Source organism: Aminivibrio sp., from assembly GCF_016756745.1.
Lineage (GTDB): Bacteria > Synergistota > Synergistia > Synergistales > Aminobacteriaceae > Aminivibrio.
Genome location: NZ_JAESIH010000045.1, coordinates 1 through 54,171 on the forward strand (window position 1 = coordinate 1; position 54,171 = coordinate 54,171).

Annotated in this window: 48 protein-coding genes and 1 pseudogene; 12 read left to right on the forward strand and 37 right to left on the reverse strand. The window is 59.4% G+C overall.

All coding sequences use genetic code 11. The features are described 5' to 3' along the window. Nucleotides 1–127: 127 nt before the first annotated feature. A pseudogene (locus tag JMJ95_RS06525) lies at nucleotides 128–1,069 on the reverse strand (NRAMP family divalent metal transporter); the annotation flags it as partial. Nucleotides 1,070–1,458: 389 nt separating this feature from the next. On the opposite strand from JMJ95_RS06525, the gene JMJ95_RS06530 reads away from it, so the two are divergent. The 5 genes from JMJ95_RS06530 (at nucleotide 1,459) to JMJ95_RS06550 (ending at nucleotide 5,845) form a co-directional block, all read left to right on the forward strand. Next, nucleotides 1,459–2,265, forward strand: coding sequence for an ABC transporter permease (locus JMJ95_RS06530; RefSeq protein WP_290683803.1), 807 nt, complete (start codon nucleotides 1,459–1,461; stop codon nucleotides 2,263–2,265). Between the two features lie 32 nt (nucleotides 2,266–2,297). Beyond that, nucleotides 2,298–2,792, forward strand: coding sequence for a TIGR00725 family protein (locus tag JMJ95_RS06535; RefSeq protein ID WP_290683805.1), 495 nt, complete (start codon nucleotides 2,298–2,300; stop codon nucleotides 2,790–2,792). Then, a complete protein-coding gene (locus JMJ95_RS06540; RefSeq protein ID WP_290683807.1) occupies nucleotides 2,779–3,834 on the forward strand; it encodes an ABC transporter ATP-binding protein in 1,056 nt (351 codons plus the stop codon). Before JMJ95_RS06535 ends, JMJ95_RS06540 begins: the two co-directional genes overlap by 14 nt. Nucleotides 3,835–3,926: 92 nt before the next feature. Beyond that, complete coding sequence (locus tag JMJ95_RS06545; protein ID WP_290683809.1) at nucleotides 3,927–5,003, forward strand: extracellular solute-binding protein; 1,077 nt, start codon at nucleotides 3,927–3,929, stop codon at nucleotides 5,001–5,003. A gap of 5 nt (nucleotides 5,004–5,008) precedes the next feature. Continuing rightward, nucleotides 5,009–5,845 (forward strand): ABC transporter permease, encoded by an 837-nt coding sequence (locus JMJ95_RS06550; RefSeq protein WP_290683811.1) that lies wholly within the window; start codon nucleotides 5,009–5,011, stop codon nucleotides 5,843–5,845. A gap of 3 nt (nucleotides 5,846–5,848) precedes the next feature. Here the strand turns inward: JMJ95_RS06550 and JMJ95_RS06555 are convergent, their stop codons facing one another. Then, nucleotides 5,849–6,631 (reverse strand): sulfite exporter TauE/SafE family protein, encoded by a 783-nt coding sequence (locus JMJ95_RS06555; RefSeq protein WP_290683813.1) that lies wholly within the window; start codon nucleotides 6,629–6,631, stop codon nucleotides 5,849–5,851. A gap of 333 nt (nucleotides 6,632–6,964) precedes the next feature. Here JMJ95_RS06555 and modA point away from each other — a divergent pair, with 333 nt between their 5' ends. Genes modA through JMJ95_RS13930 form a run of 3 tightly spaced genes read left to right on the forward strand, consistent with a single transcriptional unit; the run spans nucleotide 6,965 to nucleotide 9,480 of the window. Beyond that, on the forward strand, nucleotides 6,965–7,708 hold the full coding sequence (gene modA / locus JMJ95_RS06560; protein WP_290683815.1) for a molybdate ABC transporter substrate-binding protein: 744 nt from the start codon (nucleotides 6,965–6,967) through the stop codon (nucleotides 7,706–7,708). A 7-nt stretch (nucleotides 7,709–7,715) separates the two neighbouring features. Further along, entirely contained in the window at nucleotides 7,716–8,366 is a 651-nt protein-coding gene (gene modB / locus JMJ95_RS06565; protein WP_290683817.1) for a molybdate ABC transporter permease subunit, read from the forward strand. Next, complete coding sequence (locus tag JMJ95_RS13930) at nucleotides 8,353–9,480, forward strand: ABC transporter ATP-binding protein (RefSeq protein WP_367153772.1); 1,128 nt, start codon at nucleotides 8,353–8,355, stop codon at nucleotides 9,478–9,480. The genes modB and JMJ95_RS13930 overlap by 14 nt, the downstream gene beginning before the upstream one ends. Here the strand turns inward: JMJ95_RS13930 and JMJ95_RS13935 are convergent. Beyond that, a complete protein-coding gene (locus tag JMJ95_RS13935; protein ID WP_367153774.1) occupies nucleotides 9,440–9,553 on the reverse strand; it encodes a hypothetical protein in 114 nt (37 codons plus the stop codon). The two genes, JMJ95_RS13930 and JMJ95_RS13935, sit on opposite strands and share 41 nt — an antisense overlap. A 278-nt stretch (nucleotides 9,554–9,831) precedes the next feature. Between JMJ95_RS13935 and JMJ95_RS06580 the strand changes: the two genes are divergently transcribed. Beyond that, the gene (locus tag JMJ95_RS06580; RefSeq protein WP_290683819.1) at nucleotides 9,832–10,836 is read left to right on the forward strand and encodes an acetamidase/formamidase family protein; all 1,005 of its coding nucleotides are present in this window, start codon (nucleotides 9,832–9,834) and stop codon (nucleotides 10,834–10,836) included. A 106-nt stretch (nucleotides 10,837–10,942) separates the two neighbouring features. Here JMJ95_RS06580 and JMJ95_RS06585 read toward each other — a convergent pair whose 3' ends face one another. From JMJ95_RS06585 to JMJ95_RS06640, 12 genes are all read right to left on the reverse strand, one after another. Next, on the reverse strand, nucleotides 10,943–14,023 hold the full coding sequence (locus tag JMJ95_RS06585; RefSeq protein WP_290683821.1) for an efflux RND transporter permease subunit: 3,081 nt from the start codon (nucleotides 14,021–14,023) through the stop codon (nucleotides 10,943–10,945). Between the two features lie 2 nt (nucleotides 14,024–14,025). Further along, nucleotides 14,026–15,048 carry an efflux RND transporter periplasmic adaptor subunit gene (locus tag JMJ95_RS06590; RefSeq protein WP_290683823.1) on the reverse strand — a complete coding sequence of 341 codons (1,023 nt, stop codon included), beginning with the start codon at nucleotides 15,046–15,048 and terminating at the stop codon, nucleotides 14,026–14,028. Nucleotides 15,049–15,092: 44 nt separating this feature from the next. After that, on the reverse strand, nucleotides 15,093–15,752 hold the full coding sequence (locus JMJ95_RS06595) for a TetR/AcrR family transcriptional regulator (protein WP_290683825.1): 660 nt from the start codon (nucleotides 15,750–15,752) through the stop codon (nucleotides 15,093–15,095). A 243-nt stretch (nucleotides 15,753–15,995) separates the two neighbouring features. Then, nucleotides 15,996–18,098, reverse strand: a complete 2,103-nt coding sequence (locus JMJ95_RS06600) for a heavy metal translocating P-type ATPase (RefSeq protein ID WP_290683827.1) — start codon at nucleotides 18,096–18,098, stop codon at nucleotides 15,996–15,998. Continuing rightward, nucleotides 18,091–18,465, reverse strand: a complete 375-nt coding sequence (locus JMJ95_RS06605; protein WP_290683829.1) for a helix-turn-helix transcriptional regulator — start codon at nucleotides 18,463–18,465, stop codon at nucleotides 18,091–18,093. Before JMJ95_RS06605 ends, JMJ95_RS06600 begins: the two co-directional genes overlap by 8 nt. A gap of 182 nt (nucleotides 18,466–18,647) precedes the next feature. Then, the gene (locus tag JMJ95_RS06610; RefSeq protein ID WP_290683831.1) at nucleotides 18,648–20,888 is read right to left on the reverse strand and encodes a hypothetical protein; all 2,241 of its coding nucleotides are present in this window, start codon (nucleotides 20,886–20,888) and stop codon (nucleotides 18,648–18,650) included. A gap of 49 nt (nucleotides 20,889–20,937) precedes the next feature. Next, the gene (locus JMJ95_RS06615; protein ID WP_290683833.1) at nucleotides 20,938–23,658 is read right to left on the reverse strand and encodes a hypothetical protein; all 2,721 of its coding nucleotides are present in this window, start codon (nucleotides 23,656–23,658) and stop codon (nucleotides 20,938–20,940) included. A gap of 24 nt (nucleotides 23,659–23,682) precedes the next feature. Then, the gene (locus JMJ95_RS06620; RefSeq protein ID WP_290683835.1) at nucleotides 23,683–24,477 is read right to left on the reverse strand and encodes a hypothetical protein; all 795 of its coding nucleotides are present in this window, start codon (nucleotides 24,475–24,477) and stop codon (nucleotides 23,683–23,685) included. A 25-nt stretch (nucleotides 24,478–24,502) separates the two neighbouring features. After that, nucleotides 24,503–25,717, reverse strand: a complete 1,215-nt coding sequence (locus JMJ95_RS06625) for a hypothetical protein (RefSeq protein WP_290683837.1) — start codon at nucleotides 25,715–25,717, stop codon at nucleotides 24,503–24,505. Nucleotides 25,718–25,748: 31 nt separating this feature from the next. Next, the gene (locus tag JMJ95_RS06630) at nucleotides 25,749–27,614 is read right to left on the reverse strand and encodes a hypothetical protein (protein WP_290683839.1); all 1,866 of its coding nucleotides are present in this window, start codon (nucleotides 27,612–27,614) and stop codon (nucleotides 25,749–25,751) included. Between the two features lie 7 nt (nucleotides 27,615–27,621). Beyond that, nucleotides 27,622–27,834, reverse strand: a complete 213-nt coding sequence (locus JMJ95_RS06635; RefSeq protein WP_290683841.1) for a DUF1294 domain-containing protein — start codon at nucleotides 27,832–27,834, stop codon at nucleotides 27,622–27,624. Nucleotides 27,835–27,874: 40 nt separating this feature from the next. Next, a complete protein-coding gene (locus tag JMJ95_RS06640) occupies nucleotides 27,875–28,390 on the reverse strand; it encodes a PH domain-containing protein (protein WP_290683843.1) in 516 nt (171 codons plus the stop codon). Between the two features lie 240 nt (nucleotides 28,391–28,630). On the opposite strand from JMJ95_RS06640, the gene JMJ95_RS06645 reads away from it, so the two are divergent. Next, nucleotides 28,631–29,644, forward strand: a complete 1,014-nt coding sequence (locus JMJ95_RS06645; RefSeq protein WP_290683845.1) for an ABC transporter substrate-binding protein — start codon at nucleotides 28,631–28,633, stop codon at nucleotides 29,642–29,644. Here JMJ95_RS06645 and JMJ95_RS06650 read toward each other — a convergent pair. Beyond that, nucleotides 29,588–30,454: a creatininase family protein gene (locus tag JMJ95_RS06650; RefSeq protein ID WP_290683847.1), complete on the reverse strand. Its 867-nt coding sequence runs from the start codon at nucleotides 30,452–30,454 to the stop codon at nucleotides 29,588–29,590. The genes JMJ95_RS06645 and JMJ95_RS06650 overlap by 57 nt on opposite strands. A gap of 232 nt (nucleotides 30,455–30,686) precedes the next feature. Between JMJ95_RS06650 and JMJ95_RS06655 the strand changes: the two genes are divergently transcribed. Further along, nucleotides 30,687–32,303 (forward strand): mannitol dehydrogenase family protein, encoded by a 1,617-nt coding sequence (locus JMJ95_RS06655; RefSeq protein ID WP_290683849.1) that lies wholly within the window; start codon nucleotides 30,687–30,689, stop codon nucleotides 32,301–32,303. A gap of 79 nt (nucleotides 32,304–32,382) precedes the next feature. After that, nucleotides 32,383–32,577 (forward strand): hypothetical protein, encoded by a 195-nt coding sequence (locus JMJ95_RS06660; RefSeq protein ID WP_290683851.1) that lies wholly within the window; start codon nucleotides 32,383–32,385, stop codon nucleotides 32,575–32,577. Nucleotides 32,578–32,623: 46 nt separating this feature from the next. On the opposite strand, the gene JMJ95_RS06665 is transcribed toward JMJ95_RS06660, so the two are convergent. The 21 genes from JMJ95_RS06665 to JMJ95_RS06765 all read right to left on the reverse strand — a co-directional run. Beyond that, nucleotides 32,624–33,901 (reverse strand): TRAP transporter large permease, encoded by a 1,278-nt coding sequence (locus tag JMJ95_RS06665; RefSeq protein WP_290683853.1) that lies wholly within the window; start codon nucleotides 33,899–33,901, stop codon nucleotides 32,624–32,626. A 1-nt stretch (nucleotide 33,902) separates the two neighbouring features. Then, nucleotides 33,903–34,382, reverse strand: coding sequence for a TRAP transporter small permease (locus tag JMJ95_RS06670; protein WP_290683855.1), 480 nt, complete (start codon nucleotides 34,380–34,382; stop codon nucleotides 33,903–33,905). 79 nt (nucleotides 34,383–34,461) lie between these two features. Then, nucleotides 34,462–35,445: a TRAP transporter substrate-binding protein gene (locus JMJ95_RS06675; RefSeq protein ID WP_290683857.1), complete on the reverse strand. Its 984-nt coding sequence runs from the start codon at nucleotides 35,443–35,445 to the stop codon at nucleotides 34,462–34,464. Between the two features lie 230 nt (nucleotides 35,446–35,675). After that, nucleotides 35,676–35,975, reverse strand: coding sequence for an FCD domain-containing protein (locus JMJ95_RS06680; protein ID WP_290683859.1), 300 nt, complete (start codon nucleotides 35,973–35,975; stop codon nucleotides 35,676–35,678). Continuing rightward, nucleotides 35,972–36,247 (reverse strand): GntR family transcriptional regulator, encoded by a 276-nt coding sequence (locus tag JMJ95_RS06685; protein WP_290683861.1) that lies wholly within the window; start codon nucleotides 36,245–36,247, stop codon nucleotides 35,972–35,974. The genes JMJ95_RS06680 and JMJ95_RS06685 overlap by 4 nt, the downstream gene beginning before the upstream one ends. Before the next feature lie 168 nt (nucleotides 36,248–36,415). Beyond that, entirely contained in the window at nucleotides 36,416–37,951 is a 1,536-nt protein-coding gene (locus JMJ95_RS06690) for a hypothetical protein (RefSeq protein WP_290683863.1), read from the reverse strand. Beyond that, nucleotides 37,948–38,223 carry a hypothetical protein gene (locus JMJ95_RS06695; RefSeq protein ID WP_290683865.1) on the reverse strand — a complete coding sequence of 92 codons (276 nt, stop codon included), beginning with the start codon at nucleotides 38,221–38,223 and terminating at the stop codon, nucleotides 37,948–37,950. Before JMJ95_RS06695 ends, JMJ95_RS06690 begins: the two co-directional genes overlap by 4 nt. Then, nucleotides 38,193–39,440, reverse strand: a complete 1,248-nt coding sequence (locus JMJ95_RS06700) for a lysozyme inhibitor LprI family protein (protein ID WP_290683867.1) — start codon at nucleotides 39,438–39,440, stop codon at nucleotides 38,193–38,195. Before JMJ95_RS06700 ends, JMJ95_RS06695 begins: the two co-directional genes overlap by 31 nt. A 17-nt stretch (nucleotides 39,441–39,457) precedes the next feature. After that, the gene (locus JMJ95_RS06705; protein ID WP_290683868.1) at nucleotides 39,458–40,192 is read right to left on the reverse strand and encodes an SH3 domain-containing protein; all 735 of its coding nucleotides are present in this window, start codon (nucleotides 40,190–40,192) and stop codon (nucleotides 39,458–39,460) included. Nucleotides 40,193–40,243: 51 nt separating this feature from the next. Further along, nucleotides 40,244–40,789, reverse strand: coding sequence for a hypothetical protein (locus JMJ95_RS06710; RefSeq protein ID WP_290683870.1), 546 nt, complete (start codon nucleotides 40,787–40,789; stop codon nucleotides 40,244–40,246). A 37-nt stretch (nucleotides 40,790–40,826) separates the two neighbouring features. Beyond that, nucleotides 40,827–42,794 (reverse strand): DUF2207 domain-containing protein, encoded by a 1,968-nt coding sequence (locus JMJ95_RS06715; RefSeq protein WP_290683872.1) that lies wholly within the window; start codon nucleotides 42,792–42,794, stop codon nucleotides 40,827–40,829. A 78-nt stretch (nucleotides 42,795–42,872) separates the two neighbouring features. Continuing rightward, a complete protein-coding gene (locus JMJ95_RS06720) occupies nucleotides 42,873–44,489 on the reverse strand; it encodes a hypothetical protein (RefSeq protein WP_290683874.1) in 1,617 nt (538 codons plus the stop codon). A 105-nt stretch (nucleotides 44,490–44,594) separates the two neighbouring features. Further along, a complete protein-coding gene (locus tag JMJ95_RS06725) occupies nucleotides 44,595–44,885 on the reverse strand; it encodes a helix-turn-helix transcriptional regulator (RefSeq protein WP_290683876.1) in 291 nt (96 codons plus the stop codon). A gap of 64 nt (nucleotides 44,886–44,949) precedes the next feature. After that, a complete protein-coding gene (locus JMJ95_RS06730) occupies nucleotides 44,950–46,158 on the reverse strand; it encodes a hypothetical protein (RefSeq protein WP_290683878.1) in 1,209 nt (402 codons plus the stop codon). Between the two features lie 22 nt (nucleotides 46,159–46,180). Further along, nucleotides 46,181–46,969, reverse strand: a complete 789-nt coding sequence (locus JMJ95_RS06735; protein WP_290683880.1) for an E3 ubiquitin ligase family protein — start codon at nucleotides 46,967–46,969, stop codon at nucleotides 46,181–46,183. 28 nt (nucleotides 46,970–46,997) lie between these two features. Beyond that, nucleotides 46,998–47,432 (reverse strand): YbjN domain-containing protein, encoded by a 435-nt coding sequence (locus JMJ95_RS06740; protein WP_290683882.1) that lies wholly within the window; start codon nucleotides 47,430–47,432, stop codon nucleotides 46,998–47,000. Next, nucleotides 47,425–48,105 carry a PspA/IM30 family protein gene (locus JMJ95_RS06745; protein WP_290683884.1) on the reverse strand — a complete coding sequence of 227 codons (681 nt, stop codon included), beginning with the start codon at nucleotides 48,103–48,105 and terminating at the stop codon, nucleotides 47,425–47,427. The genes JMJ95_RS06740 and JMJ95_RS06745 overlap by 8 nt, the downstream gene beginning before the upstream one ends. A gap of 73 nt (nucleotides 48,106–48,178) precedes the next feature. Beyond that, the gene (locus JMJ95_RS06750) at nucleotides 48,179–49,540 is read right to left on the reverse strand and encodes a hypothetical protein (protein ID WP_290683886.1); all 1,362 of its coding nucleotides are present in this window, start codon (nucleotides 49,538–49,540) and stop codon (nucleotides 48,179–48,181) included. Nucleotides 49,541–49,565: 25 nt separating this feature from the next. Continuing rightward, entirely contained in the window at nucleotides 49,566–51,146 is a 1,581-nt protein-coding gene (locus JMJ95_RS06755) for a hypothetical protein (protein WP_290683888.1), read from the reverse strand. 21 nt (nucleotides 51,147–51,167) lie between these two features. Further along, entirely contained in the window at nucleotides 51,168–52,520 is a 1,353-nt protein-coding gene (locus JMJ95_RS06760) for a hypothetical protein (protein WP_290683890.1), read from the reverse strand. 178 nt (nucleotides 52,521–52,698) lie between these two features. Next, nucleotides 52,699–54,171: helix-turn-helix transcriptional regulator (locus JMJ95_RS06765; protein WP_290683892.1), on the reverse strand; the 1,473-nt coding region annotated here is incomplete at its 5' end.

Here is a 54,171-nt window from a genome sequence, read left to right on the forward strand (position 1 = left end):
CTTCGCCTTTTCAGTCATAATGATTGCACCTCTCTGGTGAAGGGTTGTGCCTTCGTAAACACTACCTTACCACTGTTCTCCGAACAGTCCAGAGAGGTTTTTTATTTTTTAGGGTGCGGATTTAGGACAGCGTCCGGAGGAAGGAAACGGAGGTGTAGGATGCCCCAACCACGGAGGTGATGCCTGCCGCCCAGAGAATCACTCCGGCGATTCTGTACCCGAGGGGGCCGGCGCCGATCTGGAAGGCCGATGCCACGGGGTTTTTCATGTCGATCTCCTTTCCGAGAAGAACCACGCCGAGAAAGGCAAGGAACAGAAGGTAGCGCATAACGCCGGTGATGGCGATGCCGTTGACGGATCCCCTGCTGATCTGGGTGATGTTCTCCTTGCCGGTGATCCCCGCGTCGATGATCCTGTGGGCGCCGGAAAAGGTGATGTAGCCGCCCACGGTTCCGCCCACGAGGGTCAGCACCACGAGCCACTTGTATTCCTTCAGCAGGTTGATGTCCGTAAAGGGTTTCACCATTTCACGGACCGTCTCCATGACGGGAGGCTTCGTGACGAACACCACGTAAAACACCAGGGCGAGCATGAGGAAGCCGAGAATCTGGGTGAACTTGTCCATGGCCTTGCCGAGGTCCTTCCAGAGGAAGATGGTGATGGCGATGGCCGCACTGATGGACGCCCCGACGACCTGCTCGGAGCCGAAGACCACCTCGAAGCCCAGGGCCGCTCCGCCCACGTTGCCCACGTTGAAGGCCAGTCCGCCGAGGGCGACCGCGAAGGCAAGGAAATACCCCAGCCCCGGAAGGACCTTGTTGGCCACGTCCTGGGCGCGCATGCCCGAGACGGCGAGGATCCGCCAGATGTTCAGCTGCACCACGATATCGATGAGGATGGAGAGGAGAATCGCGAAAGCTAACGTTGCTTTCAGTTCATTGGTGAATGAAATCGTCTGGGTGAGGAACCCCGGCCCGATGGCCGACGTGGCCATGAGGAACGCCGCTCCCAGAAGAACGCTGAGAGTTTCGCTTCTGCTTCTTTCCTGCGTCTTACCCAAGTCTGTCATAGCGACACCTCCGTATAGGGGGAAAATATGATACAGCACGATCATTATACGTGATTTTCAAATGAAGAAAAGAAGAGAAAATTTTCACTATTCTTACTGACCAAAAAAGGTACTTCCTAAATCCGCAGGTTTTTCAGGCAGAGGGAGTGTCGCCGGGCACAGCGCCCGGGCCGAGAAACCGACACGGATGTCGGTTTCAGGTGCAGTTGTCAAGGACGACAATCTGCACCGGCGGCCCAAGCGAGCACCGGTGACACTCCCCGCTGAGGTGCGGATTTAGGTACTTTTCCAAAATGAGGAACGGGAGGAAATGACGAAACCGTTACGCCGCCGTTGCATTTCTTTGCTACAATATCCTTGGAAACAGGTTCGGGAAGGGAGTCCTGACAATGATGCGTCGTGCCCTGTGGCTTTCAGGAGGGGTTTGCTGGTTCGCCTACGTTCTGGCGCCTCTTGCCCTCATTCTTGTCGGATCTTTCGGCGAGAAGTGGTTCGGCACGTTGCTGCCCACCGGGTTCACCCTCAGGTGGTATGCGGATCTTTTCTCCAAAACCATGTACGTCCGGGCCATGGGGATGAGCCTCCTCGTTGCCTGCCTCACCGTCTTCATCAATGCGGCCGTGGGCATTTGCTCCGTCTATGCAGTGTCCGTCCTCGAAAAAAACCGGCTCCGGCGGGCCTTCGACTTCGTCATCCTGCTTCCCATCGCCATTCCTCCCGTAGTCATGGGACTCGGCCTCGTTCAGGGCTTCAACTGGCCCTCCTTTTCCCTTGTAGGCACATGGCAGCTTCTCCTGGGCGCCCACCTCGTGTATACCCTTCCCTTCATGCTCCGCCCCCTCATGGCCAACATGGACATGCTGAACTGGAACATTCTGGAGGAAGCGGGGACGTCCCTCGGGGCAACACCTTTCTTCCTTGCGACCCGTGTCCTGGTGCCCAACCTCGTCCCCGGGCTTCTCTCGGGGGCCATCATGACCTTCGCCATGTCCCTGGGAGAGTTCCAGCTCGCCGTCATGGTCACCGGCTCGGCAAGCCAGACTTACCCGGTGGTTCTCTACCAGGCTTTTTACGTGAGCACGGGTTTCGCCTGCGCGGCCACCACCCTGCTGGTCCTCTTCAGTATTCTGAGCCTCGGCGCCGTGATTTTCCTGGGGAGGCTGTTCGGCGCCAGGAGCGCCGGAATGGCCGTTTGACAATGCACTCCGCGGAAAGGAGCATGTCCGGAATGGAAAGACCCCCCATTATATCAGTCATCGGAACATCCACCGCGTCTCCCGAGATTTACGAACTGGCCCGGGAAGTGGGACGACTCCTCGCCGGGGCAGGATGCACCGTGGTGTGCGGCGGAAGGGGGGGCGTCATGGAAGCAGTCTGCCGCGGAGTCTCCGAAGAAGGGGGGACATCCGTCGGCCTTCTTCCGGGGGACATCCGGGAGGCAAACCCCTATGTCACAATTGCCCTCTCCACCGGTCTCGGGGAGGTGCGGAATTTCGCCGTGGCCTCCGCCGGTGACGCGGTCATCTCCATAGGAGGCGCTTTCGGCACACTGTCGGAGATAGGGTTCGCCCTGAGATCCGGAAGACCCGTGATAGGCCTGAAAACCTGGCAGATCTCCGAGGACGGAGAATCACCGTCGCCGATGATCAAGGCGTCCACCGCAGGGGAAGCTGTCCGGCTGGCACTCGAAAAAACGGGGAGGGATTTCCATGGCCGGGGTTGAACTGAGAGCTGTCAGCAAGCGTTTCGGAAAGACCTACGCCGTACGGGACGTCTCCCTCTCCGTGGACAAGGGTGAATTCCTCTCCCTTGTCGGCCCCTCGGGCTGCGGAAAAACCACCACCCTCAGGCTCGTGGCGGGATTTCTCGCCCCCGACGAGGGGGAAGTGCTGCTGAACGGAGAATCCATGAGCGGGGTGGGTGTCCGGCAGCGACAGGTCGGCATCGTCTTCCAGAACTACGCCCTTTTCCCCAATCTGACCGTTTTCGAAAACGTGGCCTTCGGGCTCAGGACCAGGAAAACGCCGGAGGACATTCTGCGGCCGAAGGTGGAACAGCTTCTTTCCATGGTTGGTCTCGACCGGCGGGCCTCGGCCCGGCCCCGGGAGCTTTCAGGCGGCCAGCAGCAGCGGGTGGCCCTTGCACGGGCCCTCGCCATCACCCCGAAGGTCCTCCTTCTGGATGAGCCCTTGTCGGCCCTGGACGCAAAAGTCCGGAACTCCCTGCGGTTCGAGATAAAAAGAATCCAGAGGGAGAGCGGCATCACCGCGATCTACGTGACCCACGACCAGGAAGAGGCCCTGTCCATATCGGACCGGGTGGCCCTGATGAACGACGGCCGAATCGAACAGACAGGCTCCCCCAGGGACATTTACCTGCGGCCCGCGAACTCCTTCGTCGCCGATTTCGTCGGGGTCAACAACCTGCTGGAGGGCGAGTATCTCGGCGACGGCAGGTTCAGGTGGAAGGAAAAAATCCTTTCGGTGGAGAATGTGCCCCTTCCCAAGGGCCCCTGTTCACTCATGATACGGCCTGAGCGAATTTCCCTCGCCTCCCGGGACGTTCCCCCGGGAGGGGGGAATATCCTTCCGGGGAGAATGGCCGGGAAGGTGTTCCTCGGTCCTCTCCTTCGTCTTGCCGTGAACGTGGAAGGAGAACAGATCCTTGTTGACATTCTCAACACGGAACTGGACCCCCCTGCCCTTGATGAAGGCGTCGTGCTCCGTTTTTCCCCCGATGACGGAAGACCTGTGGCAGGAAGGTAAGAAAATTCCGGGGCGGCACCGCTGAAAATCCGGGCTGCTCCGATAAAACGGCAAATAGATAAAGAATCTTATTTTCACTGGAGGGAAAAACAATGAGAAAACATGCAGGGAAAGCGTTACTGTCGCTGATTGCGGTCCTCCTTCTCGCGGGAGCCTGCTTCGCGGAAGAACTCTATCCGGGAGAAAACGCCCTCGCGGAGGCCGCACGGAAGGAAAAGGGGCTCAACAGCTACGACACCGGTCCCACGTGGGCAAACTGGCAGGCCCTCTTTGACGGCTTCGAAAAGCGATACGGCATCCAGATCACGTGGAACGACCTGGGCAGCGGGGCCACGGTCGTTCGGCTCGACAAGGAGCGGAACAATCCCCAGGGTGACACGGCGTACTACTTCATGCCGTCAGGAGACGCCGCTCGGGAAAAAGGGGTTACCGAGCCCTTCAAGCCGGTGAACTTCGACCTCATCCCCGACGAACTGAAGGATCCCGAAGGGAACTGGTTCTGCGTCCACAAGGCCACGGTGGTGTTCGTCATCAACAAGAACCTCGTGAAGGAGACCCCGAAGGGATGGCAGGACCTCCTCGACCCGAAATACAGCAAGTCGGTGGTCTACCTCGATCCCCGGACTGCGGGCATCGGATACGCCATCGTCATCGCCACCACGTACGCCCACGGGGGCGATCTCGACCGTCTCGACAAGGGGATCGACTACCTGGCCGCTCTCCAGAAAGCGGGGAACGTTCGCATGATCGAGAAAACCACCGAGTTCGACAAGTTCGTCAAGGGCGAGATTCCCATCTGGATCACCTATGACATGAACGCCTACCGGGCCCGGTACATCGCCGGCCTCGGCGACGCCATCGACATCGTCATCCCCGAAGAGGGCACCATCACCGCACCCTACGCCATGAGCCTCGTCAAGGGCGGCCCCAACCCCAACGCGGGCAAGCTCTGGCTGAACTATATCCTTTCATCGGAAGGGCAGGGACTCTTTGCGAAAGGGTTCGTCCGGCCCATTCTTCCGGGATTTGAGATGCCGGCGGATGTGGCGGACAAGTTCCTCCCGGCCTCCGACTACGCCCGGGCAAAGGACGTGGACTGGGTGAAGGCCCAGAAGGTGCAGAAAGAGGCTGCCTCTCTCTGGGGCAGCAAAGTGCTTGGGGAGAACTAGAGACCATGGAGCGCCGGAGCGGAACATGGCTTTTGCTGCTGCCTCTCGCGGCGGTGCTGGGGCTGTTCCTGCTCTGGCCTCTTGCCCTTGTACTGTGGGAGAGCCTCTTCATCGAGGGGAGGTTCTCCCTTGACAACTATCTCAGCCTTTTCGTGAGGAAGCTGTATCGGGAATCCCTGACCACGAGCCTCGTTCTCTCGGCGAGCACGGCCGTCCTCGGGACGGCCGTCGGTCTGCCGCTCTCCTACTTTGTCCACAAGACCGGAGGCCGGGCGAAGAACATCCTTCTCGCCCTCACGGCGGTTCCTCTGACCCTGAGCGGTCTCGTGGTGGGCTTCGCCTTCATCGTCCTCCTCGGGACCAGCGGTTTCATAACCATCATCCTCAGAGAGCTGTTCGGCATCAATCCCCTCGAGTTCTCCGCCTTCCTCTTCACATGGAGAGGACTCGTCATCGCCTACCTCTATTTCCTCATACCCAGGATGATCCTCACCATGACGGCGGCGTGGAGCAACGCCGACTGGAGCCTCGTGGAGGCCGCCGTGTCCCTCGGGGCCGGGCCCGTCACGGTTCTCCGGAGAGTCCTCTTTCCCATGCTTGCTCCGGCCATCCTCGCCGGCTCGTCCCTGCTCTTCGCCGTGAGCATGGGAGCCTTCGGCACGGCCTTCGCCCTCACGGGCACGGCCGTAAAAATCCTACCTCTCGTCATCTATACCCACGTTTCGGAACTGTCGTCGGACATAGCAAAAGCCGACGCCCTGGCCATCGTCCTGACGCTGGTGACCACCGGCGTTATTATCGCCTACGAAAAATTCTTCACGTCCCCGTCGTCGGCCCGGTAAGGGTCAGAACATCAGACGGAGGGCAGCGACAAAGGCCAGGGCGAGGACGATCTGGTTGAACCTCTCCTGGGAGATGCGCCGAACCACCCAGTAGCCCAGGATGGCCCCTGCGGCAATGGACGGAAGAGCAAGCAGGTTTACCTTCAGGCTCTGGACATTGATGAGGCCCAGGTTGATGAAAAGAGGGACCTTCAGCAGGTTCATGGTAAAGAAAAACCAAGCCGTGGTGGCGATGAACGGAAGCTTGGGAAGACCCACGATGAGCAGGTACAGGCTCATGACGGGGCCGGACGAGTTGGCCATGCCGGTTCCCATGCCTGCGAAGAAGCCGAACAGGACCGTCAGGAACGGGGATGTCCGGGATGGAAGGGATTTCCCCGAGGCGATTCTTTTGTTCTTCACAATCCGGGAGATCTGGTGAACCCCCAGCATGAGCAGTACCACGGCACCGATTATGGGCTTGAGTTGTTCGTTGGTTACATGCCGCAGAATGAGATACCCGGCTCCGAGGCCCAGGAATGCGAAGGGCAGCAGGGTGAAAAGCTGCCGCCTGTCCGTATGCTTCCAGTACTTTCCGACGGCGAAAATGTCGCCGAAAATGAGCATGGGAAGCAAAACGCCCACGGACATCCGGGAGGGCAGCGCCATGGCCATGAGCACCACCACGAGAATGCCGCTTCCGGGGACGGCTGTCTTGGCGATTCCCACTCCCGCCCCGGAGGTAAGAACGACTATCCAGGCCCAGGTCGGCAGATCAAGCCCGGTGAACGATGCGAGAAAGTCCATACTATTCCTCCCGGTGTCGTTGCTTCGGTCAGCATGTTGATTATATCCTACTTTCTGCATCTGCGGAAGGAAGAACCTCTCTCTTCGGAAAACCCTAAATCCGCAGGCAGCGGGAGTGTCACCGGTGCTCGCTTGGGCCGCCGGTGCAGATTGTCGTCCTTGACAACTGCACCTGAAACCGACATCCGTGTCGGTTTCTCGGCCCGGGCGCTGTGCCCGGCGACACTCCCTCTGCCTGAAAAACCTGCGGATTTAGGAAAACGCAACCTTGTTGCATTTCTTCTGCATTCTGGTATAGTAAAAGCAACTTGGTTGCAAAAGGAGACGATTTCTGTGAAGACGATTCTCAAGCAATTTAGGGTTTTGCTTTTCTTTTCTCTCCTCGTCATGCTTCCGTCCCTGCCCGCCCGGGCAGAGATCGTCGCAGCCGCCGCATCCCTCCAGCCTGCCATGCAAAAGGCCATTCCCCAGTTCAACAGGGAGCACGGAGCGGACCTCCAGGGTGTCTACGGGGCCTCAGGGAACCTGGCGCGGCAGATTGAAAACGGCGCCCCCTTCGGGCTCTTCCTCAGCGCCGATGAAAAATGGGCCCGGTACGTCCGGGAGAAAGGTTTTCTCGACTGCGATCCCCTGCCCTTCGTGAAGATGCCACTGGTACTCTGGCGCATGGGGAGCGAAGCTCCCTCCATCGAACTGCTCGGCTCGGAAGGGTTAAAGATCGCCATCGCAAATCCCGAGACGGCGCCCTTCGGGAGGATGGCGAAAGAATATCTTCAGGAGAAAGGTTTTTTCGATAAAATCGAAAAAAGCGGGAGGCTCATCCTCGGAGGTGACGTGCTGAAGACGGCCCTCGCCGCCCAAAGCGGCGGAGCGGACCTGGCGGTCATTCCCCTCAGCGTCGCCCTCCGGCTTGAGGGAGGCCGGTGGACCGAACTGGACACCCCGCCCCAGGTGCTCTTCGGCGGACTCGTCAAAGGAAAGAAAACAGTGCAGCTCGAGGCCTTCTGGACCTTTCTCCGCTCTCCCGAGGCGGAACCGGTGATGAAGGAGTTCGGTTTTATACCTGTGGACCGCTGATACCTCCATGCTCCCTCCCTTTCTCCTGAGCCTGAAAGTTCTTTTCTTCACCATCCCGATTCTGATCCTCCTCGGAGGAGGGGTCGGGTGGACTCTTGCCCGCAGGGAGTTTTTCGGCAAAGAATGTTGCTCTCTTCTCGTTCAGCTTCCCCTGATACTTCCGCCGTCGGTGATGGGCTTTTATCTTCTTTTTTTTATCGGAAGATCTCCCCTTCTCAGGGAAATGGACATTCTCTTCTCTTTTCCCGCCCTCGTTCTCGGCGCCTCCGTATCGGCGGCGCCCATCATGATCCAGTCAGCCCGGGCGGCCTTCGCCTCAGTGGACAGAGAGCTCGAGGATGCCGCCCGGACCCTGGGGAAAAAAGAATCCGCAATTTTTTTCACCGTCACCCTGCCCCTTGCCCGGCGCACGCTTCTCGTGGGACTCGCCCTTTCCGCGGCGAGAGCGCTGGGGGACTTCGGCGTCTCCATGATGATCGCCGGCAATATTCCGGGGCGGACCCAGACCCTCCCCCTTTATATCTACAACCAGGTGGAAACCCTCAATTTCGCCCGGGCCCACGGAGCGGCCCTGCTTCTCGTGGGAGCGGGGCTCGCAAGTCTCTACGCTGTCCGGATGCTGGAGGAAGGAAGGAAGGGACAGCATGCTTCGTGCTGAATTCCGTGATGCGGCCGGCTCTTTTTTCCTGAACATTTCCATGGAGGTAGGCGCGGAAACGGCGGTGCTCTTCGGACGAAGCGGCTCGGGTAAATCCCTGACCCTCAGGTCGCTGGCAGGCCTGAGGACTCCCGTGGAAGGGAGGATCATCCTCGGGGAAAGGGTTCTCTTTTCTTCTTCGGAAAGGATAAACCTTCCTCCCCGGGACCGGAAGGTGGGGCTTCTTTTCCAGGACCTGGCCCTCTTCCCCCATATGACCGCCCTGGAAAACGTGGCCTACGCCCTGCCCAAGGGGAGGAAGGGACGGATGAAGGCAGAGGAATGGCTCGCCAGGGTGAAGATGTCGGGCTTTGAGGACCGGCTTCCGGAGAGACTGTCCGGAGGGCAGCGCCAACGGGTCGCCCTTGCCCGGGCACTTGCGGCCGAACCGGATCTCCTTCTGCTGGACGAACCCTTCAGCGCCCTGGACGGCCCCCTGCGGAGAAGCCTCCGCAAGGAACTCCGGGACATCCGGCTGGAAGCGGGCATCCCCATGGTGTACGTCACCCACCAGATCGAGGATCTCTGCTCCCTGGGCGACCGGGTCACCATAATGAAAGACGGGGCCACGACGGAGTCCTTCCCGGTCGGGCGTCTCTGGGAAAGGGGAGCCCGGGGTGAGGCATGGAACGCCCTGGGATGGGGAAATCTCTTTCGGGGCAGCATCGTCTGCAGGGAAGGCGGCTTCCGTTTCGAAGGGGAGACAGTCAGCCTTGACCTTGACGGCGGGGGGCTTTTTACTGGAGAGGGACTGGTTTTCGTGGCGCCTGACAGGATCCGGATTCTCTACCCCGATCTTCCGGTGGACCAGGACCTGGGGAACAATCTTTTCACCGCGGTTGTGGAGGAGATACTCCCCCTGGGGAGTTCCGTCAGGCTCTACCTGGCGGCCGAAGACGGAACAGTTTGGCAGACCGAGCATTCTTCCGGTTCTTACGAAGCCCTCAGGCTCCACCCCGGCTCTCCCGTCCGGTTCGCCGTCCCGCCCTCCGCCCCCGAGGTCTGGATGGGACCGGGAATGGGCGTTCCGGAGTTCAATCGGAATAGAGCAGAAAACCTCCCTCTCCGTTCTTGACCCTGTACATGGCATCGTCGGCGCACCGGAGCAGACTGTCCGCCGTGCGGCCGTGCCGGGGGAAGAGAGCCACGCCGATGCTCGCCGTGGTAGTGAATTTCCGGTCATGAACTGACCTGGAAAGGCATACCGCCGGAATATGGGGAGCTCCTTATATCTTAAGTATTTGATCTGATTTACCAATCAAAACATTCTTTATGCAGTTAAATTATAGCGTTCTCGTTATGCAACCGCAAGTTTTCAGCTTTTCTTTCCCGCTTCGTTTCGCCCGTCCGCTTTACGGGAAACTCTTTTCTGCGAAAAACTGCTATACTCGCACCGGATCGAATTCTTTTTCGGAGGTGTACCCCCATGTTTTTCGCACTGCTGTTTTTTTCCGCCCTCGCCCTTCTTCTGTTTGCCCCTTCCGCAGGAAGCGCCCGGACCAGGACGTTCTTCATCACGAAGGAGCAGGCTTACAACGGCATGCTCAGGTCCGACATCCCCCCCGCCCTCGTAATCGACGACGGTGACACCGTGGTGTTCAACACGGTCATGCTCCTGGGCGGGAATCTTTCTCCGGACTTGACCTTTGACGACATGCTCGCTCTCCGCACGGAGATGAAGGAAAAGGGCATCGGCGTCTACGCCTTTACAGGACCCTTCCACATCAACGGGGCCGAACCCGGCGATACCCTGGAGGTACGGATCAGGCGGCTCGTCCCCGGCAAATACGCCGTAACCCACATCTATCCCGACCATATGAACATCGGAGGCCTGCCCGAAGGATTCAGCAAGGGCTTCCTGAAACCTCTCTACCTGTCGGAGGACAGAAAGACCATTGAATTCGCCCCCGGCGTGACCCTGCAAACCCGGCCGTTCCTGGGCACCATGGCCGTAGCGCCCAGGAACGGCGAAGAGCTGCCCCCGGCGGTCCCGGGTTACTTTGCCGGAAACATGGACAACAAGGAACTTGTAGAGGGAACAACCCTTTACATCCCCGTGAACGTTCCCGGGGCTCTCTTCATGGCCGCGGACGCCCACGCCCTCCAGGGGGACGGGGAGGTGAGCATCGCCGCCGCCGAGACCTATTTTGAGGAAGCGGAGCTTCAGTTCGTGGTCCGGAAGGATATGAAACTCCACTACCCTCTGGCCGAGTCGCCGACCCACTGGATCGTCATGGGATTCCACCGCGACCTGAACGAGGCCATGAAGACGGCCATCCGTGAAGCAGTCTCGTTCCTCATGAGGGAAAAGGGGCTCTCCCGGGAGGAAGCCTACTCCCTGTGCAGCCTCGCAGTTGATTTCCGCGTCACCCAGGTGGTGGACGGCGACAAGGGCATCCACGGCATGATCCCCAAGTCGGTCTTCAGTTGACCTTCCGCTCCCAGGTGAAAAATGCCCCTGGGAATCTCGGTCACTTCCTCAAGAAGGAGCAAGCATTTCAAAATACGTCCCGTCCGGGGGAGGGGTAAAAAAACTGCTATTCCGGTTCGGGCGAGGCAGCCTGGTTCTTCCTGGCGGCTCTCCGCTCGCGGAATCCCCAGTAGAGTTTGTAAACCGCGGGCACGACCAGCAGTGCGATGATGCCTCCGGCGACAAGACCGCCGATGGCAACGAAGGCGATGGGCTGCCGGAGGGCTCCGCCCTGTCCCGTTCCCAGGGCAAGGGGCACCATGGAGATAACGGCGGCGGAGATGGCCATGAAGAGCATTCTGAGACGGATGGCGCAGGCCTTCTCGATGGCGACGGCGGCCGGCTCACCTTCATCTTTCCTTCGGGTCTCTGCGTAGTCGATGACCACGATGGCGTTGTTCACCACCAGCCCCACCAGCATGATCAGGCCGATAAGGGCGAAAATGGAGATGGCGACCCCCGACAGCAGCATGGAGGGAATGACTCCCAGGGCGGAAAGGGGCACCGTGAGGATGATCACGAAAGCGAAGAACCATGACTCGAGGATGGCCGCGATGATGATAAACGTCAGCCCTATGGCGAGGAAGAGCGCCCGGCCGAGCTCACCGAAGGTCTCCTCCATGAATTCGGCGTCTCCTCCGTAGTCGATGGAGTACCCCTCGGGAAGATCAAGGTCCGCTATGGCCTGACGGGCATTGGCCGTGGCCTCGCCGACACTGATGTAGCGGGCGTCGGCCTCGACGGTGACCGCCTTCTGCCTGTCCTCCCGGACGACTTCCGTCGGTCCGTCCCTCCACTGCACATCGGCAAATTCCTTCAGGGGCATGAGGCCGTACGTTGTCATGATCGGCAGGTCCTGGACCTTGAAGATATCCTTCGCCTTGTCCGGACTGATCCTGGCCTTGATGTCGTATTCGAAGCCGCCCTGGCGGAATTTCCCCGCGTCCATGCCGACAAGGTAGCCGTAAATCACGTGGGACAGGGTGGTCATGTCGATGCCGAACTGGGAGAGGCGCCACCTCACCGGCAGGACCTGCAGCTCGGGCTTGCCCATTTCCACGTCGATACCGGCATCCACGATTCCGGGGACATGACGGATCCGGTCCCGTATGGTCTCAGCGATCCGGTAGAGGGTTTCAAGCTCTTCCCCCTTGACCACAATCTGGATGGGCTTTCCGCCTCCCATGTTCTTCCGGAATCCGCTGACCGACCCGTCCACGCCGGGCATGGCGTTTACGAAGGGACGGATGCGGTCCGCCATCTCCATGGTGGAGGGACGGTCCGGATCTTCGGCGAAATAGGCTTCTACGGTCGCCTTGTGGGTCCCCTGGTTTCTTCCGGAGGCGCCTACTGTTGAGACAACGTATTCCAGCGACGGAAGGGTCTGCCGGATGTGATTCTCGATCTCCTTCACCCGGTCCTGGGTGACGAATACCGGGGTGTTGCTGGGCAGGGTGATGTCGACCGTCATGACGCCGCTGTCGGTGCGGGGCATCATCTCTGACCCGATAAGCCCTCCCATACTGAAGGCGCCGTAGGTGAGCCCGAGGAAGATCACGACGGTGATCACCGGATGGGCAAGGCACCGCCTCAGAAAGAAGAGGAACAGCTCCTCGAACCCCGAGTAGAACCAGTCCCACCATCCGCAGAGAATGCGCCCCATTCTGGGAACACCTTTGTCAGGCTTGATTCTCGCCGCCATAGAGGGCGTAAGCGTCAGGGAAACCCAAAGGGAGAAGAGGGTGGCGTAGACGATGGTCATGGCGTACTGGACGAGGAACTGACCGGCGATTCCCCTCATGATGGCCACGGGAAGGAACACCCCGAGGTTCGTGGCTGTGCCGGCGATAACCGACAGGGATATTTCCACCGTTCCCTTTTCCGCCGCCTCCTCGGGGGAATACCCCATGTCCCGGAAGCGGTAGATGTTCTCGATGATGAGGATAGAGTTGTTCACCAGGACGCCCATGGAGATGGCAAGCCCCAGGGAACTCATTATGTTCAGGGAATAGTCGTGCATGACCAGGGGCATGAAGGTTGCGAAGAGCGCCACGGGCATGGCCACGGAGACGATGAATGTGGCCGAAAAACGCTTGAGGAACAGGTACAGCACCACCACGGTGAGGAGAATGCCGAATCCCATGTCCCGGAGCACGTTCTTGACCGACGACTCGATAAACTTCGTATCATCGAAGGGAATTTCCACCGTGAAGTCCGGCATGGTCTTCATGAGAGCGCCGAGCTCCTTCTTCACCAGCTCTCCCGCCCTCACCACGTCGGAATTGGGGCGGGCGCTGATCCGGAGCTGCACCACCGGATTTCCGTTCACCCGGGCGATGGACCGCACGTCCTGCTCGCCATCCACCACCGTTCCCAGGTCCCTCAACCGCACGGGGTTTCCCGATGCGGTGGGGATCATGATGTTCTCCAGTTCGTCGGCCCTGTTGAATTCGCCGATGAGGCGAAGCCACGTTTCGTCCTTCTCCTGGGTGATGTACCCGGAAGGATTGGTGACGTTGTTTGCCGCCACCGCCGCCGCCAGGGTCTGGATGCTCACCCGGTATTCGTTGAGGGAGACGGGGTCGAGCAGGATCCTGATCTCCCTGTCCCGGCCGCCGGTCACGTTGGTCTGGCCGACCCCCTCCACCCGGGAAAGACGGGGGACAATGTTGTCCTCGATGATCTTTTTCGCTTCCTTCTCCGGAAGAGAGCTTGTGAAGGCTACGACCATGAAGGGCTGGGCGTTGATGTCCACCTTCCTGAAGATGGGCTCGTCAACGCCGTCGGGAAGCTTGTTCCGGGCTGACTTCACCTTGTTGGACACGTCCACGAGGGCCTGATCGACGTTCACGTCCACTTCCATTTCGAGGACCACGAAGGAGTTGCTCTCCGCGGAGTAGCTCGTGATCTTGTCCAGTCCCTCGAGGTCGGCAATGGCGTCCTCCAGGGGCTTCGTCACCAGCTGCTCGATCTCGTTGGGGCTGGCGCCCTCGTAGACGGTCTGGATCACCACGATGGGAATGTCCACCTTGGGAAGCAGGGCCACCGCAAGCTGGTTGTAGCTGCTTACCCCGAGGAGGACGAGCACAAACACCATCGCCCAGGTAAAAACAGGGCGTTTTATGCAGAAACGTACAAGACCGCCCATGGCTATTTGCCTTCCGTTCCGGGGGCGGCCTCCCCCGTCACAACGACGAGAGCGTTATCAGACAGCAGGTTATGCCCCCTGACGACCACGAGGTCTCCTTCCGAAAGGCCGGCTTCTATCGAAACCGAGCCGTTCTGCCCCTCGCCGGGAACGATCTCCCTCAGCTTCGCCCTTTCGTTCTCGACCACGTAAACATAGGCCTTGTCTCCCCTTCTCTGGATGATTTCCGAGGGGATGACGATCAGGTCCTTCTTTTTCTCCACAAGGAAACGGGCCTCCACGTGGGTTCCGGGAAGCACGTCGAGACCGTTCAGGCAGACATCCACGGGATACAGTCCCGATCCCTGGACGGCCTCGGGGCTGATCCTCTTTATGGAGCACCTGGTCTTCTGCCCGTCGCTCAGCACTTCCACGGGAGTCTCCCTGTTCAGGCTCAGGATGTCCTTCCGGGAGACCATGATCTCTGCCTCAAGGTCCATAAGGTCGATGATGACCAGCAGGGGCTTCCCGTCGGAGGCCACTTCTCCCGGTTCGACGGACCGGCCGGCCACGATGCCGTCAATGCTGGCCCGGATCTGTGTGCGGGCGAGGGTGGACTGGGAGGACTGGAGTTTCGCCTCCTCGCTCTTCATCCTCGAAAATGCCTGCTCCACCTGGTCCTTGGAAACACCGCCCGACTTGTAGAGTTCGGAAAGTCGTTCATAGTCCCGAACAGCTTTCTCGTAGCTCACCCTGTCGGCGGCGACGGAAGCCAGGTAATCCTGGGAGGAGAGGGTCAGCAGCACCTGCCCCGCCTTCACTTTGTCGCCTATCTGGACGTGGACCTCCCGAACGATTTCCTTCACGTAGGACGTGACGGTCTGGCTTTTTCCGGCCTTTACCCGGCCGTAGTAGCTCCTCCATATTTCCCAGTCCTGCCGGGAGAGCCGCATCACATCGACCGGAACGGGCACTTCCTCTTTCTGTTCCATGGCAATCGCGTCGGCGGCGGTCTCCTGGAGCTTCGCCTGCACCCTGACCACCATAAAGACGCCCCCTGCACAGAACAGGAGGATCCAGAACACTACATTCAGCCTTGTAAAAATTGATTTTGGCATGCTTCCTCTGTCCCTTCCGGTGACAAAATTCTCTCGTACATATCCAGCGCAAAGGCCAAAAATCTCTCAATGCACACGGTTCCCGGGGCCTTCTCCAGATTTTCGAAAAGCCAGGAATCCATGGTGTGCCCCATGGCCTGGAGGACACTCCGGAGGAGATCCGGAGGCACGTCCTTTCGAATCGCTCCCAGCTCCTGGCCCCGCTTCAGAAGGTTGGCGGTCCACCGCTCGACCTTCCTGAAGTTTTCCCGAAATTCGGGGCTCCCCTTCATTCCCGTGCCGGGTTCGATCAGGTTCCGAACGACCTTGACGATCCCGAGATTTCCGGCTCCGTAGCGTACAGCCTTCTCGTAATACAGCCGGCAGGCTGTCCAGAACTCTTCCCTGGTTTCGGGCATCTTCAGCTCTCCCACCGAGGAGAGAAACTGCCGCTCCACCTCGTCGAGAACGGTGAGATAGAGGCTATCCTTGTTATCGAAATAGTAGTAGACCACACCCTTGCTCAGGCCTGACCGCTCGATAATCCTGTTGTAGGAGGCTCCGTCGATGCCGTTGGCGGCAATTTCCTCCATGGCGGCTTCGATGAGGGCCGCTCTTTTTTCATCATCAATCTTCCTGGGTCCGTAACGCACGGCGCACCTCATCACCTTTCCTGTTTAGACCGACAGGTTAGACCATCCGGTCTAATCTGTCAACGGGGAAATTCAGGAATGTGTTACGAGACAGTGATAATGTCACCACGGAATGGGAGGCAGGCCGCACTATCGGACAGCGAGCCCATGGAGTCCGGCCTGGCGGACAGGAAATGACGACAGGGGGCGGCCTTCCCGGCCGCCCCCTGTTTCGGTTGCCTCCTCCCCGTCCGGGAAGGGAACTCAGCCGTTCCCGGACACTCCGGTCCGGAGGATTCTTGCCGCGTTCAGCGTGGCGAGGAGGGCCACCCCCACGTCGGCGAAAACCGCTTCCCACATGGTGGCGACGCCGAAGGCGCCCATGACCAGCACAAGCCCCTTTACCCCCAGGGCGAAGGCGATATTCTGCCGGACAATGCTCCGGGTTCTCCGGGCGATTTCAATGCCCTCCGCCACCCCCAGGGGATCGTCCCGCAGTAGCACCCCGTCGGCCGCCTCGATGGCGGCGTCCGCCCCCAGACCGCCCATGGCGAAGCCCGCGTCGGCAGCGGCAAGAAGAGGAGCGTCGTTCATGCCGTCGCCGACGAAGAGGGTTGTTCCCCCTGCCTCCTCCCTGATTCGCCTGAAGGAATCAAGCTTGTCGGCGGGAAGAAGCCCTCCTTCCCAGAAGTCGAGGCCAAGCTCCCGGGCAAGTTTTCCGGCGTTCTCCGGCCGGTCTCCCGACAGCATGCCCACGATGCTCACCCCAAGCTTCCGCAGGCGGTCCACCGCTTCCCGTGCCTGTTCCCTGGGGGTGTCCTCCACCACGAGAAAGCCTGCGTACCGCCCATCCCGGGCCACGTGGACCACCGCTCCGGGCTTCGTACCGGGATCCCCATCGACCGAAACGCCGTGCCGCTCCAGGAGGGCCGCATTCCCGGCGAGAATCTCGCCCCCATCGAGAACCAGCCGGACCCCCAGCCCGGGGTACTCCTCCACGGGAAGGGCGGGACCCTCCCCTGCCGCTGCAACCACAGCCCGGGCAACGGGATGGTTCGATCCACGTTCGGCCGCCGCCGCCGTTTCGAGCAGTTCAGGGCCGGTCATGAAGAAGGACGGATGGACCTCCGTCACCCGGAACACCCCCATGGTGAGGGTGCCGGTCTTGTCGAAGAGGACGGCCTTCGTACGAGCCAGGGTCTCCAGCACATTGCCTCCCTTCAGCAGGATTCCCCTCCGGGACGCGGCGCCCATGCCGCCGAACAGGGCGAGGGGAACGGAGATCACGAGGGCGCAGGGGCAGGACACCACAAGGAAGACCAGTGCCCGGTACCCCCAGTCCCGGAATCCTCCAAGACCGGCGAGAGGAGGCACCAGGGCGAGAAGGGCGGCCAGGACGACCACCGAAGGGGTGTACCACCCGGCAAAGGACGTGATGAACCGCTCTGTGGGGGCCTTTCGCTCCCGGGCCTCTTCGATCAGACGAAGACCTTTGGAAAGGGTGGTTTCTCCGAAGGGGCGGAGCACTATCACCGTGAGGGTGCCGCCGAGGTTGACGGTCCCGGCGAGCACTTCGCTCCCCTCCGACACGTCCCGGGGAACCGATTCTCCCGTCAGGGAGGAAGTATCCAGGGAGGATGTCCCCTCAAGCACCTTTCCGTCGAGGGGAACCCGCTCCCCCGGCTTCACGAGAAGCATGCTCCCGGCCGCGACGTTCTCCGCCCTGACCGATTTCCACTCCCCCTCTTCGAGCACCGTCGCCCGGTCGGGACGGATGTCAAGAAGCGACAGGATGGAACGGCGGGACCTCTCCACGGCAAGGGACTGTACCAGCTCTCCCGTTTCGTAAAACAGCATCACCGCCACCGCTTCCGAGAACTCGCCGATGGCGAAGGCACCGCCGGTAGCGGCGGTCATGAGAAAGAACTCGTCGAAAAAGGCCCCCCGGCGGATGTTTCCCGCCACGGTACGGAGGACCTTGATTCCCGCCGTCAGGTAGGCCGCTGTGTACAGAAGGATCCGGACCGTATCTCCGAGGGGCAGGAAGAGGGCGGCCAGCCAGAGCAGGGCTCCGGCGGAAAGACGGATCACGTCTCCCTTCGGCGGGGAGGACGCCCCTTCCGGAAGGCGTTCTTCCGAGACCACCACCCCCGGCTCGATGGACGACACGACGGTCCGGATGCTGGAGATGAGTTCAGCCGAAGGCCGCTGATCTTCGAGAGAAACCCTCATCCTTCCTGTGACGAGGTCGATGGTTGCCGACGAAACCCCGGGCAGGACAGCCACGGCTTTCTCAATTTTCGCCGAACACTGGGTGCAGCTCAGCCCTTCGAGGGAGAGGCGGATTTCACCGGCACCGTCAGCCATGGACGTCTTCCTCCCCTGAGGCGCTGTGGCGGACGTGCCGGAAGCCCTGCTCGAAGATGGTTCTCACGTGGTCGTCGTCGAGACCGTAGATGGACGACCGTCCCTTCCGGGCGACCCGCACCAGGCGGGCCTGCTTGAGCACCCTGAGCTGGTGGGAAATGGCCGACTGGTTCATGGAGAGCAGCGCCGCTATGTCCGCCACGCAGAGATCGGAAACGGAAAGAGCACAGAGTATCTTGATCCTCGTGGTGTCGCCGAAGACCCGGAACAGGTCGGCAAGCTCGTAGAGCATCTCGTCGGGAGGCATCTCCGTCGAGACGCGGGAAAGACCGTTCTGCATGGATTCATCCTGGATCAATTGGTTCATGGCTCTTCTCCTTATATGAATATATGCGCACTTGTTCATATATTCATATACCACCGAAACGCTTTTTTTTCAACCCCCGGGAGAGCGAAACCATACCCTTCCCGCACACGGAGGCGGACGCCCCTTCGGGAACGTCCGCCTCCGTGTGCGCATCGATTTCCGTGAAATTTCCGGATCGGCTTCTATTTTTTCTGCCGGGCGATGAAGGCCTCCAGTTTTCCGACATGCTCCTCCACAACCTTGTTGTGGTAAATGTCAAGCCCTTCCTTGTATTTCTTCAGGGCCTCGCCGTACTTCTTCGCGTTCTGGAGCTGCCCCGCCTGCTTCCAGATTTCCTCGGCACTGGCCTTCGCCTTGGGCATGAATGCCTCGAGCTTGGCGACATGATCGCTTACCGTTCTGTCAGGGGAGAGCTCCAGCCCCTTGCGGTACAGGGCCAGGGCCTCCTCGTACTTTTTCGCCTGCTGGAGGTCGCCCGCCTCCTTCCAGAGGGTTTCAGCCTGCCGCCGGGCATCTCTGCCGGTTACGTCTTCGAAGGGAGCAGTCTCCTTCGGTAGAGCGGAGACAGAGGCTGCGACCATACGTTCGAGCCCCTCGGCGTAGTCTTTCACCTCGGGGTCATCGTGGAAGGCGAGGCTCTCCCTGTATTTTGCCGCAGCACCGGCCCGGTTCCCCTCCTTTTCGAGGGCCGCCGCCTCCTCGCGCAGCCGGAGAGCTTCCTTCAGACGGGCAAGTTCGTTTTCAAGGCTTTTTTCATCGGGATCGGTTTGCGAAACTTCAGGAGGAGTCTCCTCCCCCTGAGGAGGAACATCCGAGGGAGGCTGGACGGACGGGGTTTCCTGTCTCGGCTGTTCAGGAACTCTCGCCGGCCATGCATTTTTCATCCTGTGCACCGACGGCACTCCGGGCGCGTATCCGCTGGGACGGTCCTTGACGAGCACATCGCCGTCGGGCAGAACGGCCATACCCTCCATTATGCCGAAAGTCCTCCTGACAGGAAGAACCTGGAGAAACCTGCCGTCCGGCCCATAGATCCATATTCCTTCCTCGGAATCGTCGTAGGCGTACACCCGTCCTTCCGCGTCCGCCCCAAGGTACTCCACCTGGAAATAGATCTCTTTCTCCCCGGGGAGGGCCGGCAGGTCGCTCCCCCACAGGGGCCATTCTTTGAGAAGGTTCCCTTCCAGGTCATACACCGAGAATATGTCGGCTCGGTCGTTATCCGCCTGATGTTCGGCTATAACAAGTTTTTCCCCGGGAAGGAGCGCCATGGGACCTTCGATCTTCATATCCCGGGAGAGAAGCAGCTCCCCTTCAGGTGAAAAAACCAGGAGTCTCGGCTTTCCGTCCTTGCCTTCTTTCGATCCTGCGGCGACAATTTTTCCCGTTTCCGTAACGGCGAGGAACCATGGTTTATATAGACCCTTCTCCCCGAGAGTTTTCTTGTCCGCCTTTATCTTTCCCAGGAATTCTCCTTTTCGGGAAAAACGCTGGATATTCGCGTCCACAGAATACCCCTCGTCGGCCACGTAGAGGGACCCGTCCGGGGCAAAGGCAATGACCGTCGGCCAGGCGAATGTTCCGTCCTCACCCTTTCCCTTCTCTCCCCATTCGTCCAGAAGGGTTCCCGAAGCATCGAAAAGGCGGATCCTTTTGCCGAACCTGTCGAGGAGAGCCACCGTTCCGTCGGCTGCAACGAAAGGCCCCTCGGAATGGCGGAAACTCGTATCGGTCGCACCGAAGAGGAACGAAAGACTCTTCTCCAGCGGGGGGACGCCTTCCCGGGCCGAGGAGAGCATGGTTTTTATCACGTCCCGGTACTTCTCGATGGACGCCGACTTGCCGGCGATCATCACGAGAATGTGTTTGCCCTCCGCATCGGGCTCCTTGGCGACCACGAGGTTCATCTCCGCTTTCTGCGTCTTCCCCCGCATCTCGACGTCGGCGGAAAGGGAATAGTATACCGCCGGGCGGGACCCGATGGTGATTTCTTCTTCTTTAGACGTGAAATTTTTCGTTTTATCCTTCCCCAGGCTTCGTTCCATTTCCTCGAAAAAGGCCCTGTATCCGCCGCCCTTCCGGGCCTTCTGCCGGGTCACGCTGATAGCCACCAGGGGAAGGTCCGCCATGGAGGGGTCGTCCATGGCATCGGGATGGGCCCCGGTGTAGAAGCCCATATCTTCCCCGTCCATCATGGGCTTCCAGTCCGAAGGAACGGTGATGTAAAAGGGAGGAACCCACCGGAGAGCCATTCCCGGGGGGACATCCCCAGGGGAAGGAACTTCGGCTGCCGGCGCCGGAAGAACCCCGGCAAGGAGCGGCACAAGAACAATAGAGACCATGAGAATTCCCGGGCGGAAGGCCACCCGGCCTTTTTTCATCCTGAAGAGACAGTGAAAAACGGGTGAAAGAAAACAGCTCATCGATAACTTCCTCCTTCTCAGCTTGATATACATTCCCCGGGCACCTCCGTCACTTCACCGGGCAGAAGTACACACCCACAGGGAACGATACGGACATATTCTCGTACCTGAGGGGAGCGCCGTCGTTGCCCCAGGGTTCACCGGTTCTTTTGAAAAACTCCAGGGAGTAGAACACCACCAGGTCCATCGCGAAGGACTCGGGGGTCTTTCCCTTTTCCGGCGTCCAGGAAACGGAGGCGGATCCGCCGTTTCCCTGGACAATGGGGCTTGACTGGGCCCCCGTGGTGAAGAACCAGTGCCGGACAGCTATCCGGGCCTCCACCTGTTCAGGCTGCTCCTTTTCGTCCCGCATGTACAGGCGGATCGGGGGTATGGCGCCGATGGAGACGGCGAGCGACAGGGTTACGGGGCGGCCTTCATGCTGCCGGCCGCTTCCCAGTACCGGTCGCCTCAGGACCGGTTCGTCCCGGCCGCCAAGTCCCGCCAGGGCAAGGCTCTGCTTCAGTGCCTCGGCCATCTGGGCGTCGCTCAGACTGATGCCCATTTTCGCCATTTCCTTTGCCATCTGTTCCTTGATGTAGTCCCCGGCATTTGCAACGCCTTCGGTAAGCTCGGCCAGCCGCTTGCCCTCCGGACTGTCCGGGGGGATCTCGCCGTCGATGCCCGAAATCGACGGTGAAAGGACCAGGGGGACGGTGGGAAGGACAACCGTCGGGTCATTCCCGAGAGGAGAACCGGTCATCCAGAAGGTGCGGTTCTCGAAGAAGTGCCGTTTTTCCCCCTTGAGCACCTTGACGGAGACGGAGTCCTCCGCGAGGACCCTGCCTTTTTCGTCCAGAAGCCGTACGGCCGGGCTGAAGGAATCCCCCGGCTTGAGGCCGGTATAACGGTGCCGCATGACGGAATTCTCTCCCGGCCCTTTCCGGTCCTCCACAACCGGGGTTCCGTCGCCGAAATTCCACTCGAACAGGTGGGGTTTCTTCGGTTCGGCCGCCGCCTCGAATTCGTGCTCCGTCTCAGAGGCATCGTCGATCAGCTCCAGCACAAGGGTACGGGGAGGAAGGATCGTAACCCCGACTTCTTCCTCTTTCCAGGCATCGCTTTCGAAGACCCGGCTTCCCGCCTCTATCCTCAAAAAAGCCTCCTGTCCGGGCTTGATCTCGTAGAAAAGTTCCTCCTCGCTGAGAGGCCCTGCGGTTCCCGCTGCAAACAGCCGGACGGGAGCTTCCTCCATTTTTCCGCCCGCAGTCTCGATCTGCTTCGGCTCGCCCTTCACGAAGAGGATTTTTCTCTCGTAGACCGTTTTGTCCTTCTCCCGCACCACGAGCAGGGCAGGACCGGAATATTGAATGGTCAGACCTTCGGCTTTCCAGGCGAGATCCTTCTCGACGTGGTGCTTCATGGAAGCCGTCACCTCAATGATCCGTACCGGGGTGGCCCGGGGATCGACTCCCTCCATCTCGGACTCCATCTCCTCGAATTCAGCCTTCAGCTCCAGGGTGGGGTAGAAAAGATTCATTAGGTCGGCGCAGGCATGGATGGCCACGGGCAGGAGAATTCTCCCCTGCTCTGCGGCGAAGGCGTGGGGAATCTGGAAGGGACCGAGCCTTCTCAATACGGCTGCCGTGGCTCTTCCCGCTTTTTCCTTGGCTCCTTCGAAATCCGACAGGAAGGACTGATTGGGGTCGAACCAGTGGAAACTGAGACGGTCCTGGATCATGGCCGCCCGCACTCCGTCGAACACGCCGTAGAATCTCCGGACTTCCCTTTCCGTGGAAAATCCCGGGATCTTCTTTTTTTCCACCGCCAGGTCCCTCAGCTGGGGGGAGGGGTATCCCTTCTGCCGGTTGTTCGGCGGGACATTCGATTTCTTGTCGTAGATAGTGTCCAGAGAATAGAACGTCCTGTTCACGAAGGACGCCACCTGGCGGAAAAGTTCCTCCGGGGTCCGGAGCCTTCCTCCCGCGCTTGCGATAAAGGGGCGGATTCTCGAATCGACGAAGGGGGCCGCCGCCGCCCGCCGGACATGCTCGCTGAAGGTGGCCGCTTCTATGGGCTCGTCGGCCGGGTGGGAGTCGTTTCGGACATGGGCAGGCTGGGTCATGTCCCCGAGCATGTGCATCGATTCCCCCAGGGCCCGGTATGCCCTGGCGAGCTGCAGGCTCCTGAGGTCGTCATGGTCTTTCGGGGCAAGGCTCAGGGACGTCTTGAAATGGAGGGAATTCAAAGCCGGGGGAATGGGGAGGTCGTCCCTGACCTCGAGGGCCGCCTTGTAGGCCGACAGGGCAACGAAAAAGCTGAAGGGGTTGTCGGGATGACTGAGCCCCCATGTTCTCGCATCGATGGCGGGGCTGTCGTACAGACCGTGAGCTTCGCTCTGGTCTGTCAGGTACGACACCCCGGACAGGGCGAGGGGGTCGTAGAAATGCCTCACGGAAGAGTACAGGTTAGGCTCGTCCGCCCAGTCTCCTCCGTTGATGATCCACGACTGGGCGGAAAGGTTCGCCTCCGCGGAAACAAAATCTGACGGAAGCAGGGAAGAGCTGGTCACGGCAAGGCCCCGGAGGGGCTCCGAGAGCCCTTTTCCGGAGAAGGGGCCCATGGTGAATTTTTCCTTGCCCCCTGCCTGGGAGAGAAAGAGCTTCACCGCTTCCAGGTTGATCTGGCGGTGGGGATGCTGGCTCCAGCCATGGGCAGGCGTACCGCAAAAAACGAGGACAGCGGTCAGCGCGAGTATGCTTTTTCTAAAAAAACCTTCGATGGAAATCATCTCTCCGTCCCTCCTTCCGCGGGGTTAAAAGTCGAAAAGGACCCATTGTCCGTCCACCTTGACCCACTGCACGTAGAAGGTGAATCCCCCTACGTCCACAGCGTACTCGGAGGTCCGCATCGTGCTCTTGCTTCGGGGATCGGCATTCTCCGGCGAGCTCAGAAAGCTCATCTCCGCTCCATCGAGGAGTTCCGCGAATGAGGGCATGGCCTCCGGCTTCTGCCCGAAAAGGGCGGCGAAGACCTCCCGGCGGCTTTCGTCGACACACCGGACCGCCCCTTCGACATTTCCTTCCTTCAGGGCCTTCCGAAATCGTCCGAAGGTCTCCTCAATGGCCTTCTTTTCCTCCCCGAGGTCGGGATAGATTCTCCAGTCGGCCTTGTCCTGCCCGGCGGAATCCCTCCTTGCCGTTGAAACCGCCGGAGGCGGCGAAGCAGCCTCTTTTCCGGTTTTCCCTGCCGCAAGAAGGCGTTCGAGAGAGGCTATCCGGTCTTTCAGAGGTTTGAGGTCGGGGCGGAAGGAGAGAGCTTGTGCCTCCAGCAGCGGGTCGGGGTAGAGGACGAAACTTTTCCAGTAGGCCTCCATTGCCCCCGGGACATTACCCTCCGCCTCCATGCGACGGCCCTCGTTCCGGAGGGAAAGGGCCTGCTCCAGCACGGCTATCCGGCGGTGAAGCTCTTCGTTGGAAGGGGGTCCCACGGCTTCCGATCCTCCCGGCTTCACGGCGGAAAGGCACGCAACCAGGCCTGCCAGGACAAGGAAACGACAGGCCCGGCGGGCAGATGCTTCCTCAAAAATTCGGCGCAGTACAGTTTTCATTTTTTCACCGCCTTTATAAAAAAACTCAGATCTCTTCTTCCGGTCCGGGTCCGCCCGTTGTCCCTTCCGCAGCCCGCTGAAGCTCTTCCGACAGGGGCACTTTGTGAAGGCGGAGGGCATCGAAAAGCCTCCCGGCCCCCGGAATGTTCGAACACAGGAACCGCTCGGATCCGCCGTTTCTGAAAAAGAACTCGATCCCCCAGTCCGTTCTCCCGGACAGCAGGAGCGCCTGCCCCATCAGGCGCCAGTCGGCGAGGCCCGCGATGAACATGACGGTCCGCAGCCACTTCGGAGGCCTGTAGTCCACGAAACCGGCGGAAGCGATGTCGGAGAAGGCGATGCGGCGGTCCTTTCCGAGGACGGTCAGGAACAGTTCACCGGGGGTAATTTGCAGGGCGAAGGAAGCGTACTTCGCCGTCCGGTACAGGATAGAGGCGAAGATCAGCCCTAAGGCCCAGAAGACCAGGGTGAACCAGGCGCTGCCGTTCCCGAAATCAAGGAATGCGGCCTGGTCGAAGATATGAACGCCCAAAACCAGGGGAAGCCCGAAGAAGAACCCCGTCATGGCGAAGGAGAGAACATCGGGAAGGATGACCGCGGACCACCTGGGGTACAGGATAGCGCCGGCCGGAAATTTTCTCCGGGGGAGGAACAGGTAGAACAGCGTTCCCAGGAGAAGGGGCCACGGGGCGAGGGAACGGTACGGCCGGACCAGTCTCTGGGGGGCGCCGTTGTCCAGGGCCGTGCCCGGGCCCTCCGCGGTCAGGGCGAGAAACCTGGGGCCGTCGGAGAAAGAGTACTTCAGGTAGGCAAAGGTCTCTCCCTTTTCGGCCATTCCGGGAAAAAGAGAAGTGATGGGCTCCTCCTCTTCGTGGAAATAGAGGCTTTTCCTGGAGGTCCCCCCGGCTTCCCTCCAGGCCGTCGGGGGGGACCCGGGCGGCGCTGCGGCCCCGGCAAAAATCCCGGGCCAGAGTTCACCTTCCACGGTCAGGAGGCGTTTGTCCGTTTTTGAATCGATAAAGCCGGCGATGGTACGGAAGGGCGTGACCGACCGGATAAACCGGCCTCCCGCCGCCTGGGCACCGTACAGCCCCTGGTTCGGGCTGTACTGGGAACGGTACTCCTTCCCCATGTCCACGGAATACAGGCGCACAAGGACACCGTTCCTCGGGCCAAAAAACATTACGATGGCAAGGAAGAGGAGGCACAGCGTTCCGAGCCTTCTGTACAGCTCTTTCATTGGATCCGTCCCTTTTCTTTCCCCGCACCCTTCACGGCAGCTCCACTTCCGTCCAAGGGGCCTCGCCGCCTGCCCGCCGGAAAAACCCTGCGGGGGTTCCGATCAGCGTTCCGCCGCCGGGAATCGGAAGGCAGGCCAGAACACGGGTGTTGGACAGGTTTGTCTCCCGAAGGGAAAAGCGCCCCGGAGACTCCCCGGGAACAAGCCGCACCACCCTCTCCCGGGCGACGGCGAGAAGCCCCTTCCCTTCGGCGGGGAAAATTTCCGTCAGATATTCGAAAGGCGACCAGCTGAAACCGTCAATCTTCGCCTCTTCCGTCTCCCCTTCAGGAAGGGAGACATTCCACAGCCCGGTCCTTGACACTCCCCAGAGCTTCCCGTCATTGTCGAAGGCCAGGGAGCTGATCCCGCGGATCACGTAAATATTCCTCCAGGTCAGGCCTCCGTCCAGGGAGACGGAAAACCCCCTGTCCGTACCGGCAGCCATGACCGTCCCGTCGGGTGACTGGAGGGAAAAAACATACTCCCCGTCCACATCCTCCACCTTCTGCCATTCATAGCCGTCCGGAGACCGGTACAGCCCCTCTCCCGCAGTTCCCGCGAGAAATCCTCCCGCCGACGTCCATGCCAGGGACGTGAAAGCCCTTTCGGCGGGAAGGGGTATTTCCGTCCAGGAAAGGCCTCCGTCCCGGGAAAGAAGGATGTTTCTGTCAGTCCCTGCGAACAGGTCCCCGCCGGGAACCGCTGCGAGAAAGACCGCCCCGCTTCCCGCGCTTCCCCGGCGGACCCAGCGGTTTCCTCCGTCAGAAGAGGCGAAAAGCCCTCCGGACCGGGTAAGGGCGAGAAGACGGCCGCCTTCACGGGCCAGTCCCACCACGGGATCGGAGGGAAGAAGCCCGGTGACCCCGAAACTCTCCCGGTCTGCCAGGAAGAGACTGCCCGCGGAGGTTCCCGCGAGGACACCCTTTTTGAAAGGAACGAGGACGGTGACAGACATCTCTTTTTCGTCCCCGACAGGAAAGGAGCTCCAGGTTCTTCCGTCGTCGGAGGAGACGAAAAGCCCCTGCTTGTGGGTCCCGGCCCAGAGCACGCCCTGTTCGTCAGCGGCAAGGGCCTGGACGGTACACAGGGGCGGAAGACCTTCTCCTCCTGGCTGCCACTCTCCCCCCTCCTCCTTCCGGAAGACTCCGCCTTCGAGGGTTCCGGTGAAGACCGTCCCGGTGACGGAACTGCGGGCGAGGACGAGTGGGAAGATGTTCGCCGGCCCAGGTTTATCAAGGCTCCAGGTCCTTCCTCCGTCACCGGAGAAGAGGATACCCCTCCCGAAAACGGCGGCCCGGAGATGGCCCTTTCCTTCGTCTTCAAGGTCCGCCACAAGGAAAGTACCATCCTCGCCCTCCGCCTTCGCCATCACGAAATTTTCCGCGGCCGTCCAGTGGATGCCCGAGTCCCAGAAAACAGCGACGCAGGTACCCCCTGAGGAGGGGAGAAATTGTTTGACCCTGCCGCCGCCCTTCATGGATCTCCAGGAATTTCCGCCGTCGGGGGACGTGAGAAGTTCGTCGTAGGCCGCGAGAAAGAGGGAGCCTTCAGAAGAAACTGCCAGGGAAAAGAAATGGGAAGAAGGAAGACTGCCGCCCAGGTTTTTCCAGCGCCTGCCTCCGTTGTCGGAAACAAAGAGACCTCCCTTTTCCGAGGTGAGAATGTAGAGTTTATCCCCAGGACCCCGAACCCCGTCGATGAACGGAGCCCACGACTGTTCGGCGGCCGCGGCGGGCGAAAGGAACAGGCCGGACAGGGCCAGGAGGGCCGGCAGTAAAAATGCGTTCCGGGATCTCTTCGGGGAAGGTCCATGACCGGTGCCTCCGCTTCGAAAAAGCTGTCCGCCGCGGATCATTCTCCCTTCACCTCCTCAAGGAAAACCAGGGGTGCCGCATCTTGTGGCGGAACAGCTTCATTTCCGGGAATGTACCGCCTCTTCCGCCCATCAGGGCGGCGAGAGGAAGGATGTTCTCAGGTACGCGCCGGACCGACGCTTTTGCCGTCAGCTTGTCCCATCCCATGAGGACAAAGGCGGGCACATTCATTCCGAGAAATGCGGTAAAAAATGCCGTCATTTTCAGCGGCGCTCCTTCCCGGGAACTGCGGCCACGGAGGCTACTCCCCTTCCTTCCGGTGGACCGATATGTACTTTACGATCTCGTCAGGGTTGGAAAAGCCCTTGATCTCGATCTCGTAACTGTCGGTTCCGGCAGTTGCGATCTTGATCGTCCCGAGATTGAAGATCCGCTCGAAAATGTTCTTCGTCAGCTCCGTGGTTTTGATGTCCTGAATGAAAATTTTCTCCATGGAGGTGAACAGGATGCCCTGGGTAAAGACAATATAATCAATATGAAGCTTGAGTTTCTTGCTCCTGCGCCGGATTTCCTGGATCCCCACGTTGGCCGCCGTCAGCAGGAGGCCCCACATGAGAAGCGTCCATTTTCCCACGTTCAGCCCGATCCCGGTGAGCATGTTCGGGAAAATGCTCACAAGGATAAAGGGCGCAAGAAACACCAGGGCCGGAACAACAAGAGGGCAAAGGAAACCCGCTATCGAGGGGGAAAGAATGTAATCAAACTCCACCGCGTCTCCGCCCTCCGATTTTGTCTCGCTCATGAACGTCTTCGCCATTTTTTTGCATCGACTCCTTCCTGAGAGATTGCTCCATTACTGCGAATCGAGTTTCCCTTTCCGGGAAAGGGGAACGTCATAGAACGCCGTCCCTTGCGAACATTCTACCATGAGCCCGGTCCTTTTTCCGAAAAAACAGAGCATTCCAGAAGGGAGCCTTTTCCAGGCAGACTGGATATGGAACCCAGCGAAAAAAGATATAGCATTGATCTGACAGTAATACAGGGGAGGTTGAAGACCATGACTGCAAAAAAGAGGTTTTCCCGGTTTGTTTCAGTGCTTCTTGCCGCGGCGGCACCGCTGTGTGCATCTCCTGCCCCTGCTGCGGAGACACTCAACGTGTACACTATCTGGTCCGAACGGTATGCGACGGAAATCTTCGATGCCTTTACGCGGGAGACGGGCGTGAAGGTGAATTTCCTCCGTTTTCCTTCCGGCGAGGTGCTGGCACGGCTTATAGCGGAGAAAAACAATCCGCAGGTGGATGTTTTTTTCGGCGGCATAGCCGATGCCTTCGTCGCGGGGAAAAAAGAGGGCATATTCGATCCCTACGTGCCCAGGGGAGCCGAGGAAATCCCTTCCAGGTTCCGTGATCCCGAAGGATTCTGGACAGGGGTTGCCGTCAATCCGCTGTGCTTCATGTTCAACGGAAACTTTTTGAAGAAGCATGGACTGCAGGCTCCGGCATCATGGGCGGAGCTCCTGAACCCCGTATTTAAAAACGGGCTCATCATGGCGGATGCCAGGACATCGGGAACGGCCGTCTCCCGCCTTTTCAGCCTCGTGCTGGCCATGGGCGAGGATGAAGCCTACGCATACCAGAAAAAACTGGATTCCAACGTGCAACAGTACACCAAGAGCGGGGCCGGCGGAGCGTTGCCCATCTCCAGGGAACAGGCCGCAGGCGGCATCTTCTTCCTTGTGGATGCCCTCGAAATGCAACAGATGGGCTACGACGTAGTCATCAGCTATCCTGCTGAAGGTGTCGTCTACGGTGTTGAAGCGATGGGGCTCATAAAGGGCGCAAAAAACCCCGGGCTCGGGAAAAAATTTCTCGACTGGGCTGCTGGCCCTGCAATGCAGCGTATCTACGAGGAAAAGAAAATACACCTCATTCCCACCCATCCGAAGGTGAAGCTCCGTAACCCGTCCCTCGACATGATCGGCGTGAAGCTGCTCGATCTTGACATCGAATGGTCAGGGGAACACAGGATGCGCCTGGTGGACCGCTGGGTGAACGAAATCGTTCGGTAACCCCCGGTCTCCACGCCGCACAGGACCGTGTCCGCTCTGAAAAAAGAAGGAGCCTGCGAATCTGCCAAGGCGTTTATTTAACGTGTTGGTAAAAATAAAAAGAAGCCACTGATTGCAGTTCATCAGTGGCTTCTTTTTCTTCCTGGATTCCCGCTCACTCATAACGAGTCTGGAGGTGAGACATCCAGCGCAGCATAGATTTGTTTCTGTTTCTCCAAAACTTCGCCGACCCACAGCATTGACTTTCTTCGGCTCCGTTCTGATCAGTCTGTCCGTCCTGACAAGATCCGGCCGCAGGTACAGGAACAGGGATGTTCCAGCCTCGCTCGCATGGCCGTGGGACATGATGCCGTCGGAGTCAAGTATCTTCTCTTCCGAACAGAGGGGCTGAATGAACCTCCACCAGTCAAACAGGCAGCAAAGAGCACCCTGCTCGATTTTGAGCTTCGCGGCTACTTGGCTGATAAGGGGCACATTCCCGACATGGGGATTCAAAAAGCAGAATCGTTTCATTCCGTGTTTCACGAGACTCATGCAGATATCCTCAAGATAGTCCCTGAAACTGTCCGGGCGGGCCGTCACAGCCCCCGGCCCCCAGGAGAAAAGAGAATCCCCCACAGGAACCGTTGGCCCTACCAGCCATCCCATCCTGTCGCCCAGGCGAAATGCCATTTCTTCGGCGATAATGGTGTCCGCCCCCACCGGAAGGTGAGGGCCCCAGATCTCGTACGCCCCGCTCGGGATGATAACGGCATCGTTTTTCCCCATGTACTCCTGAAAATCCAGTGTGTTCATTTCGAGCAGCTTCATCGTGATTCCTCCCTTTCACCGCAGCACGCAAACATTCACGGCGCACCGGAACTTTTTTACCGCCGGCTCCGTGTATTCCCGACCGTCTCCTGGTTTTCGCCCTTTACTCTTCAGGGGCAAGGCACACATGAAACCCCAGGAAGCACAGCCCATTCTACAGGGAAAAAGGTATAATGTTCTGCAAAACCAGGGTATTTTTTGCAGGAATTCCATAAAGAACGGGGGATTATGCATGCTGAAACTGAACAGGGAGGGACTCATGGATGCCGAAGCCTGGAAGAAGGCGGGCATTGCCCTTCCGGCCTTCGATATCGACGAAATGGTCCGGGAAACGGAAAAAACACCGGAATGGGTCCATTTCGGTGCAGGAAACATCTTCCGGGTGTTTCCCGCACTGATGCAGCAGAAACTGCTTGATGCCGGATGGGCGAAAACCGGCATCATCGCCGTAAAAACCTACGACTGGCAGACCATCGGAACCATGTACGCCCCCTTCGACAACCTGAGCCTGGCGGTCATCATGGAACCGGACGGAAGGCTGGACATGACGGTGGTGGCAAGCATCTGCGTCACCCTCGCGGGAGACCCCGCCTGCGAAAAGGACTGGGAACGCCTTCAGGAGATTTTCCGTGCGCCCTCCCTGCAAATGGTCAGCTTCACCATCACGGAAAAGGGCTACAGCCTGAGAACCTCTTCGGGAGAACTTTCTCCCGAAATCGCCGCGGACCTGGAAAAGGGGCCTGCATCGCCCGGGCATGTTATGTCGAAGACGGCGGCCCTCGCCTATGCCCGCTTCAGGGCCGGCGCATTTCCCCTTGCCTTCGTGAGCATGGACAACTGTGCCCGCAACGGGGACAAACTGAAAGAATCCCTGGGGGAAATTGCCCGCGGATGGGCCGAGAACGGCCTCGTGGAAGAGACGTTCGTGCGGTGGCTCACGGAATCGCCGAAGGTGTCCTTCCCCTGGACCATGATCGACAAGATCACCCCCCGTCCTTCGGATAGGGTACGAAACCGGCTCAACGCCCTGGGACTCGGAACCGGGGACACCCTCCACACCGAAAAGCATGCCTTCATCGCCCCCTTCGTGAACGCCGAGCGGTCCGAATACCTCGTGATCGAGGACAGCTTCCCGAACGGGAGGCCGCCCCTGGAGCGTGCGGGAGCCTACTTCACCGACAGACTCACTGTGGACAGGGTGGAGAGAATGAAGGTTGGGACATGCCTGAATCCCCTCCATACAGCCCTGGCGGTCTTCGGCTGCCTGCTGGGATACACCCTCATCGCCGACGAAATGAAGGATCCCGACCTGAAGCGGCTGGTGGAAAAAATCGGCTATGTCGAGGGAATTCCCGTGGCGGAAGATCCGGGCATCATCCATCCTCTCGACTTCCTCAGGGAGGTCATCGAGGAGCGGCTCCCCAACCCGAACATCCCCGACACCCCCCAGAGAATCGCCATGGACACGTCCCAGAAGGTGGGCATCCGGTTCGGCGGCACCATCAGGGCCTACAGGGACAGGGAAGGGCTGGACCCGGCAGACCTGACCTTCATTCCCCTGACCCTGGCCGCCTGGTGCCGGTATCTCATGGGGCTGAACGACCGGGGAGAAGAGATGGCCCTGAGCCCCGATCCTCTCCTGGAAACCCTCAGACCCCATCTCGCTGCGGTCCGCCTCGGAGAACCGTCATCAGCGAAGGGTGTTCTCCGCCCCATACTCTCCGACCGGGGGATCTTCACCGTGGACCTGTACGAGGTCGGACTCGGCGAGAAGATCGAAGGCTATTTCGCCGAGATGATCGCCGGACCGGGCGCTGTGAGGAACACTCTTCGCAAGTATCTCGGATAAGAACAGGGGGGAACCGGGCTGGTTCCCCCCTGTTCGTCCGCCCCTTCTCCCCGTTTCCCTTTCAGGAAGGGGTGTCTCTATGGCGGAGAGGACAAAACCCTTTTTCCCCACCGCCCTGAGGTTCCGCAGTTTCTCCAGGGGGCCGGGTCTCGCCCGGCGGAACATCGTACAGTGCGCTGACGATCCCCAGGACAACAGGGATCTGCCTGATTTTGTCAATGGTGACGGGGTCGCTTTCCCCTACCGTCGGGAAGACATTATCATGGTTCTATGACGTTTCTCACTTTCCTCTTGATTTTGCGCCGAAATCCCCTGAACTTCTACCTGCTGAACAGCAGGTTGGGAAGCCACGTGGACAGGGCGGGAATGTAAGAAACCAGAAGGAGCACGAAAATGCTCACCGCGAGGAAGGGCATGTTCGCCCTCGAAATCCTGCTGATGGAAATCTTGCCGATGCTCGAGGCCACGAAGAGGCACACCCCCACGGGAGGCGTGGTGAGGCCGATCATGAGGTTCAGCACGGCGATCATGGAAAAGTGGATCGGGTCGATCCCCACCTGGAGGGCCACCGCCAGCAGCGTCGGGAAGAGGGTGAGCAGCGCCGCGATGGTCTCCATGAAGGTCCCCACGAAGAGAAGCAGCAAATTGATCATCAGGATGATAAGGAACTTGTTCTTCGTTATCCCCAGGAGAAAATCCGCCACCATCTGGGGAATCTGTTCGCTGGTGAGGATCCACGCAAAAAGGTTGGCGAGCCCCACCAGCACGATGATGGACGCCGTGGTGATCGAGGCCTCGAGAATCAGCCCGGGAAGCTCCCGGAAAGAGAGGTCCCTGTAGACGAACATGCCGACCACCACCGCATAGAGACAGGCCACCATGGCCGCCTCGGTCGGGCTGAAAAAGCCGCCGACGATGCCGTAGAGGATGAGCACGGTGAGCATGAGAGCCCAGAAAGCGCCGAAAAACTCCCTGAGGAGCAAACGGCGGGGCACCTTTTCGCCCTTGGGGTAGTTTCTCTTTTTCGAGATGAAATAGGCCACGATCATGAGCCCGACGCCGAGAAGCAGTCCCGGGACGGCGCCGGCGATGAAGAGCCTCCCCACCGATAGGCCCGTCAGCGTTCCGGCGATGATCATCGGCATACTGGGAGGGATGATGGGCCCGATGGTGGACGACGCCGCCGTGACCGCGCAGGAGAAATCGGCGTCGTAGCCTTCCTTTTTCATGGCGGGGATAAGGATGGCGCCGAGGCTTGCCGTGTCCGCCACCGCCGTTCCCGAAATGCCGGCGAAGATCATGGAAGCCACGATATTGGCCTGGGCCAGCCCTCCCTGGATGTGCCCCACGAGGGCGTTGCAGAACCGGATGATCCTGTCGGAAATGCCGCCCCGGTTCATGAGGTTGCCCGCGAGGATGAAGCCGGGAATACACAGCAGGACAAAGACGTCGATGCCCGAATACATTTTCTGCGGTATCACTATGAGCGGGATGCCCATCGTCCACAGGTAGACCAGGGATGAAATCCCCAGGCAGAAGGCTATGGGAAGCCCCAGAAAAAGGAGCACCAGGAATACGATAAAGAGTGCGGCCACCATTTCAGTCCCCTCCCCCCGCTGCAAGGCGCACGTCCCGGACGACCGAGGCCAGGGAGTACAGGACCACCGTTCCCGACAGAATCGACATGGACGCGAAAATGTAGTGCATGGGAATCCGGAGAGACGCGGATGTCTGCATTCTGCCGATACCCAGGTTCTTCAGCGAATAATAGAACACTACGGCCATGAACCCCGCGACAAGAAGGTCGAGCAGGATCTGGAGCCACCTCTGCACAGGCTTCGGCAGCATGTTCGTGAACACGTCCACGTTGACGAAGGCTTTCTCCCGGATGGCGAGTCCCGATGCGAAACTCACCGTGTAGATGAAGAGGAAGCGTGACGCCTCTTCGGTCCAGTGAGGGGACTTCGGCAGAAAGAGCCGGGCGTACACCTGAAGGAGCACCACCCCCACCAGGCCGAGGAATGAAAGGATGGAGCCGAGCTCAAGCACGCGACCGAAGAGCGACCAAAGTTTTCTCATGTCTGCCTTTCCTCATCTCCCGCCAGGGATAACGGCCCCGGGACCGTTCAGGAAGAAGGCCCCGGGGCAGTCCCGGATATTACTGGATGGCAACGATCTTCTTGTACATCTCCTGAAGTTCAGGAGAAAGAAACTTCAGGACCGCCGGCTCGGCGATCTTCCTGAAGGCGTCCTTGTCAACCTCGACGAAGGTCATTCCCTTGTCCTTGAGGTCCTGAACCAGCTGGTCCTGCTCGGCCCTGAACAGCCCGCGCTCGTAGGCCTGAGCCTCCTTGCCCGCCTCGAGAATTGCCGTCTGGATGTCTTTGGGCATGCTCTGGAACCTGTCCTCGCCGATGACGAGGTAGATCCAGCCGCGGACGTGCTCGGTCTTGTTGACGAACTTCTGGACCTCGAAGAAGCTGGCGCTCTTGATCAGGTCATAGGGGTTCTCCTGCGCGTCGATGATGCCCTGCTGCAGGGAGGTGAACACCTCGGAGAAGGCCATGGGCGTGGGCTTGGCGCCGAGGGCTTCCCAGGTGGCCACGAAAAGAGGCACGTTGGGAACTCGGACCTTCAGTCCGTTCAGGTCCTCCGGCTTCCTGATCTCCCTGTTGGACGTGAGGTTCCTGGCTCCCCGTTCGAACCACGCCACGGGACGGAGACGGACCTTTTCGATGACTTCCTTCTCAATGGCCTGTCCCACTTCGCCCTCGACGATCTTCTCCATGTGGGCCGAGTCCCTGATCATGTAGGGAACCGCGATGAGGCCGCACAGGGGAGCCCAGTTCATCATGGACTCGCCGGTGATGAGCATGTCGACGATCCCGGACTGGATGTTGCCGATGACTTCCATTTCCTTGCCGAGCTGTTCGTTGGGGAACACCTGGACCTTGACCCTGCCGTCGGTCTTCTGCTCGACAAGTTCGGCGAACTTCAACGATCCCTTGTGCCAGGTGTGCTCCGTATTGGCAAGATGGCCGAGCTTGAGAGTGTATTCAGGCTTCTTCTCGGCAAAAGCGCCGGTCGCGAAAACAACAGAAACAAGAAGTGCCGCCGCAACAAGAAGTGCAATTCTTTTCATCTGATTTTTCTCCTTTCAGTAACCGATTCCTGCCTTCCCCCGCCGTATTGCCGGGGTACGTCCGAGCGCGGATGTTGAAGGATACGGAAGGCTTTCGTTCCTCACCTCCCCTGAGTGGTCCTGAAGTAGGAAAGATACTCTCTGCGGAGTTTCCCGAGATCGTAGTTCACTTGGTCAGGTGCTCGTTCACCGCTTCGCGGGCCTTCCAGTGATCCCTTTTCTCTATCACGTCAAGGAGAAAGGAGTGCGGGGAGAAAACCTTCTCCCCGCAGGTGGCGGAGAGGCTGAGCACCCGCACCCTGTCGAACTGGGAACTCATCTTCGCCGATGGGCTCCCGGATTCTCTCCTTGCCGCAGGCGGCGAACACGAGCCTGTTGAAATCCTCGTCCAGGGAGAAAAAACGAGTCGCGTCCCTGTCGCCGATGGCAAAGCGCCGGAGCTGGAGGTTTGCCTCAAGGGCTGCCGGATCTTCGGACGAGCGGACCTCGCAGGCAAGTTCCATGGTATGTGTTTCCAGGCACAACCTCATATCCCCCCCCTTCCTCCACCCTCTGCTCGTCCACCAGGGAAACGGTAGGTCCCCTTCTGGGGGTACACGTCCAGCAAGCCGTCCTGGACCAGTCGGATGAAGTTTTCCCTCACGGGAGTCCGGCTGCTGCCAAGCGGGGAAGCCACGTCATTCTCCGACACGGCGGAGCCTGGAGGAAGAACGAGGCTCACCAGGTCGTGAAGAATGGTGCGGAACGCCCAATCCCGTACCGTCTCGCCGTTTTCTTTCGGCAGAACCTCACGTGCGATCATGGGGCCTCGCTTCAAATACTAGGCTACAAGTCGTTGCTGCATAGAAAAACCTGCTTCCGGAAACGAGAAAACTATCTCCCCTGAAAAGGGAAAAGTCAACATCAGCCTCATTTTTCAAGAAGGGAGGATGCGGACAGGGGATCCTTCACCCCTTACCGCTCCCGAACCTCATTTATTCACGTTCTCCTCGAGCATTTTGTCGGAGAACATCACGTATCCCTTCACGGGTCCCCAGGTCCAGTCCGGGTTTTTCGGGCTGTAGGCTCCCAGGGTCAGCATGAAGACCCCGTCGCTCTTCTTCACTGCCGCCTGAACCGTCACCTGGCGGGTAGCAGTGAGCCGGAGCACCCTGTCCGCCCCCTCCTGGAAACGCCATTCCTCTTTCCAGGCCGGAGAGACGATGTTCACCCGGAGAACCTCAGCGCCGGGGTGCTCGGACCTGATTGCGGCGGCAACGGCCTCACGGATTGCCTCACCCTCGGATCCGCCGAATTTTTCCGACAGCAGGCGGGTTTTTTCCACCCGCTTCTCCCGGAGAAGGGTTCCCTCCTCCTCCAGCCGGGCAAAGCCCGTGCGGGTTTCGACAAGGTCGGGATCGTCCTTCGGAAGGAAGACGGCGGCCTGGTCGAGAGAATTCTGTATCCTCAGCAGAACGTCCCGTGAAAGGATATTGAAATCTTCGCCCCGCTCGGCCTTCGGGAGGTTTTCGGCAGTGAACGCCCTGCCCCATTCAAGCTGGGACTTCGCCTCGTCCAGGGCGGTTCTTCCGAGGCCTTCCAGGCTTGCCGAAAATTCACCGAGCCTCCGCTCAATTTCCTTCGCCGTTTCGGCGAGGAGCTCCAGGGGTTCCTTCACTCCAGCATTCCTGTACTCTTCCAGGGCCGCGGCAGCCTCACCGTGAATCCTGTGCCTCCGGGCAAGTTCCTCGGCACTGATGTCGAAGCCGGCATAGGAAACCATTTCCTTCTCGGGATCCAGGTAAGGAGCGTCATCCATTCTTGACTTCGAGGCGACGAAAGGCCGGAGTTTTTTCAGCCACTCCCCGCTCATCTTCTCCCGTTCCGCCCGGGCGGCCTCCTCCGCTCCCTTTGAAGCCGATGCAGCGCTTTCCAGGGCATTGAGCTCCTTCCAGGCCGCTTCCAGCCGTTCGACCTTCGGGGTTACGTCCGGATGGTCGCTGAAGTCCGGGTATTCGGCCAGCAGTTTTCCGAGATTTTCTTCCGCCGGGGCCAGGGCCTCCCGCACCCTTGCGGGCAGCCGTGCAGGGTCCTGCTTGTCCCGGTCAGGCCCAAGAATGGTTTCAGCCCGCTTCAGGGCCCTGTCAGCCTCCATCAGATACCGTCCTGCCGTCGCCGGAAGCCGCTTCGGAGCCGCTGCGGGCGAAGCGGGCTTTCCTGCCGGGGCGGCCTGGGACGAGCTTCCCCTCCGCTTTTCTATTTTTACCGCAAGCTGGTCGATCCGTTTCTCCAGGGATGTCACCTGGCTGTTTGACGGATCGGCCTCCTTCGCCGCCGTTATTGTTTCTTTCGCTTTGGTGACGGATTCCCAGGCGCTGTCCATTTTTCCTGACATGAAGTCCTTGTCCGCGCTTCTGAACAGGGCGTTCGCCTCGGATAGCAGGGCCTTGACGTCAGCACCGAAAGAAATCCCGGGCAAGACTGCCAGACTTGCGATAATGATGCAAAGAGCCGCAAAAAGTCTCATGAATCGTTCCTCCTTTCGCTGTTTCGTCCCTTTGTGATCAGGAAACACCCAGCCGCCGCAAGGGAAAGAGCCGCCGCTCCCGGCAGGGAGAGAAGCGCCCGGCCGAAACCCGCAAGCCAGGCCGAAAGGCCTGCTCCGGGAAGAAGCTTCCCGGCGAGAAAAACCAGGAAAAAATATTCGAAGACCATCCACGCCAGCAGGGCCGCTCCGGCGGCCAGGCAGGCCATGCCCGTCAGGCGTCTCATGGACATGTAGTGTAGGGATTGTCGCACTGCTTCTCCGGGTCCAGCCAGCCGATAAACTCATGGCCTTTCGGGTGCCTGTACCGGACGAGGGCCCACTCCCCTTCGCCTCCGAGAACCGTCACTTCCTCGTCGCCGAAGATGTCGCCCACGGCGGGAGCATTTCCGTCGGGCCGTGTTCTCAGTACGGCCACGGAGCCCGGCGCATAGTTGCGGAGACTCATTCCCACCAGTTCGCTGAAAACCCATCCCTTCGCTCCGTCGTGGAGAACCACCGAAAGCCATTTATCCCTGTGCCCCGTGACCTTCACCATGATGAGGGCGGGGTCATCGGGCTGGTGGGGCAGGACGGCGGTCACTTTTCCGTTCGGGGTCTCCCGCACGTTGGTTCCCTTGGGATCTGGGTCGATGATATACGCTCCGAAATCGCATGTTCCCTGGGAAGGGCGGTACAGGCTCCGGTCTCCGACAAAGGGTTCCTTTCCTCCTCCGGGTTTCTTTGCGCTCTCCCCGGACGGAGATTCCTGCAGGCCGCCGGATTTCAGGTCGTCGTAGAGCCCTTCGAGTTTCCTGAGCCGGGCGGTGTTCTTCAGCATCCGGGCGTGAAGGAGGAAGGCCTTGTCGGCGGTTTTCCCGTAGAACCAGGTCATGAAGGCGGCTTCCTTGTTCCGGAAGTCCTCCCAGGACTGCAGGGCCTCGGCGGCAATGACTTCGCCGTTGGAGCCGAAGGCCTGGCCGAGTTTTTTATGGTCGTTCTTGACCTTCATGGCAGCAGCCAGCTGCTCCTCAGTCTGCCCCTTCGGATACTCCCCGGGGAAGAAGGGTTTTCCGGCCCTGAGCTCTTCTATGTAGGCGACCAGCTCCAAGGCCCTCCCCCTCACCACGTCCATCTCGGCGATGGCGTTGGCTACAAGCCACATGGTCCCCCCGTCGAGGTTGTTGTAAATTGTGAGATAAACCCCGCCAAGGAGCTTGTACTCACTCTCTCTCCAGGGGATCCACGCTCTCTGGGCAGTCCGGAGAAGTGACTGTCCTTCCTTCGGCAGAAGTTTCATGAGTTCGTTATAGGCCCGGTTGAGTTCGCCGTCCCATTTTTTCTTCCCCATATTCGCGCACTGAATGGTCCCCTGGGTGCTGGGATCGTCGTTCATGCACTTATCGATCTCCCCGTCCAGCGGATGGACCACTCCCCAGGCCGCGCCGCAGAAGCAGAGCACCAGAAGGACGCATAGGGCCCCCGTTCTCATCGCATTTTCCTCCCCTGTCATTCGTAGACGACCCTGCGGTAGTGGAGACCGGTCACCCTGCCCCCACCCTCCGCCGGGTCCCTGTCGAACCGGATTTCGATTTCATCCCGTTCGTGGATGTAAAAATAACGCACCGGGGACTCCTTTTCCGAGGGTGCCCCAAGCTGGGAGAGAGCCTCGCCGGCATCCATGCCCATGACGATGTCTCCGAAGCCCATGAAGCCCGCGGGGATATCCACCGACTGGAGGGCGCCGTTCCAGTATGCGGCGTTGTGGCCGTGGAAGAAAAGGTCCACGATATGAACCGTGGTATTGAAATCGGGAAGCTTCACCTTTCGTTCCTCCCGCTTCATTGGTTCGCCGTACATTTTCACCGCCAGTGCAGGGGAGATGCCGAAATCATCCCGGATTTTCATGGCGTAGCGCCGGACCGTGCTGTCCGTCTCCTCGACGAAAAGAAACTTGCCGTAGATCCACCCTTCGCCGAGCTGGTGGGAGACCACCCGGTACCACGGAAACGCCTCACCCGTTTCCTCTTTTCCGGTCACCACGAGTTCCCCTGTTTCGTAGTCGTGGCCGAACTGCCCCACGACCTTCGCCGAGGTGGAGGGGCCGCTCCGCAGGTTGACCCTCGATCCGGTGACGAAACCCGCCTTCGGCCATTCGTAATTTTCAGCCGCGGCGGCGGCGAAGAGGGGAACAGCCGTGAGAACCACAAGGATTGCCGCGGCGAGCCGGGCCCTTCGTTTCATAATTCCGTCCTCCTTTCGGCCGGGATGTTCCCGGCGACATTTCTTCCGTTTCTATTTCCTCGGCGGGCGGACTTCCACCTTGACAGTGCTTCCGTCGGCGATGAACCAGAAGCCGTTGATCTCTTTCATGTAAATCACCCGGGGATAGTCCGCACCGCCGCTCCTGAGGTAGAGCTGAAGCCCCTTCGGGTGACCCTCCACGGCCCGTTCGATCACCAGTTCGTAATTGTCCGGGTCCATGGCGTACCCGTTCTCGGGCACGGCCCCCCTGGCGTAGCTCCTGAAGATATGGGCGGTCTTCGGGCTTTTCATCCTGTCAGCGAAGAGTTTCATGATGGCCCGTCCGTCCCAGTCGGGCCGTTCGTCCATGGCGAGGGCGAGCATTTTCCGCCCCTCCGCCCGGGTGGACCTGTCCATGTAGGCGAAGATGCCGTCGAAAAAGAGCTTCGCCGCCGCTTCGGGAGTTGTCCCCTCCTGCCGGTAGCGCATCTCGAACTCGAGGGCCGTCCTGGGAAGAGCCCCTTCGCACTGCACTGCCCAGGCCGCGGACAGCAAAAGGACCATCAGGCAGCAGACCCTGCAATGATTTCTTTTCATTATCAGATTCCTCCCTTTCGTCATCACCGGCGGGCAGCTACCATCCCCGGCCGCCTCCGCCTCCGCCTCCGCCGCCCGATGAGCCACTTCCGCCGCTGCCGGACGACCGTGTCCCCGAGGAAACGGCACCGGAGAATCCTGACGTGAACGCCGCCACACCGGCGACAGTGGTAAAGGTATTAAGGTCGCCCCTATACCACGAGGGCGTGTAATTGGCCGCGGCGAGCACGTTTTGAAAGCGGTTCGCCCATGTTTCCGCGGCGTCCAGGGCAAAGGCGTATGGAAGGAGGGTCTCGAAGAGCTGGGGCGTTTCCTCCGGCGGGGCCGGCATTTCGAGGCGGTGTTTCTCCGCCGTCGTGATGAACATCCGCAGGCCCTCGATGCTTTCGTTGAGCCTGGCCCCTTCTTCCGTCCTGACCCTCATAAGGGGCTTGAACACCAGCAGCACTCCCACGCATAGGAAGGGCCCCGGAAGAGACAGGAGATCCACGTCCAGGCCGCTTGACGCTCCGGCAAGACCGGCACCGGCCACGACAAACAGAAAAATGCCGGGGAAAAAGACCCGGACGAAAAATTTGGCGATGAAGCTCCCCTTGCCCGAAGGAAGAGGAAGGGCGAGGGGAAGAAGGAGGAAGGGACCGGAAAGGAGTGCAAGAATGGGCTCGAACCGGGGTTCTCCGGAAAGAATCATGAGGATCAGCATGAGCACGGCGTAGAGTTCGAAAAGAACCACGCCGGCGATCCATTTCCCCAGGTTTGTCTTCAGCAGCGGCCTGCCCCGTTCGCGGAAACCGAGGCCGAGACGGCGGAAGGCGTCCTGGATGGCCGGCCTGTCGGCGCTCGAAAGATGAATTTCCGTGCGGGTGGAGCCGAAGAGGTCATCGGCGAGCCTTCGTTCGTCTTCCGTCAGTCGTGCTCCGGCAAGCTTCTCCCGGTTCAGCTTCAGCCGGTAGGACGTCCCCGCAAGCTTTACGAGGAGCTTCAGGGCCGTGCCTGCCCCCGAGGGCAGCGTCCCGGCCCGTTTCGCCGCTTCCCCGGCGAGGGTGGTTTCCTCTATCGCCAGGATTCCCCTGACGGCCATGCCGAGGATCATGGCGGCAAAAGACTTGTCGTCGGTCATCATGGTGCGGACATACCGGGCAAAGCCCGCCTCCACTCCGGCAGGAGGGGAAAAGAGAGGAATGACGGGTCTGGGTGCGGGATCCTTTCCCCACCGGATCCAGAAAAGGAGCATGACTGCCAGGAGAACGACCGGCATGGCAAGATGGACCGCCCGGTAGGGGGAACGGCCCCATCGTTCAAGTATGGGTGCAGGCTCGGAAGGCTGGACGATGATTCCCTTGGGCCAGGAATAGACGACGGTGAGCCCCTCTCCTGGTGCAAAGGGGACAGCGGATTCCACGGTCCCGTCGGGAAACGGCCGGGCATCCTGCCCCTTCTCCCCGGTCCTTCCGGTGTAGAATTCCACGGCCGAAAACCCCTCGCCGAATTCCCTTCCGGGCAGTTTCAGCCGAAAGGACGCCTTTTCAATGACAAAGGACCAGTCGTTCCCTGTGGCATTCCAGTAGAGTTCGTCATGCCCCTCGAAAAATCCGAGCTGCCCGGCGGTCGTATACGTAATGGTGAAGACGTGCTCGCCGAAGGGCAGCAGAACGTCGGGATCGCCGAGGCGGAACTCCATCCGTTCGCCTGCGCGGCTCACCTGGGCCTGGGTCGGTTTTCCGTCGAGAAGTGCGGAGACGAGGTCCAGGGGAGCCCGCCGCACCCTTCCTTCGCTGTCGGTGAAATCGGTGAGAATGGACCGGATGATTCCTCTCCGGATATCCTTCCCCTCCGCCACAACGGCGATGCGCTCCGTGACGGTCAGCGAAGCGTCAGTGCCGATCTCCGCTTCCACGTCGAAACGCACTATGCGCTCCTGGGCCGAAAGGGGGGATGCCCCCCACAGGAGTATCCAGGCAAAACATACTGAAAACAGCAGTGAACCAGTCTTTTTCACAGCCATCTCACCCCCTTGGGCTCTTTTTCGTAAGAGGGCTCCGGAGGCGTACGCCTCCGGAGCCCTCACGTCAGCCCCTTTCCGTCACGGTTTTTTCTGCTCCTCCGCTCCCATGGCACTCCATTTCGCGGCCATGGCGGAGATGGCATCGATGTCTTCCTGTTTCGCCGCTTCAGTCACAATGGTGAAGTCCGCCCGTTCCATGTCGGAGGCGAGGATGTCCAGCGAACGGAATTCCTGGGCTCCTTTCAGGCCTTCGAGGATGTAGGGGATCCCCTCGACCATGTCCGATTCCTGGGAGATGAAGGCCGCCCAGGGGCCGTCCGGGTTGAGAAGGGAGAGAATAATGTCCCGGAGCACTTTCGCGTCGAAATGAAGGAACCCCTGGAGCTTGTCGTCACCGTACAGGGCCTTCATGCGGTCGGAAAGCTCTGGGGCGGCATCGAAAGTCTCGGGGCTGAGGAAACCCGCCAGGAGAATGCCGTCTTTGATGCCCATGACGAAATCCACGGGGTCTTTCAGTGCATAGAAAGCGGTCCATCCTGCCTTCGTCACGGGCTCGAAGGGCATGCCGCTTTCCCGTGCCGCCATTTCCATCAGAGGCAGCAGCAGGTGGACTTCCTTCGTTTCACCTGAAAGGTAGAAGTATCCCCCGGGAAGAGGGCTGCCGAAAAGCTTCGTCCGGCCGCCGAAAACCATGCCCACGGTCTTGAGGATCTTCAGGATGGCATCCTCGTCAAGGCCGAACTGCTGAGCCGCGTCCAGGAACTGGACAGCCTGAGCCGCATAGGCGTCTCCGCCGGCGGCGGCTTCCCGAAGAATCTGGAAGTGCTTTTTCTCGATGAAGGGCCTGCCCACAAGGGTAAACCAGGGCTTTCCGCCGCCGAGCAGGATGCGGTCGTCCTTCGTCAGAGGCTGGGACGGCGTGTCGGCCGCGAGGGAAAACACCTTCGCGAAATTGGTGAACACGGAAAAATCGAATCCCTTGTCTGAAGCGTTGATGCCCAGCTCGGCCAGGAGGTTCCCCACGGGGTCCTTCAGGACCCCGCCCGATTCGGCCTGGAGCTCGGAGGCTACCATGCCGTTGTCGTGGAAAAAGAAGAAGCTTCCCTGGGGAAGTCTCCTGTCGAGCTTCATCCGCTTGCCGCCGTCGTTCAGTGCTTCCCTGACGGCCGCAATGTCCTCGGGTGTGAACCCCACAAGGATCATGTCCTGTTCAACCGAGGCGAGAACGAGGGCCATGCCGCCGCTGATCACGGCGTAGGTGGAACCTTCAAAGGGGGCGAGGATCAGCTCTCCGGGGACGGGGCTGTTGATGAGGGCGTCAACGTCCCCTTCCTCTCCCTTGCCTTCGGCCATCCGGGCGAGAATGTCCTTCTTTGCGTCGGTGAAACGGATCGCCCCCTGCAGGGAGAATCCCTTCTCGCCGTAACCCACCGCCACGGAAGCGGAGGTGACGGGGAACTGACGGAGCCACTCCTCCGCCATCTTGATTTCCGGGTCGAGTGCCGTGACTACCTTGAACAGGTAAGAATCCACCAGACGCTGGACGAATTCATTGGGCTTCTCGAGGTTGACCACTCCGTACATGGCCGAGTCCGGCCACTGGGGCAGAGCGTCGAGGGTGCCCGTCCAACCCGGCGCCGCAATGAACGCCACCAGGACCAGGGAAAGGAATAGAACGGAAAACCTTTTTTTCATGGAAATCTCCTCCTTGGGAGCCCGGAAGACCGTCTGCGGTTCTTCCGGTTCTTTTTCCCCGGACAATCCGGGGTGGCATTACATTACTCCACCATTGAGCCGCTGTCACGCCAATCCTATTTTTGCCGGTATGTCACCTCTTCCGGTGACGCTGAGCTTCCTGTAGATCTGGCGGATATGGGTCTTGAGCGTATTGTTCGTAATCTCGCAGTTCTCAAGGATTTCCTCTCTCTTGAGCCCCTCCAGAAGAAGCAGCGTGATCTCCGTCTCCTTTTTCGTCAGGCTGAAGGGAGCGAGCTGCAGCCTGATCCGCAGTTCCTCCTTCGAAGGGCCTTTCCTTCTCGCGCTTCCCCCGGTGCTCCCCTTCTCCGGATTTGCGGGAAAACGCACTGCCATGACTATCATTCCCCCTCACGAAACAGGCAGCCGGGGGAAGAGAGACCCTCTCCCCCCTTCCGGCCTATTTCTGGATGATCGCAATCTTTCCGTAGGGTGCGATCTGCTCGTCAGGGAACTGCCCCTCCTTCGCGTAGATATATTGAAGCTTCGGAAGATCCTTGAAAATGGAGAAATCGGACACACCCTCCGTTTTCTGGAGATCGAGCCTCTGGAGCCTGGGCAGCGCCGTGATCGCTTCGGGGTTGAGCACCTTGCATCCCTCCACGTCCAGGGCGGTCAGCTTCTTATGGCCGGCGAAGACGGCAAGGTCCACGGGACCGGTAATGGACTCCAGGACAACCTCGGTGAGATCCGGGCATTTCGCCAGGGGCGACACGTCGATGATGTCCTCCCGGAGCATCTTCACTATCTTGAGCTTCGGCATGAACTCCACGTACTCCAGGGTTTCCAGCTTGGAGAGGCCGCCGTGCAGCTCCTCGAGCTTCGTGAGTTTCTTCAGGGGCGAATAGTCCTCGAACTTCGTGGCGTAAACCCAGATGTAGCGAAGTTCAGTGAGGTTTTCCACGGGGGACATATCCTTGGCGGGAATTGCGTACAGACTCAGTCTCTTCAGCTTCGTCAGCCCGCCTATGGGCGACAGGTCGTCAGCCTTGATCATGTAGAGGCTAAGGTCTTCGATTTCGGTGAGCTCCGCCAGAACAGAGATATCCGTCACGGGCGCCGAATAGAGGTGAAGTCTCTTCAGCTTCGCCTTCCCCTTCAGGGGAGAAATGTCTTCGATAGTCTTGGGCTGCATGAAGAAGACCAGGGACTCCAGGTCGTTCATGCCGGCCAGGAAATCGAGATCGGGATACTCCACCTGCCGGATTTCCAGCTCCTTCAGCTTCACAAGGGCCCCGAGGGGGGCAAGGGTCTTGATCCCCTTGAGGCTGTCAAGTTTCAGGTACGTCAGGCCGGAGAGAACCGACAGGGGGGAAAGATCGGTCACCTGGTCTGTTCGCTCCATAAGGAGTCCTGTCAGGACATCAGCGAGGGAGGCGACTTTTTTCAGGTCGTCGTCGGTGACAGCTCCCCCGAGGCGGAGAGGCTTGCCCTTCTTGATGTCGGGGTCGTCCCGGACCATCTGAAGGAATTCGACGGTCACCCCGTCGGTGATCTTCGGGCCGAAGGTGGAGCTTTTCACATACTTCGGATCCGCCCCGAACGCAGCCGCGGAAACCGCGAGAACAAACAGTAGTGCCAAAAGTGCCGGTAACAGTCTTCCCTTCATTTTTTCGTTCCTCCTTCTTTCGCTATTTCACGAACAGGGCTATGGCCAGGCCGATCACCACAAGAACGATGCCGATGTAAAACTGGGTCTTGGCCTTGCCTTCCACACCCGCAGTCACTTCTTCCTCCGACTTCACCGAGACGATGAAGGGCTTTCCTTTTTCCGACGGCTTGCCGATGCGCAGGTTTCCCGCCGACTGCCTGGCCTCCCCCGCCACGTACAGATGGTGACCCAGGGGGATGATTTTTTCCCTGTACTTGAAGCCGAGAGTCCGGACTCCGGAGGGGGACGAGAACTGGACCCCGAAGAAGGTGTAGGTTTTGTTGCTTTCATAGGGTTCAAACCTGTCGGCGCCGTCCTTGAGGTGGAGGGTGGCCCCGTCCAGGTCTATGCCCACTCTCACGCCGCCGTCGGTGACATAGAGAGGAGAGGGGCTCTTCTGGGACGAGACAGTCTCCGATCCCCTCGTCCTGTTTGTCCTCACCTTGCCGTCCTTGTCGGTGGTCGTTTCCTGCTTCTCGAATTCCCTCAGGACGGTAGCCTCGTAGTACGCACAGGGCTGGCCGCTGTAGGGAGCGATGAGCTCTCCGTCAGTGGCGGCGGCTCCGTTGGTCTCGATGAAATCCTGGAAACCGTCCCCCATGCCCTCGTCGCACAGGGACTTCCACGTTCCGTGAAGTTCCTGCAGCGGGGTGGCTTTCATGAACTTAAGTTCCGTGAGCACACCCTCGGTTTTTTTCTTCTGGACGAAGGCGAGATAGGCCCCTCCCGCCGCCAGCAGCCCTCCGGCCGCAAGTGCAAACATGTTCATTCAGTCCCCTCCTTTGGTCAGATTAGGACTACCGGTACATCTCCTTCAGAATGTCGTCATACTGGTCCGCATAGGCCGTCACGGTCTGCAGAGCGCCGAGAAGCTCGTTTTTGTCGAGGCTCGCCCCAGGCAGGGAACAGGAGAGCATGACCGTGTTGTCGAAGGTCAGGGAGAAGGCACCGAGGGGGAGATCCGAGTTCAGTCTCATGAATTCCGAGGAGACCCTGTCCGGGTCCACGTTGTCCGCGAGATAGGAAAAGACCTTGACCAGGACGTTCTCTGAATGCCAGGGATTGACGGTCACCTGGATCGTGGCGCTCCCGAAGGAAATGGAAACAAGTCCGTCCACCTTCATAAGATCATCCTTGTCGAAAAGCTCCGCCAGGTAGCCGTCCACTTTTTTCCGCACGTCCTCGAGCAGAGGCTCGTTCACTCCGTCCCTGAGCACCGGAAACTTATGCACCCGCCCCACCGCCCGCATTCATTTTTTCCATGAGCTTCGCCATCTCGGCCTCGAGCTGAATGTCTTTTTCCATGTCCCTGAAGGGGTCATCGGCAGCCGCATCGCAGGAGAGCTCGGAGAAGGCCTGGGCTTCCGCCTCCATTCCCTCGATCTTCTTTTCCATCTTGTCGAACTTGGCGAAGGCTCCCTGTCCCACGTTCGTCCCCAGCACCGTGGAAAATTCCTTCTGGGTCTTCGCCGCCTGGGCCCGGGCCACCAGGGTGACCTGCTTCATCCGGGCTTCGTCAAGCTTCGTTTTAAGGCTGTCGAGCTGGCCCCTGAGCTGGGTCGTGGTGCCCGACGCCTGGGCCGCCATGGCGTCATACTGCTTCGCCTGGCCGTCGTAGATCATCTTCCTGGAGAGGGCCTGCTTCGCCAGGTCCGCATTGCCCGCCTTGAGGGCCATGGCGGCCTTGTCCTCCCACTGCTTTGACTGGGTCATGGCCAGGCCCTGCTGCTTCCTGAGGCTCTGCTCGTTGGCCATGGCCTTTGCCAGCCCGGAAGTGGCCTTGACGAGGGCCTCTTCCATTTCGATGATCATCTGCTTGACCATCTTTTCCGGATCTTCCATCCTGTCCAGCATTTCGTTGACGTTCGCCTTGAAGATATCCGAAACCCGCGCGAAGATGCTCATGACGTTTTCTCCTCCTTATGTTGGGTTCCTTCCCTGTGCAGGATCCATTTTTTCGGCCGCCCCGGTCGTCCGTTCACCATTCGGGAGCCAGTCCAAGCTTTTTTTTCCGGTTCCGGTGCTCGTTTGTTATTGTTTCTCTTTCCCTTGACACCTTTTCTTTCAGTGCCTCGAACTCGCGGATTTTCCTTTCCACCGCAAGCTGCTCCGGATGTTTGAAATCCATGATGAGGGCAGATTCTTCCGAAAGTCTCCTGTACTCCGGCGAACCGACCTGGTCCAGGGGGAAACGGCTCATGAGAAGCTGAAGTTCCCGGACTCTGTTGATTCCTCCCGCTGCCCTTGAGTGTGCCAGGGAAAGTTCCCGGTATTTCTGCGGAGAAATCGAATCGTCAAGCTTCCGTATCCGCTCCCGTTCCTTTCTGGTGAGTTCCTCGTCCAGTTCGATCGCCCTGCGGAGCTCCGATTCACTCTTCTCTTTCTGCACTATCGCCGCCAAGGCCGTTTTCAGATCAATCTCGAGACTGACGGCGGGCCTGGAAAGATCCTTGTACTCGTAGTCCCGGAACACGGGAATATCCTTGAAGATTTTTCCTTCCAGGAAGGGGCTGTATGCCTTGTCGAAATCCTCCCTGGCCTTCCCGAGGTTCTCCCAGTGTTTTTTTGCAAGAGGGACCCAGTTCAAGGGAGTATCGCTCAGTTCAGGAGCCACGTCGGGGTGGTGCTCCTTCATTTGAGTCCAGTCCTCAAGAATTTTGGCGATACGCCTGTCCGGTTCCTTTTCCAGGGTGACGTCCTCCCCAAGATACCCTATGGTGCGTCCGATGCTTCCCGAGACGTTCTCCGCGGTAATCCTTATGGACTGCACCTCTTTCAGGCACTTTTGGATCTCTTCACTCGAAAGCCGTCCATTCTTCAGATCCCGTGCAATCGCCTCAAGCCTCGGGCCGTCTTCTTTCAGCCTTTCCATATAGCCGGTGAGTCGGTTCGGCGCTTTTTCGATATCGAATTCCCTCTGAAAAATCTCCCTGTTCACCTGTCTCTGCCATGCCACCACTTCACCCACGGCCTGAAGATCATGGATGAGGAGGATCATGCTGTGGGACCACTCAGAGGCTTTTTTCGCCGCCGACTCGCTCGTCTCTTTTTTCAGGAGGCTGTCGAACTCGAAATGGCCGATTCTGGAAAACACGGAGATGAATCGCTCGTTCAGGTCGTCCCATACCCCTTCCACCTCTGACTTTTCACGCCTGGTGGATTTGAGGAGATTCCCGACACCGTCCATTCCCTGCTTCACGAGAGAGTCATAGTAGTCCATGATGGTCCCGAGGGACCGCTCCTGTTCCTGTGGTAAGGCGGGAAGAACGGCAGCGCAGACCATGACGGACGCGGCTGTCGCAAAAAGAAGAGTCCTCATCCCGCTGATCCTGCCTGACATGGCGCTGAACCTCCTTCACTGAGTCTCACCACTGGCTTCTCGGCTTGAGCGTGTCGAACTGTTTTTCTTTGGCCAGCTTCGCTTCTTTCAACATCGGCTGAAGACCGAGGTCCTTCTTCCGTTTTCCGTGGTCCGCTATGATGGCATCCACCCGTCTCTGGGCTTCCGGGAGCTGCTTGTAGAAGGTCTGCATGGCCGAATCCGCCGCCCTCTGCTCCGGGTGCCTCCGTTTCACAAGAGTGTCCAGCTCCTCCTTCACTTTTGCATAGGCACCGTCCTTCATGTCAGAGTTCTCGAGAAACCGCTCCAGTTCCACGACCTTGGCATAGCCTCCGGCGGCCTTGTACACGGCATTCTGCAGGGATTTCTCCCGCTCCGGACCATACGCGGCCTCAAGCTTCCGGATCTCCTCCTGTTCCTTCCTGGTAAGGACATTATCCTGCTCCAGCGCGCTTCGCCTGATCTCAACATTCTTTTCCTCGCCGGCGATGACGGCAATGACGCTGCGGAGGGTCATTTCCGTATCAAGGACTACACCGGAGAGCTCCGAATATTTCTTCCCCTCGAAGAGAGGAATCCCCTGGAAGAGATTCCCCTGCAGCAACGGGGCGTAGACCTTGTTGAACTCTTTTTTCGACTCCAGGTAGTTCGCCCACTTCGCCTTCGGGTGGGGAGCCCACCGGGCGACCCCGTCCGCGATGTCCTGCCGGAGCAGGGGGTAGAGATTCTTTCCGTCCTTCCAGTAATCCGCCAGGACTTCCATCCGCTTGAGTTCCGTCGCCGGAATGACGTACCCGGTCTCCGGCTCGAGGTACTTCGCTGTGTTCACAAGGCTGACGGCGGCATTCTGGGTCCTGTACTTCATGCCCATCGTCAGCATCAGATACCTGGACATCTCTCCCTTCAGCTCCGCAAGGGATCCCCGGGTTTTCGAATAGTCCTCAATAGCCTGGTTTGCCTTCCTGTGGATGTCCACCAGGGAGACGCTCATGAACTTCATGTCGTCCACGTAGGCGCCGACCCGGGCCGGGGCATTCCCGATGTCGAACTCCAGGGACTCGATGTGCCGGTTCACCTTCAGCGTCCAGGCTACCGCTTCTCCGACGGACTGGATCTCCTGGGCGAACCCGAGCAGTTCTTCGGCGTCCTTGTGAATATCCCTGGCAATAGGGAGGGTGATTCCTGACTGCCCGGAAGCAGGGGGTGCCGCAGCAGGAGGAGCACTCTTGCCCACGTTCTCCCTCGCTATCCGTATATCTTCATTAATCTTCCTGTCGATGGCGAGTTTCAGCAGGGGACGGAGCTGGGCCAGTTCCTTCAGAACGGGAGAGGCAAAGGACTGCTCCCGGATCTCGTTCCACTTTCCCGTCATCTGCGCTGCCTCGGTCTTTGAAGACTTCAGAAGCTGCTCCACCGCCGCCACGCCCGCCAGGATTTTCTCCTCCGCATCGGGCAGTCTCTTTTCCACCTCGGCGGCGACTTCCTCATAGGTGGGCATTCTTGTTTCCTGCTCCTGGGCGGCTGCCTTCATTCCGGGGCAGGCGGCGAAAAATACTGCCATGAGGAGCAGTACCGCAATTTTCCTGGGAAACATGCTGCGTTTCATTGATTTCACCGCCTTTACCAGCTAGAAAGGCTGCTCGTAGTTGTTGATGTACCAGCGCCCCTTGTTTTTCCGGATAAGGTAATGGGGCTTGGGCGACCCGTACTGGCGGCCCCTCTCGTCCCACGCCCGGGTGGTTACGAGGGCCTGCTCCACTACTTCTCCGGAAATTTCCCGGATCTTCTCCTTCTGCTCTTCGTCAAGGAAGAAGTCCTCCACTCCCGTTCCGGTATCGAATCCCCTGATCACGTCTATTTTGGCTTCGTCTGTCGTTATGTGGACATAGAAGGTGGCAAACCTTTCGAGATGGAGATCCCAGTGATAGCGGATCAGGGACTGGGCGGTGCGGGTCTTCTTCCTGTCGGGGTCGATGCAGTCGAGGAAGAGTTCGAAGTTCTTTTCCTTCACGGAAGCGGCGAAGATCTCAACCAGCCGTTCGGGCTCCACATCCCGGGGGACATACCGCACGGTGTAGAGGGGGTCCTTGATCTCCTCCATCCGTTCTTCCCCGGCAAAACTGCCGCCCAGCTCATTTGCCGAATCGTAGAAAGCAAAGGTGACACCGGGGATGTACAGGGCCACAGGTGTGACCACCCACCCCCACTGGGGGGCCACGGTCTTGACCTTCTCCGCCTGGGGAATCACCATCTCGATGCCGGTGATACGTCCGAGAAGGGTCCACTTCCCCTCTTCCGGGAAGTCCCGGTTGATGAGGCGGCGGTACCGTTTGACAGCCTCGTAAGGGCCGAGCCAGTTCCTGTTGGAAATCTCAACGAAATAGTACCCTTTGGCTCCGGATCCCACGGAGACGAACTCCCGCCCCAGGTCGATGAATTGGTTCGCCGGGTATTCAAACTCGTCCAGGATGACATAGCTTTCCTTGATATCCTCTATGGAGACCTGGCTGCGGTCGGGAGCGGGAAAGGCCTTCGGCAGGGCGGTGGGCCCGGCGAGAATGTCCTCGGTGAACTGCTTCCATTCCCTGTCCGCTATTTCGCCGAAGAGCTGCTTGAGTTTCTTCTCGTTCTCCCGGAAAACCAGCATCTCCGGCGTGATCTCCAGAAAATCCCCCTTGCTCTTCATGAGGGCAAGGCGGCCTCTCTGGAACAGATCCTCCACGGCAGGATCGTCGGGATATTTTTCCTTAAGATCCTTGATTCTCTTCAGGGCCTCGTTATCCTCGTATCCGAGGCGGAAGGCCTGCCCCCGGAAACGGTTCACCCGGTCCTCGAACTTCTTCAGGAAGAATTCCGCCCGCGTTACGTCGTTCTTCGGCGCCGGTTCGGCGCATTCCGCTCCCAAAGCAGCCAGGGTGACTACAATAAAAAGAGAAAGAAACAGAAGAGCACCCGCTTTTTTTCGCGTGAAAAGGGGCATGGCACATCATCTCCTCCCGGTTCTGGTTCTTCTATCCGGGAAAAGCCTACCTGAAAAGGGAAAGCCCGTCCTCACCCCCGGGATAAAAAAAGGGTGGGTTTTCCCACCCCTTTTTCGGGGTGAGATTTCCCACCTTTTTTCTGAACCCTTGGGGTGAAGAGTCTCACCCCGTTTGCACTCAATCGAGGATGTTTTTGAGCTCTCTTCGATTGCTTGAGCCTGTTTTCCTGTAGATATTCCTGAGGTGGTATTTCAGTGTATTCTGGGAAATATAGAGAAGGGAACAAATATTGAGGTCCTTGGCGCCCTTGAGGAGAAGGAGGGCAATTTCCGTTTCCTGCCGGGTGAGATTGAACTCCATGAGCTTCATTCGCCGCCCCATCTCCTCTTCTTTATCCTTCACTTCAGGGTCCGCGTCCCCCATATCCCCGCCGTCGTCACCCCCCGCAAAACCGCCTTCTTCCTCTCTTTTTCTGCGGGCAGCGCTCCCCATCTGGAGGGGAAGATCCCTTCCGTCCCACAGGGAGAGCATGAGGAGCAGCAGAAATATCCCCAGGAGGGCAAAGGAGACCTGGTAGTACTGGCCGGGAAGAAGAGCGGCGCTGTTCCGGAAAAGAAGGTGGTAATGTGCCACTGTGCCTGCAAGGACGATGATGGAAATGCCCAGGTTGATTACCGCTCCCCTCCTGAGGCCCGTACGGGAGGCAAAATAGATCAGGAGCAGCCAGGCGTAGAGGTCGAGAAAGGACAATCCTCCCTCGAGGAAAAACCTCGCGGGTGTCCGATAGGGCGAGAAGGTCAGAAAGAAAAGGGCGGCGGCGATGAACGGGAAGGCTCCCCTGTAGAAGTTCCTCAGGTCCGACCTGGGGTAAAACCGGAAAACGAGGGCCGCACCGAGGGAGGAAAAGGCCCTGATCCAGTCGGTCACCGGATCGGTGCGGGCAAAAACGATGGGAATGAGGCTGATGAGAAAGCCGTTGGCGGTATAAAAGCAAAAGAGAAACACGGCCAGTCTCCAGATGGGAAAATCAGGCAGGGGGGTGAGCTGCTCCGTTTCTTCGGCCCGCACTCCACCGGCGCCCCAGAGCAGCGCAAGGCTCAGCAGGGGTGCGGCAAAAACCAGAAGGGAGACATCCAGCACCGAAAAAAACCTGATAATGAATAAAGAGATCATGGGCGACAGGCCAAACACCACCGCCACGTCGTCGGGAACAAAGGTGCTGAGAAACACACCCCAACGGCCGATGAGCATGGCCCCTCCGGCCGCCGACAAAAGCATCCCTGCCAGGGCGAGAGCCGCGGCGGGAGGAGAGGGAACGAACCCGGAAAGGAAAAGGAGCCCCGGGAGGGAGAGCATGAACAGGCAGCCTGCAAAGGGCACCGCCTCCCTGTGCCGGTCGAAAAAGGACTTCATGGAGAGGAGCCCCATGACAAGATAGGTAAGGCAGTGAACGGCAAGGAAAAGGGCCACGGTGCTTTCCCCGGTATATCCCCTGGCTGCAAGACGGGCCGGGAGGCCATAGTACAGGAAGATGGATTCCATCCACGAGAAGAGCAGACCAAGACCGCCGGCGGTCCCCAGGATTTTTGCCGCCCTCATTCGCGGATCACCCCCTGTAGTTTCAGTATTCCATTCTGAACTATGATTTTG

Coding starts and splice junctions, on each gene's coding strand:
- JMJ95_RS06530 (WP_290683803.1), top strand. CDS start 1,459: ATGATGCGTCGTGCCCTGTGGCTTTCAGGAGGGGTTTGCTGGTTCGCC.
- JMJ95_RS06535 (WP_290683805.1), top strand. CDS start 2,298: ATGGAAAGACCCCCCATTATATCAGTCATCGGAACATCCACCGCGTCT.
- JMJ95_RS06540 (WP_290683807.1), top strand. CDS start 2,779: ATGGCCGGGGTTGAACTGAGAGCTGTCAGCAAGCGTTTCGGAAAGACC.
- JMJ95_RS06545 (WP_290683809.1), top strand. CDS start 3,927: ATGAGAAAACATGCAGGGAAAGCGTTACTGTCGCTGATTGCGGTCCTC.
- JMJ95_RS06550 (WP_290683811.1), top strand. CDS start 5,009: ATGGAGCGCCGGAGCGGAACATGGCTTTTGCTGCTGCCTCTCGCGGCG.
- JMJ95_RS06555 (WP_290683813.1), bottom strand. CDS start 6,631: ATGGACTTTCTCGCATCGTTCACCGGGCTTGATCTGCCGACCTGGGCC.
- modB (WP_290683817.1), top strand. CDS start 7,716: ATGCTCCCTCCCTTTCTCCTGAGCCTGAAAGTTCTTTTCTTCACCATC.
- JMJ95_RS13930 (WP_367153772.1), top strand. CDS start 8,353: ATGCTTCGTGCTGAATTCCGTGATGCGGCCGGCTCTTTTTTCCTGAAC.
- JMJ95_RS06580 (WP_290683819.1), top strand. CDS start 9,832: ATGTTTTTCGCACTGCTGTTTTTTTCCGCCCTCGCCCTTCTTCTGTTT.
- JMJ95_RS06585 (WP_290683821.1), bottom strand. CDS start 14,023: ATGGGCGGTCTTGTACGTTTCTGCATAAAACGCCCTGTTTTTACCTGG.
- JMJ95_RS06590 (WP_290683823.1), bottom strand. CDS start 15,048: ATGGTGGTCAGGGTGCAGGCGAAGCTCCAGGAGACCGCCGCCGACGCG.
- JMJ95_RS06600 (WP_290683827.1), bottom strand. CDS start 18,098: ATGGCTGACGGTGCCGGTGAAATCCGCCTCTCCCTCGAAGGGCTGAGC.
- JMJ95_RS06605 (WP_290683829.1), bottom strand. CDS start 18,465: ATGAACCAATTGATCCAGGATGAATCCATGCAGAACGGTCTTTCCCGC.
- JMJ95_RS06610 (WP_290683831.1), bottom strand. CDS start 20,888: ATGAGCTGTTTTCTTTCACCCGTTTTTCACTGTCTCTTCAGGATGAAA.
- JMJ95_RS06615 (WP_290683833.1), bottom strand. CDS start 23,658: ATGATTTCCATCGAAGGTTTTTTTAGAAAAAGCATACTCGCGCTGACC.
- JMJ95_RS06620 (WP_290683835.1), bottom strand. CDS start 24,477: ATGAAAACTGTACTGCGCCGAATTTTTGAGGAAGCATCTGCCCGCCGG.
- JMJ95_RS06625 (WP_290683837.1), bottom strand. CDS start 25,717: ATGAAAGAGCTGTACAGAAGGCTCGGAACGCTGTGCCTCCTCTTCCTT.
- JMJ95_RS06630 (WP_290683839.1), bottom strand. CDS start 27,614: ATGATCCGCGGCGGACAGCTTTTTCGAAGCGGAGGCACCGGTCATGGA.
- JMJ95_RS06635 (WP_290683841.1), bottom strand. CDS start 27,834: ATGACGGCATTTTTTACCGCATTTCTCGGAATGAATGTGCCCGCCTTT.
- JMJ95_RS06640 (WP_290683843.1), bottom strand. CDS start 28,390: ATGGCGAAGACGTTCATGAGCGAGACAAAATCGGAGGGCGGAGACGCG.
- JMJ95_RS06645 (WP_290683845.1), top strand. CDS start 28,631: ATGACTGCAAAAAAGAGGTTTTCCCGGTTTGTTTCAGTGCTTCTTGCC.
- JMJ95_RS06650 (WP_290683847.1), bottom strand. CDS start 30,454: ATGAAGCTGCTCGAAATGAACACACTGGATTTTCAGGAGTACATGGGG.
- JMJ95_RS06655 (WP_290683849.1), top strand. CDS start 30,687: ATGCTGAAACTGAACAGGGAGGGACTCATGGATGCCGAAGCCTGGAAG.
- JMJ95_RS06660 (WP_290683851.1), top strand. CDS start 32,383: ATGGCGGAGAGGACAAAACCCTTTTTCCCCACCGCCCTGAGGTTCCGC.
- JMJ95_RS06665 (WP_290683853.1), bottom strand. CDS start 33,901: ATGGTGGCCGCACTCTTTATCGTATTCCTGGTGCTCCTTTTTCTGGGG.
- JMJ95_RS06670 (WP_290683855.1), bottom strand. CDS start 34,382: ATGAGAAAACTTTGGTCGCTCTTCGGTCGCGTGCTTGAGCTCGGCTCC.
- JMJ95_RS06675 (WP_290683857.1), bottom strand. CDS start 35,445: ATGAAAAGAATTGCACTTCTTGTTGCGGCGGCACTTCTTGTTTCTGTT.
- JMJ95_RS06680 (WP_290683859.1), bottom strand. CDS start 35,975: ATGAGGTTGTGCCTGGAAACACATACCATGGAACTTGCCTGCGAGGTC.
- JMJ95_RS06685 (WP_290683861.1), bottom strand. CDS start 36,247: ATGATCGCACGTGAGGTTCTGCCGAAAGAAAACGGCGAGACGGTACGG.
- JMJ95_RS06690 (WP_290683863.1), bottom strand. CDS start 37,951: ATGAGACTTTTTGCGGCTCTTTGCATCATTATCGCAAGTCTGGCAGTC.
- JMJ95_RS06700 (WP_290683867.1), bottom strand. CDS start 39,440: ATGAGAACGGGGGCCCTATGCGTCCTTCTGGTGCTCTGCTTCTGCGGC.
- JMJ95_RS06705 (WP_290683868.1), bottom strand. CDS start 40,192: ATGAAACGAAGGGCCCGGCTCGCCGCGGCAATCCTTGTGGTTCTCACG.
- JMJ95_RS06710 (WP_290683870.1), bottom strand. CDS start 40,789: ATGAAAAGAAATCATTGCAGGGTCTGCTGCCTGATGGTCCTTTTGCTG.
- JMJ95_RS06715 (WP_290683872.1), bottom strand. CDS start 42,794: ATGGCTGTGAAAAAGACTGGTTCACTGCTGTTTTCAGTATGTTTTGCC.
- JMJ95_RS06720 (WP_290683874.1), bottom strand. CDS start 44,489: ATGAAAAAAAGGTTTTCCGTTCTATTCCTTTCCCTGGTCCTGGTGGCG.
- JMJ95_RS06725 (WP_290683876.1), bottom strand. CDS start 44,885: ATGGCAGTGCGTTTTCCCGCAAATCCGGAGAAGGGGAGCACCGGGGGA.
- JMJ95_RS06730 (WP_290683878.1), bottom strand. CDS start 46,158: ATGAAGGGAAGACTGTTACCGGCACTTTTGGCACTACTGTTTGTTCTC.
- JMJ95_RS06735 (WP_290683880.1), bottom strand. CDS start 46,969: ATGAACATGTTTGCACTTGCGGCCGGAGGGCTGCTGGCGGCGGGAGGG.
- JMJ95_RS06745 (WP_290683884.1), bottom strand. CDS start 48,105: ATGAGCATCTTCGCGCGGGTTTCGGATATCTTCAAGGCGAACGTCAAC.
- JMJ95_RS06750 (WP_290683886.1), bottom strand. CDS start 49,540: ATGTCAGGCAGGATCAGCGGGATGAGGACTCTTCTTTTTGCGACAGCC.
- JMJ95_RS06755 (WP_290683888.1), bottom strand. CDS start 51,146: ATGAAACGCAGCATGTTTCCCAGGAAAATTGCGGTACTGCTCCTCATG.
- JMJ95_RS06760 (WP_290683890.1), bottom strand. CDS start 52,520: ATGCCCCTTTTCACGCGAAAAAAAGCGGGTGCTCTTCTGTTTCTTTCT.